Source organism: Microcoleus sp. LAD1_D3 (assembly GCF_036702135.1).
Lineage (GTDB): Bacteria > Cyanobacteriota > Cyanobacteriia > Cyanobacteriales > Microcoleaceae > Microcoleus.
In genome coordinates, this window is sequence record NZ_JAUBSB010000035.1 from 1 (window position 1) to 57,027 (window position 57,027).

57 protein-coding genes are annotated in these 57,027 nt (G+C 45.6%); 33 read left to right on the plus strand and 24 right to left on the minus strand.

The window, feature by feature from the left end:
* Positions 1-440, plus strand: a 440-nt coding sequence (locus QUA74_RS19030) for a WD40 repeat domain-containing protein (RefSeq protein ID WP_445302156.1), incomplete at its 5' end; no start/stop codon positions are given.
* Between the two features lie 228 nt (positions 441-668).
* Here the strand turns inward: QUA74_RS19030 and QUA74_RS19035 are convergent.
* Positions 669-1,874, minus strand: coding sequence for a phytochelatin synthase family protein (locus tag QUA74_RS19035; protein ID WP_333332235.1), 1,206 nt, complete (start codon positions 1,872-1,874; stop codon positions 669-671).
* A gap of 873 nt (positions 1,875-2,747) precedes the next feature.
* On the opposite strand from QUA74_RS19035, the gene exaC reads away from it, so the two are divergent.
* Together exaC and QUA74_RS19045 are read left to right on the plus strand one after the other, a co-directional pair.
* Positions 2,748-4,268 (plus strand): acetaldehyde dehydrogenase ExaC, encoded by a 1,521-nt coding sequence (gene exaC / locus QUA74_RS19040; RefSeq protein WP_333332238.1) that lies wholly within the window; start codon positions 2,748-2,750, stop codon positions 4,266-4,268.
* A gap of 276 nt (positions 4,269-4,544) precedes the next feature.
* A complete protein-coding gene (locus QUA74_RS19045; protein WP_333332241.1) occupies positions 4,545-4,892 on the plus strand; it encodes a DUF779 domain-containing protein in 348 nt (115 codons plus the stop codon).
* A 256-nt stretch (positions 4,893-5,148) separates the two neighbouring features.
* Here QUA74_RS19045 and QUA74_RS19050 read toward each other — a convergent pair whose 3' ends face one another.
* From QUA74_RS19050 to QUA74_RS19060, 3 genes are all read right to left on the minus strand, one after another.
* Positions 5,149-6,072, minus strand: a complete 924-nt coding sequence (locus tag QUA74_RS19050) for an FAD-dependent monooxygenase (protein WP_333332244.1) — start codon at positions 6,070-6,072, stop codon at positions 5,149-5,151.
* Between the two features lie 14 nt (positions 6,073-6,086).
* Entirely contained in the window at positions 6,087-6,230 is a 144-nt protein-coding gene (locus tag QUA74_RS19055) for an FAD/NAD(P)-binding protein (RefSeq protein WP_333332247.1), read from the minus strand.
* A gap of 211 nt (positions 6,231-6,441) precedes the next feature.
* Complete coding sequence (locus tag QUA74_RS19060) at positions 6,442-6,993, minus strand: DUF2854 domain-containing protein (RefSeq protein WP_333332250.1); 552 nt, start codon at positions 6,991-6,993, stop codon at positions 6,442-6,444.
* 80 nt (positions 6,994-7,073) lie between these two features.
* On the opposite strand from QUA74_RS19060, the gene QUA74_RS19065 reads away from it, so the two are divergent.
* Together QUA74_RS19065 and QUA74_RS19070 are read left to right on the plus strand one after the other, a co-directional pair.
* Positions 7,074-7,574 (plus strand): hypothetical protein, encoded by a 501-nt coding sequence (locus tag QUA74_RS19065; RefSeq protein ID WP_333332253.1) that lies wholly within the window; start codon positions 7,074-7,076, stop codon positions 7,572-7,574.
* A gap of 202 nt (positions 7,575-7,776) precedes the next feature.
* A complete protein-coding gene (locus tag QUA74_RS19070; RefSeq protein WP_333332255.1) occupies positions 7,777-7,947 on the plus strand; it encodes a hypothetical protein in 171 nt (56 codons plus the stop codon).
* Between the two features lie 209 nt (positions 7,948-8,156).
* Here QUA74_RS19070 and ppk1 read toward each other — a convergent pair whose 3' ends face one another.
* Positions 8,157-10,340, minus strand: a complete 2,184-nt coding sequence (gene ppk1 / locus QUA74_RS19075) for a polyphosphate kinase 1 (protein ID WP_333332258.1) — start codon at positions 10,338-10,340, stop codon at positions 8,157-8,159.
* Between the two features lie 125 nt (positions 10,341-10,465).
* A complete protein-coding gene (locus tag QUA74_RS19080; RefSeq protein ID WP_006632503.1) occupies positions 10,466-10,684 on the minus strand; it encodes a helix-turn-helix domain-containing protein in 219 nt (72 codons plus the stop codon).
* A 166-nt stretch (positions 10,685-10,850) separates the two neighbouring features.
* Between QUA74_RS19080 and QUA74_RS19085 the strand changes: the two genes are divergently transcribed.
* On the plus strand, positions 10,851-11,321 hold the full coding sequence (locus QUA74_RS19085) for a hypothetical protein (RefSeq protein WP_333332260.1): 471 nt from the start codon (positions 10,851-10,853) through the stop codon (positions 11,319-11,321).
* Between the two features lie 167 nt (positions 11,322-11,488).
* Here the strand turns inward: QUA74_RS19085 and QUA74_RS19090 are convergent, their stop codons facing one another.
* The 3 genes from QUA74_RS19090 to QUA74_RS19100 all read right to left on the minus strand — a co-directional run bounded on the left by QUA74_RS19090 (position 11,489) and on the right by QUA74_RS19100 (position 15,328).
* Positions 11,489-12,877: a UDP-glucose/GDP-mannose dehydrogenase family protein gene (locus QUA74_RS19090; protein ID WP_333332263.1), complete on the minus strand. Its 1,389-nt coding sequence runs from the start codon at positions 12,875-12,877 to the stop codon at positions 11,489-11,491.
* A 132-nt stretch (positions 12,878-13,009) separates the two neighbouring features.
* The gene (locus QUA74_RS19095; protein WP_333332265.1) at positions 13,010-13,948 is read right to left on the minus strand and encodes a UDP-glucuronic acid decarboxylase family protein; all 939 of its coding nucleotides are present in this window, start codon (positions 13,946-13,948) and stop codon (positions 13,010-13,012) included.
* A gap of 891 nt (positions 13,949-14,839) precedes the next feature.
* Positions 14,840-15,328, minus strand: coding sequence for a helix-turn-helix domain-containing protein (locus tag QUA74_RS19100; protein WP_333332268.1), 489 nt, complete (start codon positions 15,326-15,328; stop codon positions 14,840-14,842).
* Positions 15,329-15,531: 203 nt separating this feature from the next.
* On the opposite strand from QUA74_RS19100, the gene QUA74_RS19105 reads away from it, so the two are divergent.
* Positions 15,532-16,506 (plus strand): hypothetical protein, encoded by a 975-nt coding sequence (locus QUA74_RS19105; protein WP_333332271.1) that lies wholly within the window; start codon positions 15,532-15,534, stop codon positions 16,504-16,506.
* 11 nt (positions 16,507-16,517) lie between these two features.
* Positions 16,518-16,922: a hypothetical protein gene (locus tag QUA74_RS19110; RefSeq protein WP_190740856.1), complete on the plus strand. Its 405-nt coding sequence runs from the start codon at positions 16,518-16,520 to the stop codon at positions 16,920-16,922.
* A 133-nt stretch (positions 16,923-17,055) separates the two neighbouring features.
* On the opposite strand, the gene QUA74_RS19115 is transcribed toward QUA74_RS19110, so the two are convergent.
* Entirely contained in the window at positions 17,056-17,238 is a 183-nt protein-coding gene (locus QUA74_RS19115; protein WP_333332274.1) for a hypothetical protein, read from the minus strand.
* Here QUA74_RS19115 and QUA74_RS19120 point away from each other — a divergent pair.
* The 3 genes from QUA74_RS19120 to QUA74_RS19130 all read left to right on the plus strand — a co-directional run bounded on the left by QUA74_RS19120 (position 17,237) and on the right by QUA74_RS19130 (position 18,258).
* Positions 17,237-17,407, plus strand: coding sequence for a ribbon-helix-helix domain-containing protein (locus QUA74_RS19120; protein ID WP_333332276.1), 171 nt, complete (start codon positions 17,237-17,239; stop codon positions 17,405-17,407). The two genes, QUA74_RS19115 and QUA74_RS19120, sit on opposite strands and share 2 nt — an antisense overlap.
* Positions 17,408-17,490: 83 nt before the next feature.
* On the plus strand, positions 17,491-17,802 hold the full coding sequence (locus QUA74_RS19125; RefSeq protein ID WP_333332279.1) for a nucleotidyltransferase domain-containing protein: 312 nt from the start codon (positions 17,491-17,493) through the stop codon (positions 17,800-17,802).
* 9 nt (positions 17,803-17,811) lie between these two features.
* The gene (locus tag QUA74_RS19130; RefSeq protein WP_333332282.1) at positions 17,812-18,258 is read left to right on the plus strand and encodes a DUF5958 family protein; all 447 of its coding nucleotides are present in this window, start codon (positions 17,812-17,814) and stop codon (positions 18,256-18,258) included.
* A gap of 100 nt (positions 18,259-18,358) precedes the next feature.
* On the opposite strand, the gene QUA74_RS19135 is transcribed toward QUA74_RS19130, so the two are convergent.
* From QUA74_RS19135 to lepA, 3 genes are all read right to left on the minus strand, one after another.
* Positions 18,359-18,763 (minus strand): transcriptional regulator, encoded by a 405-nt coding sequence (locus QUA74_RS19135; RefSeq protein WP_333332285.1) that lies wholly within the window; start codon positions 18,761-18,763, stop codon positions 18,359-18,361.
* Positions 18,747-19,046, minus strand: a complete 300-nt coding sequence (locus tag QUA74_RS19140) for a type II toxin-antitoxin system HigB family toxin (protein WP_333332288.1) — start codon at positions 19,044-19,046, stop codon at positions 18,747-18,749. Before QUA74_RS19140 ends, QUA74_RS19135 begins: the two co-directional genes overlap by 17 nt.
* 220 nt (positions 19,047-19,266) lie before the next feature.
* On the minus strand, positions 19,267-21,081 hold the full coding sequence (gene lepA / locus QUA74_RS19145; protein ID WP_006632512.1) for a translation elongation factor 4: 1,815 nt from the start codon (positions 21,079-21,081) through the stop codon (positions 19,267-19,269).
* 328 nt (positions 21,082-21,409) lie between these two features.
* Here lepA and QUA74_RS19150 point away from each other — a divergent pair, with 328 nt between their 5' ends.
* From QUA74_RS19150 to QUA74_RS19160, 3 genes are all read left to right on the plus strand, one after another.
* Entirely contained in the window at positions 21,410-21,637 is a 228-nt protein-coding gene (locus tag QUA74_RS19150; RefSeq protein ID WP_333332291.1) for a hypothetical protein, read from the plus strand.
* Positions 21,638-22,199: 562 nt separating this feature from the next.
* Positions 22,200-24,098, plus strand: coding sequence for an ATP-binding protein (locus QUA74_RS19155; protein ID WP_333332294.1), 1,899 nt, complete (start codon positions 22,200-22,202; stop codon positions 24,096-24,098).
* A gap of 767 nt (positions 24,099-24,865) precedes the next feature.
* On the plus strand, positions 24,866-25,675 hold the full coding sequence (locus tag QUA74_RS19160) for a GAF domain-containing protein (RefSeq protein WP_333332296.1): 810 nt from the start codon (positions 24,866-24,868) through the stop codon (positions 25,673-25,675).
* A 307-nt stretch (positions 25,676-25,982) separates the two neighbouring features.
* Here QUA74_RS19160 and QUA74_RS19165 read toward each other — a convergent pair whose 3' ends face one another.
* Positions 25,983-27,521 carry a PAS domain S-box protein gene (locus QUA74_RS19165; protein WP_333332298.1) on the minus strand — a complete coding sequence of 513 codons (1,539 nt, stop codon included), beginning with the start codon at positions 27,519-27,521 and terminating at the stop codon, positions 25,983-25,985.
* A 320-nt stretch (positions 27,522-27,841) separates the two neighbouring features.
* Between QUA74_RS19165 and QUA74_RS19170 the strand changes: the two genes are divergently transcribed.
* The 7 genes from QUA74_RS19170 (at position 27,842) to QUA74_RS19200 (ending at position 36,145) form a co-directional block, all read left to right on the plus strand.
* Positions 27,842-28,492, plus strand: a complete 651-nt coding sequence (locus QUA74_RS19170) for a DUF3386 domain-containing protein (RefSeq protein ID WP_333259261.1) — start codon at positions 27,842-27,844, stop codon at positions 28,490-28,492.
* 280 nt (positions 28,493-28,772) lie between these two features.
* Positions 28,773-29,009: a NifU family protein gene (locus tag QUA74_RS19175; protein ID WP_006632519.1), complete on the plus strand. Its 237-nt coding sequence runs from the start codon at positions 28,773-28,775 to the stop codon at positions 29,007-29,009.
* A gap of 178 nt (positions 29,010-29,187) precedes the next feature.
* Positions 29,188-31,434, plus strand: coding sequence for a glycoside hydrolase (locus QUA74_RS19180; protein WP_333332301.1), 2,247 nt, complete (start codon positions 29,188-29,190; stop codon positions 31,432-31,434).
* A gap of 363 nt (positions 31,435-31,797) precedes the next feature.
* Positions 31,798-34,362, plus strand: a complete 2,565-nt coding sequence (locus QUA74_RS19185; protein ID WP_333332304.1) for a PAS domain S-box protein — start codon at positions 31,798-31,800, stop codon at positions 34,360-34,362.
* Positions 34,363-34,750: 388 nt separating this feature from the next.
* On the plus strand, positions 34,751-35,143 hold the full coding sequence (locus QUA74_RS19190; protein ID WP_333046072.1) for a response regulator: 393 nt from the start codon (positions 34,751-34,753) through the stop codon (positions 35,141-35,143).
* Between the two features lie 465 nt (positions 35,144-35,608).
* Complete coding sequence (locus QUA74_RS19195; protein WP_333332307.1) at positions 35,609-35,827, plus strand: hypothetical protein; 219 nt, start codon at positions 35,609-35,611, stop codon at positions 35,825-35,827.
* 105 nt (positions 35,828-35,932) lie between these two features.
* On the plus strand, positions 35,933-36,145 hold the full coding sequence (locus QUA74_RS19200) for a hypothetical protein (RefSeq protein ID WP_333332310.1): 213 nt from the start codon (positions 35,933-35,935) through the stop codon (positions 36,143-36,145).
* A gap of 206 nt (positions 36,146-36,351) precedes the next feature.
* On the opposite strand, the gene QUA74_RS19205 is transcribed toward QUA74_RS19200, so the two are convergent.
* A complete protein-coding gene (locus tag QUA74_RS19205) occupies positions 36,352-36,495 on the minus strand; it encodes a chlorophyll a/b-binding protein (RefSeq protein ID WP_015176459.1) in 144 nt (47 codons plus the stop codon).
* Between the two features lie 762 nt (positions 36,496-37,257).
* Here QUA74_RS19205 and QUA74_RS19210 point away from each other — a divergent pair.
* The 3 genes from QUA74_RS19210 (at position 37,258) to QUA74_RS19220 (ending at position 39,293) form a co-directional block, all read left to right on the plus strand.
* A complete protein-coding gene (locus QUA74_RS19210; protein WP_333332313.1) occupies positions 37,258-37,740 on the plus strand; it encodes an NYN domain-containing protein in 483 nt (160 codons plus the stop codon).
* A gap of 170 nt (positions 37,741-37,910) precedes the next feature.
* Complete coding sequence (rnc, locus tag QUA74_RS19215; protein ID WP_333332316.1) at positions 37,911-38,624, plus strand: ribonuclease III; 714 nt, start codon at positions 37,911-37,913, stop codon at positions 38,622-38,624.
* Positions 38,625-38,864: 240 nt separating this feature from the next.
* Positions 38,865-39,293 (plus strand): DUF1824 family protein, encoded by a 429-nt coding sequence (locus QUA74_RS19220; protein WP_333332319.1) that lies wholly within the window; start codon positions 38,865-38,867, stop codon positions 39,291-39,293.
* A 134-nt stretch (positions 39,294-39,427) separates the two neighbouring features.
* Here QUA74_RS19220 and glgA read toward each other — a convergent pair whose 3' ends face one another.
* From glgA to QUA74_RS19240, 4 genes are all read right to left on the minus strand, one after another.
* Positions 39,428-40,855, minus strand: coding sequence for a glycogen synthase GlgA (gene glgA / locus QUA74_RS19225; protein ID WP_333332322.1), 1,428 nt, complete (start codon positions 40,853-40,855; stop codon positions 39,428-39,430).
* A 452-nt stretch (positions 40,856-41,307) separates the two neighbouring features.
* A complete protein-coding gene (locus QUA74_RS19230) occupies positions 41,308-42,135 on the minus strand; it encodes a S1C family serine protease (RefSeq protein ID WP_333332326.1) in 828 nt (275 codons plus the stop codon).
* 360 nt (positions 42,136-42,495) lie between these two features.
* Entirely contained in the window at positions 42,496-43,467 is a 972-nt protein-coding gene (gene hemC, locus QUA74_RS19235; protein ID WP_333332329.1) for a hydroxymethylbilane synthase, read from the minus strand.
* Positions 43,468-43,515: 48 nt separating this feature from the next.
* A complete protein-coding gene (locus QUA74_RS19240) occupies positions 43,516-43,701 on the minus strand; it encodes a hypothetical protein (RefSeq protein WP_333332332.1) in 186 nt (61 codons plus the stop codon).
* Positions 43,702-43,906: 205 nt separating this feature from the next.
* Between QUA74_RS19240 and QUA74_RS19245 the strand changes: the two genes are divergently transcribed.
* Together QUA74_RS19245 and QUA74_RS19250 are read left to right on the plus strand one after the other, a co-directional pair.
* Complete coding sequence (locus QUA74_RS19245) at positions 43,907-44,362, plus strand: type II toxin-antitoxin system antitoxin SocA domain-containing protein (protein WP_333332335.1); 456 nt, start codon at positions 43,907-43,909, stop codon at positions 44,360-44,362.
* Positions 44,363-44,803 (plus strand): MAG6450 family protein, encoded by a 441-nt coding sequence (locus QUA74_RS19250; RefSeq protein ID WP_333332338.1) that lies wholly within the window; start codon positions 44,363-44,365, stop codon positions 44,801-44,803.
* Positions 44,804-44,905: 102 nt separating this feature from the next.
* On the opposite strand, the gene QUA74_RS19255 is transcribed toward QUA74_RS19250, so the two are convergent.
* Positions 44,906-45,934, minus strand: a complete 1,029-nt coding sequence (locus tag QUA74_RS19255) for a hypothetical protein (RefSeq protein WP_333332341.1) — start codon at positions 45,932-45,934, stop codon at positions 44,906-44,908.
* A gap of 120 nt (positions 45,935-46,054) precedes the next feature.
* Positions 46,055-46,618: a hypothetical protein gene (locus QUA74_RS19260; RefSeq protein ID WP_333332344.1), complete on the minus strand. Its 564-nt coding sequence runs from the start codon at positions 46,616-46,618 to the stop codon at positions 46,055-46,057.
* Between the two features lie 191 nt (positions 46,619-46,809).
* On the opposite strand from QUA74_RS19260, the gene QUA74_RS19265 reads away from it, so the two are divergent.
* From QUA74_RS19265 to QUA74_RS19275, 3 genes are all read left to right on the plus strand, one after another.
* Complete coding sequence (locus QUA74_RS19265) at positions 46,810-47,895, plus strand: T4 RnlA family RNA ligase (protein ID WP_333332346.1); 1,086 nt, start codon at positions 46,810-46,812, stop codon at positions 47,893-47,895.
* Positions 47,896-48,026: 131 nt separating this feature from the next.
* Complete coding sequence (locus QUA74_RS19270) at positions 48,027-48,875, plus strand: phosphatase domain-containing protein (protein WP_333332349.1); 849 nt, start codon at positions 48,027-48,029, stop codon at positions 48,873-48,875.
* 91 nt (positions 48,876-48,966) lie between these two features.
* Positions 48,967-49,551 carry a Uma2 family endonuclease gene (locus QUA74_RS19275; RefSeq protein ID WP_333332351.1) on the plus strand — a complete coding sequence of 195 codons (585 nt, stop codon included), beginning with the start codon at positions 48,967-48,969 and terminating at the stop codon, positions 49,549-49,551.
* Between the two features lie 69 nt (positions 49,552-49,620).
* Here the strand turns inward: QUA74_RS19275 and QUA74_RS19280 are convergent, their stop codons facing one another.
* The gene (locus QUA74_RS19280; RefSeq protein ID WP_333332354.1) at positions 49,621-51,156 is read right to left on the minus strand and encodes a mercuric reductase; all 1,536 of its coding nucleotides are present in this window, start codon (positions 51,154-51,156) and stop codon (positions 49,621-49,623) included.
* 16 nt (positions 51,157-51,172) lie between these two features.
* On the minus strand, positions 51,173-51,904 hold the full coding sequence (locus QUA74_RS19285) for a TVP38/TMEM64 family protein (RefSeq protein WP_333332357.1): 732 nt from the start codon (positions 51,902-51,904) through the stop codon (positions 51,173-51,175).
* A gap of 77 nt (positions 51,905-51,981) precedes the next feature.
* Here QUA74_RS19285 and QUA74_RS19290 point away from each other — a divergent pair, with 77 nt between their 5' ends.
* Together QUA74_RS19290 and QUA74_RS19295 are read left to right on the plus strand one after the other, a co-directional pair.
* Positions 51,982-53,010 carry an isochorismatase gene (locus QUA74_RS19290; RefSeq protein ID WP_333332360.1) on the plus strand — a complete coding sequence of 343 codons (1,029 nt, stop codon included), beginning with the start codon at positions 51,982-51,984 and terminating at the stop codon, positions 53,008-53,010.
* A 169-nt stretch (positions 53,011-53,179) separates the two neighbouring features.
* Positions 53,180-53,668, plus strand: coding sequence for a hypothetical protein (locus QUA74_RS19295; protein WP_333332363.1), 489 nt, complete (start codon positions 53,180-53,182; stop codon positions 53,666-53,668).
* A gap of 213 nt (positions 53,669-53,881) precedes the next feature.
* On the opposite strand, the gene QUA74_RS19300 is transcribed toward QUA74_RS19295, so the two are convergent.
* Positions 53,882-54,904 carry a cysteine peptidase family C39 domain-containing protein gene (locus tag QUA74_RS19300; protein ID WP_333332365.1) on the minus strand — a complete coding sequence of 341 codons (1,023 nt, stop codon included), beginning with the start codon at positions 54,902-54,904 and terminating at the stop codon, positions 53,882-53,884.
* Between the two features lie 458 nt (positions 54,905-55,362).
* Here QUA74_RS19300 and QUA74_RS19305 point away from each other — a divergent pair, with 458 nt between their 5' ends.
* Positions 55,363-56,817, plus strand: a complete 1,455-nt coding sequence (locus tag QUA74_RS19305) for a methyl-accepting chemotaxis protein (RefSeq protein WP_333332368.1) — start codon at positions 55,363-55,365, stop codon at positions 56,815-56,817.
* On the plus strand, positions 56,810-56,977 hold the full coding sequence (locus QUA74_RS19310) for a hypothetical protein (protein ID WP_333332371.1): 168 nt from the start codon (positions 56,810-56,812) through the stop codon (positions 56,975-56,977). The genes QUA74_RS19305 and QUA74_RS19310 overlap by 8 nt, the downstream gene beginning before the upstream one ends.
* Positions 56,978-57,027 lie beyond the last annotated feature (50 nt).

A 57,027-nucleotide genomic window follows, 5' to 3' on the forward strand; every position in this document is an offset into this window, starting at 1 on the left:
GTCCCGATGGCTTGACATTGGCTTCTGCAAGCGGTGACAACACCATCAAACTGTGGAACGTGGAAACCCAAAAACCCATCGCTACCCTCACCGGGCATAGTAGTTGGGTCAATAGCGTGGCATTTAGTCCCGATGGCTTGACATTGGCTTCTGCAAGCGGTGACAACACCATCAAACTGTGGAACGTGGAAACCCAAAAACCCCTCGCTACCCTCACCGGCCATAGCAGTTTGGTCATTAGCATCGCTTTTAGTCCCGATGGCTTGACATTGGCTTCTGCAAGCGGTGACAACACCATCAAACTGTGGGTTTGGGATGTCGATAAACTAATGGCATTAGGTTGCAATTGGATTAGCGATTATCTCAGAACCAACCCGAAAGTGACAGCAGAGGATAAACAGATGTGTGCTGATTACCTCAACCAAGAGTCAATCCAATAGGATTTAGGCAAACACAGCCAGCCAGCCAGATGTTCGCCCTACATTTTTTTACCACTACTTCCACTTTTTCCTCTGTCCATTCCTCACTCGCATCAGTCACAACCCTAATATTTCGCTGTGGCGAATCTTCATCCACAACTGCCGCCAGCATCGGATTATTAAATCTTTCTGTTAAATTTTCACTTTTGTAGTTAATCGAGATTTGGGGAGTTCAAAAGGCGGTAAGTGCTAACTCTGAGGGATATTACACTGATGTCCCTTTGAATATAAAACATAAAACTCCTGGAGTGCGGACATTTGTTCTCTCAATCTAGATATCTCTACATCCCAGGGAGGGAGTAGTTTCTCAAGGTGGCGAACCTCACTAAACCACAGTCGTAACTCTGGTTTGAGAGTTGCATAGAGCGTTTCGGGGCACGACAGTAATATTGCGGTTATTATCTCTGCTACGAATGGCTGTTGCGATCGCCACTTCCCTACAACAGGCATTGCATCCCCGTCATCGGTTGACAAGCGTTGGTGAACAATATCAAACAGTGAATTTAACTCAATAGCTGCCCGTAATTTCTCAAGTGTCTCTGCCGTCTCTGACGAGGTATGCACCATAGTTGTGAACTCAACAGGCAAATGGTGCAGGATGGTACTGACAAATGAAGCAATTGAATCAGGTTGCTCTTTTCTCAGAATGTCGGGGAGTATTTCTGCAAAGTAAGTAGCAACACTACGCCACTGATGTAAATCAAAAGCAACATGAAAGAAGGTTTCTGGCAACCTTTCACTCTTTTGCAAAGAAATATAACCTCGACATTGATTAGTTACGGGATCGACAGGTTCAAATGCTTGCCATAACAAAGGCAGAGAAACCCAGTGAGGTGGATATTTGAAACGGGCAACATCCAGCAGAAGAACTAGATCCCGCTTTGGATGATAGCCACCAATTGGTGAAAAGTGACCATCACCCGTTTGTCCCAATACCTTTCGGCTGTAGGAAACAACTAGATGAATATCACCTGACGCCGTAGTCACCTCCTCAACTGCTTGCCGAAAGTTTTCCAAGCTGCTTTGGTGGTAACGGTTAGGTTTTACAACAGCACCGTTGCAACGTGCTATACAGACAAACTCATCAAAGGTGATACCGTTTTCTTTAATGACTGAAAGAGGTAAGCAACAGTCTAAAAATTCCTCTCCATACCATCTCCACACCCCTTTCCAAATGCGACCCGGATCGATGGATAAGGCATTAAGAACAACAACTAAACTACCCAACCCACAAAAAGCGGGTTCTGCTTGAGTGTGAAACTGTTCCGCTAGAGCAAAATACCCTTCCATACCTCCCAATGCCAACGCTTCTCGAAATATTTGCTTTCCCTCTACGGAGGAAAAGGCAATAGCAGAATCGGGGAGTGAACGACGATAAAACCCTTGAGCAGACATTAAGTGTTTTAACCCTTATTGCTTATGGTGCTAATAAATATTATGCAATATCGTCCCATTGATAATGATGAATGCACTTATTAACTATTTTTTTCAATTTTAGCAATAAAACGCTGGGAAGGTTTGACTTTCGGGGTGCAAATTTAAAAAACGTGATTATTTGCGAGGGACGGCTAGGCATCAATGTGATGAAATAATTCGGCAATTTGCCACAGATTGAGCGTTATGCAGCTCGGATAAATCTCACATCTTGCACCCTTCTCAAGAACAGGCAAGATGCCTGTTCCACAAAGAGTGAATTTTCTTGTGGAACAGGCATCTTGCCTGTTCATAAAAAGCTTATTGAGAATGGTGCAATATCTCAGACAAATCAAACTTTTATGAATAGCCTTAATCACGCGAGGTTTTAGAAGAGTCGGCTCAAGAGTTGTAATAGTTGCAATTAATCAAATTTAAGCAGGTGATTTGGATTGGCACTGAGGGGTCGGTGTTCAGGGGATTGATATTGAGGTGGCTGATAACGATATGGGAATTAGCAAATATCTCACAGCGCCACTTTCTGCTCCCTTGTTGGTTGGCATGACCAGCCATTTCGTCAAAAATTACTATCAGTTATCGGATGTTTTTATAGCAGCACAAAGGAGAGCTGCGTCACAGTTAATTGATCGTGTTTACCGTTGGGTGGGGGCGGGTTTTTGAAATGGTTTGTTTTAGCCTGAGATTGTTGGTGAACCCGCCCCTAAAGTGAATGCAAAATATGTGAAAAATGTAAAACTTTGTATATGAACTGACCCAACTTCAGGAAAATAGACGATAGTTGATGTTCAAGAGATTTCAAGCGTTCGCGAAAACAATTTTTAATCAGGTAATAAAATGGTAGTAGCAGCACCTGTTCAATCCGGCAGTCAGTCGATTTTTCAAACTCGCTACGACAACTTTATCGGCGGCAAGTGGGTGCCACCGGTGAAAGGGAAATACTCGGAAAACCTGTCTCCAATTACAGGAAAATCAATTTGTCAAATCCCCCGATCGACCGCCGAGGATGTAGAATTGGCACTGGATGCTGCCCACGCCGCGAAAGACAAGTGGGGTAAGACTTCTCCAGCAGACAGGGCGCGGGTTTTACACAAAATAGCCGATCGCATCGAAGAAAATCTCGATCGCCTCGCCATCGCCGAAACCTGGGACAACGGTAAACCAATTCGCGAAACCCGCCTCGCAGACATACCACTGGCGATCGACCATTTCCGCTACTTCGCAAGCTGCATCCGAACTCAAGAAGGCTCGATCGGCGAACTCGACGGAACCACAGTCGCCTACCACTTCCACGAACCCCTAGGCGTGATCGGACAAATCATCCCCTGGAACTTCCCGATATTAATGGCCGCCTGGAAACTCGCCCCAGCCCTCGCCGCCGGAAACTGCGTCGTCCTCAAACCAGCAGGCCCCACCCCCGCCTCAATCTTGGTACTGATTGAAATCATCGCCGACTTAGTACCAGACGGCGTTATCAACGTCATTAACGGGCCCGGCGCCGAAATCGGCAAAACCCTCGCCACCAGTCCCCGGATTGCCAAAGTCGCCTTCACCGGCGAAACCACCACCGGCAGGCTAATCATGCAATACGCCTCCCAAAACGTCATCCCAGTCACCCTAGAATTAGGCGGCAAATCCCCCAACATTTTCTTTGAAGATATCTGCGCCCAAGATGATGAATTCCTCGACAAAGCAGTCGAAGGATTAGTCATGTTTGCCTTCAATCAAGGCGAAGTGTGCACCTGTCCCTCCCGCGCCTTAATTCAGGAGTCAATCTACGATCGATTCATGGAAAGGGCGATCGATCGCATCCGCCAAATCAAACAAGACAACCCCTTAGATCCGACAACCGCCCTCGGCGCGCAAGTCTCCATCAACCAGATGGAAAAAATCGCCGAATACGTCAAAATCGGTCACGCCGAAGGCGCAGAATGCCTGATTGGTGGCGAAAGAAACATCTTATCCGGCGACTTGCAAGACGGCTATTATTTCCAGCCAACAGTCTTCAAAGGAAACAACAAAATGCGAATTTTCCAAGAAGAAATCTTCGGCCCAGTATTAGCAGTCACCACCTTCAAAGACGAAGCCGAAGCATTAGAAATTGCCAACGATACTCTCTACGGTTTAGGTGCCGGAGTTTGGACTCGCGACATCAACACCGCCTACCGCATGGGCCGGGCCGTTCAAGCCGGTCGCGTGTGGACAAACTGCTATCACCTCTATCCAGCCCACGCAGCATTCGGTGGCTACAAATCATCTGGTATCGGTCGCGAAAATCACAAAATGATGTTAGATCACTACCAGCAAACTAAAAATTTGTTGGTCAGCTACAGCCCGAAAGCATTAGGTTTCTTCTAAGTCATATCAAATCCCGTACAACGGTAATTGATATAATTTATCTGCGTTAATCTGTGTTTATCTGCCCTCATCTGCGGTTAAAAAAAGAGAATTTGTTAAGCGCAGATGACAAGGGCTTGATGCTGATTCACGCAGATGAAGATAAAAGATATCTGAATAATTCCCATGAAGATCGAATGTGATATCATTAGTTCTCAGTGATGAGGAAGAGATAAGAGGAAAGAATAAAAAAATTTTCTTCTTCCTTGTTCCTTGTTCCTTGTTCCTTCTTCTCAAATGGAAACCATCGCAAAAGTCATCGCAACAGAAGCCGCCTTAAAATTAATTAACCATCTCAAAAATCAACACGGAGAATTGATGTTTCACCAATCCGGCGGCTGCTGCGACGGTAGTTCCCCCATGTGCTTTCCCGATGGTGAATTGATCGTCGGTGATGGTGACGTAATGCTGGGCGAAATAGGCGGTTGTCCCTTTTATATTGCAGCGCAGCAATACAAATATTGGCAGCACACGCAGTTAATTATAGATGTGGCATCGGGGCCAGGAGGCAGCGATTTTTCCCTGGAAGGGCCGGAGGGAGAGCGTTTTATTACTCGTTCTCGCTTATTTGTTAATGCTGATTAACTCTCTTTATCCTTAACTTGCCTCCAGTTTCTCTAAAAACATGAATTTGCTTAAGCCTGAAACCCGGTTTCTTTCATGGGAGCGAAAAAACCTATTTTTATTTAAGTTTTTATCTAAGTTTCTCGCGTGGGCTAACGACGACCAATTTTCTGACGAGGGCAAACGCATCTTATTTTTAGAATACTTGCTGGACAAAGGTTTCAGCCATTATTTGAGTTTGGTTGCCCAAAATTAAACCGCTGATAGCGTAAAGCTTTCAGGATTTAGAGGCGTTTGCCCTGATTTGCTGACTAATTTCACGGCTAGTGCGTTGATATTCGTGGACAATCGGTAATCTTTCAGGTTGAAAATTTGCCAGAGCTTCTGCAATATTAGCGCTAGACATGAGATGTCGTGATAAAGACAAACCATCTTCCCAACCTGAAGTCATACCTCTAGCGCGTGTCGGACTTTTCGCGTGAGCCGCGTCACCAATTAAGATAACACGGCCATCATATAGTTGAGGCAGGGGATCAATGTCATAGGAATAACGACAGACAATATTTTCCAAAGGGGTTGACTCAATCACATTTCGCGCATCCTCTGGGAGTTTTGCCAATTCTTGGGGAGGAATAATGATATTAGTTGGTTGTAGTGTGCCTACTTCAAAATCGGCCAGATCCTTTTCCAGAAAGAAACCCCAATGAGTACGATTTGCACCAAGATTAACGAAATTGGCATAAATTCCTCGTTCGCGTACATAAAGCAAATAGTTTCCTTCTGGACAGAAGTTATTATCTGTTACAATTGCTCGCCATACTTGATCACCTAAATAACACAATTCTACACCCGGAACCACAAATTGACGAACCTTAGAAATTATTCCATTGGCACCAATTAACAGATCTCCTTCCCAGTGACTGCCATCTTTAAAGTGGGCGATCGCGCTATGATCGGTTTGGGAGATCGACAATAATTCAGCATTAAAACGAATAGTGTCAGGGGGTAACTCCTCCAGGAGTGCTTCTAAAATAGCTTTGCGGTGTACTAGCATTCCTGGGAGTTCATTTTCCTCATACGTGACGGGTTCAGAATTGATGACATCGCCGAGGAGGTTGCGAAACTCGAATAATTTAACCGGAGCGCCTGAGTTAATAATTTTCTGGCTAATTTGAGGGTTGCCTTGATGAAGTGCTTGCATACCTGCTTGTACGATCAGGATACCCAGCCATCGGTGCGCGGATGGGGTGCTTTTTCAAACAAGTCAACTTGAAATCCTTGTTCAATCAGCAAAATTGCTAGATAAACTCCTGATGAGCCGGCGCCGATAATACCTATCCTGCTTTGGGACGAAACCATTTGTGCTTCTCCGGATTTAATATTGCCGATCGCTTTTCAAACACTATTGTAATAAAGGAAAATCCAATTGGGGCGATCGCTCAATTGCGGATTGAGCTTTTGTTGATAGCGACAGGTTTCACGCTGTCGCTAAAATCAGTATCTGAGCCGATGCACGATTAATTATTAATTGGCGAGTTCAAAATTTACGCACTCAAAACTTAAGACTACTTTAAGCTTGAGTATTTTTAATTAAAGCCAATTCAATTTTGTCACCAGCCTTTTGAGTCACTTGTGCGCGCAAACCAGGCCCAAAAAAAGTAGCTATTTTGTCTTGCTTTTCTTCCCATAAGTCGATCGGGATTAGTGGCGAATAAAACTCTAGAATTAACCCATAAGCACCATCAACATTAACTTCCCGCAACCCTTGGAGGAGGGGCCGTTCCTCGTCTGTTGGGGCCAGGCCCAAGCGCTCCAAAGCATCATCTAAGTGCGCGGGTTGGCCGTAGCGAAATCGGGTAATATCTTTGCGGACTTGGTTTTGAGTATCGGTGGCTTGACTTTCTCGCAGGAGAAGAACTTCGGGAGAAGTCGGTTCCGTGAACTCCACTGGTTCGAGTTCAGCCGCTTTCAGAGCCAAACCTCCGAGCAACAGCGGAATTCCATAAAAAAAACCGGCTAGGTTCAGGGTAGGTCTATCTGTGAAGTAAGCTCCGAACCCGACTGCTGCTATAATACCGCCCACAACTAAGGCTAGGTTTGCTAAAGAAATTTTACGTAACATATTAGTGAGGTAAGTAGTCGGACAGAAATAATATACTTTAATTATTATCTGTCAAAAAGTCTTGAATAAATTTAGTTTTTTTGCCAAAAGACCTGCAAAAACTGCTAGCATCTATGAGCGCGGGAGCGGTGTGCATCCACAGTCTTGTCTATAGCTTCAGAAGCTTATCCCGCCGGACTCGCCCGGGCGCGCCATCGGTAAATATCCGTGTTAATTGCGCGGCGTTGGTTCCAGAAGGCAATCGAGATCGGCAGTATCATCAAAGTATACAGAGTGGCGATCGCGATCGACACTCTTGCCCTTTCAACCATTTTTCGGACATGATTAAAGACGAAGACAAACAAACTGCTGGAGCAAACAAGGCGGTTCTGGAGCAGATTAACTCGCTCAAACGCGAAGATGAAAGGCTTTATAATATCTTAGCGATCGATGTCTGGGCCCTAGCCAAGACGATGGATGAATATCAACCGGGATTTTGGGCTGCTTTTATGAAAAACCGGGAGAAGGCCCTGAAGCGATTTTTAGCTGGAATGATGAAAAATAAACCCGCAGATACCAAACGTCCGCCTTTTTTGCGCTAACATTTGGTTGAAGTTTGGCTGAAGTTTTGATGTACAATCAAACTATAACACAGACCCAAAAACCCTGAGCAGGTTCATCACTTTCCCTATAAAAACAGTGAAGGATGTGCCCATAAAGGTAGGTCGGTGAATTAAGAATCTCCGTCTGTTCGCAGAGGGGAATGTCAAATATTTTTGTTAATAGTAGCAAAGGCAAAAAACCATGGATGCACAAACACTCAAAGAGCGCGTAGCAGAGATCGAAGTCAAGCGGGAATCCCTCGTGCGGCTGTTAGATCGATCGGACTTGGGAGCACTGAGAATAGATGTGAGTCAGGCGATCGAAGAAATTGACGATCTCTTAGAAGAATTCAAGCGTACTTTTAACAGTTAAGTAGTCATTAGTCAGTAGTCATTAGTCATTAGTTGTCAGTGGTCAGTAGTTGTCGCGCATTTAATTGGGATAGTTATGTTAGTAAAAATCTTGTGGGGTGGGCCCCAGAACCCGCCCAAAAAGTGAAAATTAAATGCAGTACAGCTTAATAGCTAACAAGAACGGACAACTGCTCACTGCAAATTTGACAACTGACAACTGACAACTGACTAATTCATCACCATATCCATCAAAATTTGCTGAGAGCTCACTTCCGGGCAATTAGCAGGCGGCCGCCGCTGAGAGTAGTGTCCGGACGGCTGCAAATCCCAAGCTTGGCGGTTGTCAGCCAGCATTACTCCCAAAATTTCTTGCAATTCCTTAGCAATTGTTGGGTCTTCCACCTGAACGATCGCCTCAACCCGTCTTGTGAGATTGCGCTGCATCCAGTCAGCAGAACCAATATACACCTCTTCGTCGCCACCGTTGAAAAAATAAAACATCCGAGAATGCTCTAAAAAGCGGCCGATAATACTGATAACTCTGATATTTTCGCTAACACCTTCAACGCCGGGACGCAAACAGCAAATCCCCCGAATAATCAAATCAATTTTGACTCCCGCTTGCGAAGCTTCGTACAAAGCAACAATGATTTGAGGGTCAACTAAAGCGTTCATTTTAGCGACAATGCGACCACAGCTACCGATTCCGCCTTCGGCCTGCAAGCGGCAGAATTCGGCCTCGCGGCGGATTAAAGCTAAAAATCGATCGCGCATATTGACCGGCGCTACCAATAATTTGCGATAAGATACCTGCCGCGAATAACCCGTCAAATAATTAAACAAATCCGTCAAATCTGATCCCAAATCCTCGCGACAACTCAACAAACCCACATCGGTATACAGTCCGGCTGTTTTGGGATTGTAATTGCCGGTGCCGATGTGGACGTAGCGCCGGATGTAATCGTCCTCCCGACGCACTACCATCACAATCTTTGTGTGGGTTTTGAGTCCCACCAAACCGTAAACGACGTGGACTCCCGCTTGTTCTAACTTGCGAGCCCAATTAATATTATTTTCTTCGTCAAACCTAGCTTTGAGCTCTACTAAAACGGCTACCTGCTTGCCGTTTTCTGCTGCTTCAATTAACGCGCTGACGATCGGCGAATCTCCCGAAGTGCGGTATAAAGTCATCTTAATCGCTAACACAGAGCGATCATGCGCCGCCTCAGTAATAAACCGCTGTACCGTCGCCGCAAACGAGTGATAAGGATGGTGCAGCATCAAATCCCCCTGCCGGATGGTCGTGAAAATATCCTCGCCATCTTCAGCATCCAACCTCGATTTGTCTAAAATCCTTGCTGGTTCCGAGTTCCGCAAGCGCGGTGGCACAACCGGAGTCCAAGGCGGGTCTTTCAGTTCCGGCACCGGTAGCCCCACAAAAGACATCAAATCCTTGAGGCCTAGCAGCCCCTCTACGACGTAAACATCTTGCTCACCGAGATCCAGCTCCTCCATGAGCATATCTCGCAGCGCAGGCGGCATAATCGCTTGAATTTCCATCCGCACCGCAGAACCTCCAAACCGGCGCTTGCGGAGCTCCTGTTCTATTGCCAGCAGCAAATCCTCTGCCTCATCTTCCTCCACCGTCAAATCGGAATTGCGAGTAATGCGGAACGGGTGATATTCCTCAACGTCCATCCCCGGAAACAAAGCTTCTAAATTGTGGGCAATTACCTGTTCTAGGGGCACGCCAGTCCAAACTGGAGATTTGCCCCTCTGCTGCCACTGCAAATCCCCCGGCAGCGGCAAAAACCTAGGCAGCACCTGCGGTACTTTGACGCGGGCAAATAATTCTTCGCGCGTGTCGGGGTCTCTGACTACTACTGCTAAATTGAGGCTGAGATTGGAAAGGTAGGGGAATGGATGGCTGGGGTCAACTGCTAGGGGAGTGAGTACGGGAAATACTTGTTCTTTGAAGTAGCGGTGCAAGTAATTGCGCTGTTCTTGATTGAGGTCAATGTAGTCGAGAATGTAGATTTCGCTTGCTGCTAGTTTCGGCCGCAGGGTTTGCTCAAAATAGGCGTGTTGCTGAGTAACCATCGGCAAAAGCCGCTTGTTGAGGGCATCTAGCTGTTGTTGGGGCGTGCGGCCGTCGGAGGTTGATTTGCTGACTTTTGCGTGTACTTGTTGTTTGAGGGCGCCCACGCGCACCATGAAATATTCGTCTAGGTTGGAGCTAAAAATAGCTAGAAATTTGAGTCTTTCTAGGAGGGGCGTGCGGGGGTCGAGGGCTTCGTGGAGCACGCGGTTGTTGAATTCTAGCCAGCTTTGTTCTCGGTTAAAGTAATATTGGGGATCGCTGAGGTTGATTTCGGTGTAGGTTTTGGGGGGGGTCTTTTTTGGCTTGGGCATGGTTTGAGGGAGTCTTGGGGAGGCTCGGTTGATCGCATCTGTGAATTAGTATCGCAGGTTAAACTCTTTGTTCGCATCTGCTTTTGGTCGATCGCTCAAACATTGAATTTAGGCAAAACGTGCAACTATTTTTCTAGGATTACCACGAAATCCTCAATCATCACATCAAAAGTACGAGCCAGCTTGTGTACTGCGGCAAAGTCAACCATTGCCATCCCCTGAGAACGGGCATAATTGCTAATGGTACTGTAGCCCACGCCCGATCGCTCCGCAACTTCCTTGAGCGTCCATCCCTTCTCGGCAGCCAACTCTCGAACCCGCAACCTGACTAAGCCTTTGCTCATATTCACTATTTACAAAATTTTGGATTTAGTATAATATATCAAAAAGCGATCGCCCCCGGTCGGCCAACTAAAGACGATCGCCAGTTAAAATTAATCCCGACAGATAATTTCTGTCGATCGCACTTAGCAGAGATAGATTTAGCTACCACAACCAGATGCAACTACAATGATATCAGAGAATCAGTTAAGATCCTCAGCGATCGGCGCCTCAAAAATTATTCATAAGTCTTCGCTCGTCAATCCGCGATCGAGATTTGTCACCGAAGAAACAGTAGCACTCTTGTTCAACATCTCAACCGAGCAGATTTATCGGATCGAATGCTGTCACAACATGGTGTACATACACGCCAAAGGTCTCAGTCGATTTGTCAGCTACGCCGATTTCCCCCCAATCTTAGAAGTAAAACAACCGTGTTCTCAAGATTTTGTCGCATGGTACAAACGCTGGAAACGGACACAAGCACCAGAATTTTGGACTAAATTCTATACGTACAACTTCAAAGCGGCTGTTTCAGTGGACAGCTTGCTTGAGTGGGGTAAATTAGTCGCTACAGTGAAATCGGTAATTTCTGCCTCAGCGCTGCAACAGCTACGAGATGTTTACGCTCAAGAAAAAACATTGATGGAAAATTTTTAAAGCACGGGGGGCGGAGCAACCCGCGATTGTTGGTTTCCAGCAATATAAAGCAGATTCGAGGTCTATGAAGTACACTCCGCGAGCGAATGCCGTAGGGACACGGCACTGCCGTGTCCCTACCTCTGCTATTACCTTACGGGATACAGATTCTGCTCAAAACTCACCCTTTACCTTCCAATCCCCACATATTGGAAACCAGCGGCTTCTAAAGCCTTTTTGTCTAAGAAATTGCGGCCGTCAATCATCACCGGATGGTTCATCAACTTCGCCATTTTCTCGTAATCTAAATTGCGAAACTGTGCCCACTCAGTCACCAACACCAAAGCATCGCAACCATCAGCCAACCTTTCCGGGTCAGTTTCTACTAAAACTCCCGACAAACCGTGACGCATCCCAGTTTGAGAAACAATCGGATCGTAAGCTTTAACTTTCGCTCCCAATCGGTTCAAACTCTCGATTAAATTCAGCGAGGGAGCATCGCGCAAATCGTCAGTATCCGGCTTGAAAGTTAAACCCAAAAGTCCGACAGTTTTACCTTTGAGAATCTTCAAAACGTGCTGCAACTTTTCAATAGCAATCAACCGCTGGCGTTCGTTAACTTCCACCGCCGCTTTCAGCAAATGCGCCTCGTAGCCGTAATCCTCAGCAGTGTGAACTAAAGCCGACACATCTTTGGGGAAACAAGAACCGCCCCAACCAATGCCAGCTTGCAAAAACTTGTTGCCAATCCGTGAATCTAAACCGATACCTCTGGCAACTTGACTAACATCTGCACCGACGCGATCGCAAATATTAGCAACTTCATTAATAAAGCTAATCTTCGTAGCCAAAAAAGCATTAGCTGCGTACTTAATCATCTCCGCTGAACTGATATCAGTCATCACCACAGGAACCTCCGACAAAGACTGATCTTCTGCAAACTTGCGATCGACAATCGGCCGGTATAACTGTAGCATCATATCCATAGCCCGCCGAGAGTTGCTGCCGAGAACAATGCGATCGGGATTAAAAGTATCGAAAACAGCACAGCCTTCCCGCAAAAACTCCGGGTTGCTAACCACATCAAATTGAACACCCGTTTTGGCTGCGACTTCCTCACCAGTAGCGCCATCACCGCTTTGAGGTTTTTGACGTTCTGCTAAACCGTCTAGTACAATTCTTCGCACCCAATCCCCCGAACCGATGGGCACCGTTGACTTGTTTACGATTACTTTGTAATCGCCGTCGAGGTGAGCTCCAATTCCGCGAGCAACCGCTTCCACGTAGCGAGTATCGCTTTCCCCAGTAGGCAAAGGAGGCGTCCCCACGGCAATGAATAAAATGTCCCCGTGAGCCACTCCGGCTGCTAAATCCGAAGTAAATTCTAAATTGCCAGATTCAGATGCAGAAGACATTAATTCAGACAGTCCGGGTTCAAAAATGGGCGAATGTCCAGACTTCATTAATTTAACTTTTTCTTCGTTGTTGTCTACGCAAATCACGTGGTGGCCGATGTGGGCTAAGCAAGTGCCGGTGACTAAACCAACATATCCTGTACCGATGACGCAAACATGCATACAAATGTCCTCAAAGTTAGTAAATAAATCCGATGAAACAAAGAAGGAAAAACAGTTTGTAGGGGTACTGCCCCTGTGCCTACCCTTAGTGAGGCCTACCACAGGGGGTTTGCCCCTACAACTCGGCAGTCTCTAATGTTTGTGTCCCTCGATGCGATCGCGAAAATCCTTTATAGTCAACTCTAAACCTTGATCCAGCGGCACAGTTGGCTCCCACCCCAACCAAGTCTTAGCACGAGTAATATCGGGTTGTCGCTGTTTCGGGTCGTCTTCCGGCAGCGGTTTAAAGATAATTTCTGCCCCAGGATTAATTGTGTTTTGAATTTTTTGTGCCAGTTCCAAAATAGTGTATTCGCCTGGATTCCCCAAATTCATCGGCCCAATTTGGTCGCTATTCATCAAACGAATAAATCCTTCCACCAAATCAGAAACGTAGCAAAAACTCCGGGTTTGGGAACCGTCGCCGTATACTGTCAGCGGTTGATTCCGCAAAGCTTGAGCAATAAAATTGCTCACTACTCTGCCGTCATTTTCCAACATCCGGGGGCCGTAGGTATTGAAGATTCGTACAACTCGAATGTCTACCCCATTTTGACGGTGGTAATCAAAAGATAAGGTTTCAGCTACTCGTTTGCCTTCGTCATAACAACTGCGAATTCCTATACAATTAACGTTGCCGCGATAATCTTCTGTTTGCGGATGGACATCAGGATCTCCGTACACTTCGGAAGTGGAGGCAAGAAAGAATCTGGCTTTTACCCGTTTTGCCAATCCCAACATATTCATCGTGCCGATGACATTTGTTTTAATGGTCTTGACAGGGTTGTACTGATAGTGTATAGGGGAAGCGGGACAGGCCAGATGGTAAATCTGATCTACCTCTAACCGAATCGGTTCCGTGATGTCGTGGCGGATCAGCTCAAAAAACGGGTTGTCCAGCCATTTGAGGATATTGCGTTTAGTCCCCGTATAAAAATTATCCAGGCAGACTACCTCATGTCCTTGGGCCATTAAGCGATCGATTAGGTGGGAACCGAGGAAACCCGCACCGCCTGTGACTAAAATTCTCATTATGGAAACTGCCGTTCTGTTTAGGGGTAGGACTGGAGTACAAAAATTCAGTCGCTCGAATGAAACTTACTAATAGAATAACAAAATTGCGATCAACAATGTAAACACTTATGCGTCACTTTTATAAAATCTTTAATTAACTTAGCACTTTGTTCAAATACTTTGAACAAAGTGCTAACATTCGCAAATGTCGGTAGCAATTTTTATTTAAGCTTTAATATTTCCGAAAAAACACTGTTGACATCAGTTCTGTTATTTGTTAGTGATTATTGGTTATTTGATGACTTCGGTTGGAGGTTGGGCGATGCCCTAGGGGATAGCTGCGCTTCACAGGTTTATTTGAAAAAACGAGGGTCGATTTATCTCAAAAGCAATATGAGAGAAGTTATGTCGATTTCGCGAATAGAATGTCCGCCACTTTCAACTCAGGGTTGCACCCGTTCAATTGGGATTTCTGGAGATTGCAGCCAGAAATAAATCAGGTTGATTGTATAGCCTTTAGTTTTACAGTTTCTCAGGAATCGAGCAAATTTACGAGGCGCTAAAGTTGTCTCGAAGGCGAAATCAGTACCAGAGTCTGATCAAGTTCGCAGTCTTTCTATCATTAAGCGTCCTGCGAGAATATGCAACTGACTGTGGAGTGAATTAGGACATTCCGGCGGCGATCGCATCTGCATTTACCTATTCAAAACATTCTAAAAAATAGGGTAATAATCTCAGGGAAACTGTAGTTTTACCTGAACCTTTAGGGCCGCCAATAATGTAAATATTTGGCATAATAGATAAGATAAACATTATTGCTGAGGTTGTTGCTTGAGTCCGTAAGGGCGATCGCGCTTCCTGATTTTAGTTGCTTCACGCGCTACCAATCTGTTGATTTGTGGCAAAATTTTAGTTACCGTTGTTATCGTTGAGGTCTAGATTTTGTATTGAGAGTTCTGAAGGTAGCGGTACAGTTATTTGTAGGAAAACATCAATTGTTATTTGATTGTTCTCAAAACTTATATTAGTTACATTAACTTTACTATTTTCAGATAAACCGTTTTGAATAGGTAATTTAGCCGGTGGCTTAGTTTTATATCCAGCATCCTCAAGCCATTCAGCAATATTTCTCCAATTTTCTATCTTTTCAACGCTTTTACCCACCAGACTTTTAACGTACTTATATAAGGTAGCGCATAGGTCAGTTTCAACTCCCTTGGGGGTTTTTTGGAGCTTTTCTGCGATTTCAGAGGGACTATAGCCACAGAGTAGACCGCGAAGGTGTCGTTTTTCCATTGGGGTGAGGCGTTTTCCCTTGGCCGAGGCCAGGTCTGCATAGAGGGTTTCTAAGTCCCAGTGGTTCGCGGCTTCGGTAAATTGCTCGTCGGCTGGCGGCATAGGCGAGTGGGGTAAAAATTCCTGATATAAGTCTAACATAATTACTGATGAGTGTAAGATAAAAGCTATGGTTAATTAGATTATTATAAGTAGAATATCCCGATCTACGTGCAATGAGTCAAAATGACGAGAGAGCTAGCTTGAAGTAGCTAATGACTAGACTCATTGAGCATTGCTGAATCATTAGTTTTGAGGAAAATTTTATGATTTTTATAATCCCGATTATTTTGGGTGCTGCTGCTATAGCTGCTTCCGCTCTTGGCGTTGGAGCTGGTATTGCAGGTGTTTCCGACATGAACGATGCAAAGAAAATGGGCAAGAGCGCTCAAGAACAACATGAACGTGCTTGCAATCGTTTGAAAAACGAATGGGAATGCACTCAAAATCTCGCAGAAGAGTACGGTCAACTGCAACTAAATATCAAAATTCGTACAATTGGGCGATTTGTCAAATTTATTGAGCGTATTGGTCAGCGTGGTTCTCTAAGCGACAAGCAGTTTTTGGAGGGATTAGAAGGCATTTCTATTCAGCAGATTAATGAGTACAAAGCTGCGGCTTTAGAAGCAGAACACTTTGTCAAAGGTGGTTTTAAAGCTGCTGGGGCAGCAGTAGCGGCAGGTCAAGGTGCAGTTGGCTTGATCGGACTGTTTGGGACAGCAAGTACCGGCACTGCGATCGCTGGGATCAGCGGTGCAGCAGCTTGGAATGCGACTCTTGCATGGCTGGGAGGTGGTTCTCTGGCTGCTGGTGGCGGTGGCATGGCAGTTGGTACAGTTGTACTTGGAGGTATTATGGTTGGTCCAGCCTTGGCAATTGGTGGCTTCATGCTTGCTGGTGAAGGTGAAAAAGCTTTGACAAAAGCACGAGAATATGAAGCCAAGGTCTATACAGAAATCGCTAAAATTGATGCTGCTAAAGACTTTTTGGAAAGAGTCCAGCGACGGATTAATGAACTTAACTATGTGGTGAATAACTTGAACTCTCGTGCTGTTCTCGGACTTAACGAACTTGAATCCCAGGCATTCGAGCGAAATCAAAATGCAGATGTGCGTAAGTTGCAACAGGTAGCGCTTCTGGTAAAATCGCTTGCAGAAATTATGAAGACCCCTGTCTTAGATAGCGAAGGAAACCTCAACCCTGCGACTGCTAAAATCCAAGCTAAATACGGTACTATTTGAGGCAAGTTGACATGATAGCAAAAGAAGTTTCGCGAGGCATCTCAAAAATCACCAGTCCTGCTGAATGCTTACAGGAACTTGTCTCAGCTTACACTGAGTACAAGATGGTGGCAGAGCAGGAGCAGACTAAACGGCGTGAAATTGATGCATGGGAGAAAACAACCATCGCTCAGATTAAAGCCCAGAGCGATTGGATGATGGAGTACCTCGATCGCTCATTTGATGAGCGTGCAGAAAATTTTCGCGATCTTTTTAGCGTAGTGGATTCGGCAATAGCTAGTGGCAATAATGAACAGTTAGCATTAGCTTTACATTCAATTACAGAAATAGCTAAGTCGAGTCCTTTCCAAGACCTTGCAAACTTAGCATCTGTAAAAGCTGCACTTAATGATCCAGACCATGAATGGGTGTTTTGATTCACCTTTATGAGTGTGGGTTGCCCCTTCACCTATCCCCTTAAATTGAAAAGCGATCGCCCTTCATGTCCAAAAGTGCGATCGCCCTCGATAATTTTACAGTTAACTTATCAAAAACCCTCCCTCAAAAAAGTTATCCTCGGCGAGAGGGTAAATCAAACACCACTTCAAATCGGATGTTGGGTACTCGTTGCCGAAACAACTGAAGATGTCCCTCCGCATCTGATTGACTGCGATAGCGACCGACGATCGCCCATTGCAAGCTGGACGGACGAGGTGGCACAATTAGGGAAACTTCCAACAGATTGCAAGGCATGAGCGACAGCGAGCGGATTTCAGTGGTTTTGCCAACACAGGCTAAAAAGGAGCTCGAAAAGTTGTGCGATCTCGAAAAGCGATCGATCTCCAACTTTGTCTACCTTCTGATTCAAGAGGCGATCGACCAAGCAAAAGCATCCGGCCAGCTCAAATCAACAGATGACTGAAACTAAAACTTGATTTATCGTGCTTAATTTTTAAATCGAGAAGTGCGAAAAAACTCGCCTACTGCAATGCTAATATTCATTAAATGAGAGGTGTAAAAACATGGCAAGAAGCAGGCATATCTCCAGAAGATGCCAGGAGAATTCAGAATGCAGCCGATCGGACAAAACAAACCATCATAGTTGTTGGCAGTCGAGCAAACGGGACAACTACGCCAACTTCTGACTGGGACTATATAATGTTAGGTAAGTCTCGCCAGCGGCATTCCGCTCGCAGTTCCGTCCCTCGCGGTACAAGTGGTGGCGAAATTAATAGTTCAGGTCGAGAAACGGGAATCGATATTTTACTGGCCCCCTCATCTCAGGAGAACCTCACGTTATATTTCAGCCAGACTTAGGAGAGGCAAATGAATCTAGCCGATGAAATTACAATCAATCAAATTCAACAAGAATTAATTAGCCAAGAAGATGCAAAAAAGTGGTTTTTAAGGTTCCCAGCCCAATACCAGCAGGAAATATTGCAGCGGCTATCCTACATGACCCTCCAAGCAGGGGCGCGAGAAGAAGATGTTTCCCTAGCTATTGCCAAATCAAAACTTCGCCCAACTTACACCCCTTGTGTGTTGCTGAGTAGAGGGCGATTAAAAGAACAAATGGCAAAGCTTTTGAAACTGCCGGCCTCAGAATCTATCAAAACCTTTTTCCTGTTAATGAGTTTATTGGCAATTGCCGATGCGCGCAGGTACTGCAAATATTGTCAAGATGGCTGTAGCCACTGGTGGCATCGCGATTTGAGCGATCGCAAAGTTGTAGATGAAATTCAGCGCGAGTTTCAACAAAGCATTCTTGTTTAAGTTGTAGTAAGCTGTAATGCGATCGGGCGATCGCCACTCACGCTGCAGCCATAATTTCACTTATTTCAACTTCTTATTTTTCTCTTATACTCGGCTTCCATTAATTACAAAACAAACTCGGCTCTACATGAAAAAAACTTCCCAGAATCAATGCCAGCTCTTTGCCAATATCTCCCTCACCATTAACCACTTCATACACTCTTTTTTCAGACCCCATAACTCCCACCAAATCCGCCGGTTGTAACTCTCTTTGTTCCATCAAAAACAGCAATATTGAATTAGGGGTAGCTGTGGCTCCCGGTGCATAGTATTCTTGCTCAAATTTTTCAATTAATGCAATCAGCAATTCATATAACTCATCTTCTTCAGGAGTTCGATCGCGCTGGTGCATCAACTCTTCCACAATAGCGAGAGCCTTTTCATTATCCGCTTCAGTTCTAATTATTTTCGGCTGATACTGAGACAATAATTCTTTGTATTTATCGGGATTAAAAGTAAGGGTCATTTTTCCATTTCTCCTTATCATACTCAGCATGGGTGAGAATATATTTGATATAAATTAATTGGCTTTCATAATCAATACTAAAGATTAATCGATAATTATTACCTTTGATATTAAAAACTGTAAACCCCCCAACTGCTTCGGCTTTAGGAAAAACAGATTGTACCTCAATTAAGTTAGACCATTTAGCCTTGCTAGCAATTTTAAACCAGTTATCCAAAGCTTCCCCGCAATCAGCATGAGTTTCGCTGTATTCACGCACCCGTTTGTAGCTGATTATGTGCATCTACTATACGCAATTTAAACTAAGTTTTAGTTTAGCTCAACCAATTTCTTTGGTCAAGAGCGATCGCCCTTAATCTGCAAAAGGTAGAACAGGCCGGAAAGCCTGTTCCTAGAACCCCATTTGTGGAACAGACCGGAAAGCCTGTTCCTAGAACCGACAAGAATACTGACTGTTTGTGACACAGGCCCGAAAGCCTGTTCCTGACAAAAAGCCACACAGATTACGAATCTCGATCGAGCTTCAGCACAGCCATAAAAGCCTCCTGCGGCACATCCACAGTACCCACAGACTTCATCCGCTTCTTACCCTTCGCCTGCTTTTGCAGCAACTTCTTCTTCCGCGAAATATCACCGCCGTAACACTTCGCCAACACATCTTTCCGCAAAGCCGGAATGTGTTCCGAAGCAATCACCTTTGCGCCAATTGTCGCTTGAATTGGCACCTTAAACTGGTGGCGAGGAATCAACTCCTTGAGTTTTTCCGTCAATCCGCGGCCCACATTGTAAGCCTTATCGCGGTGTACGATCATTGCCAAAGCATCAACCGGATCGCCATTAATTAAAATGTCCATTTTCACCAACGGATTTTCGCGATAACCGATGAGGTGATACTCCATGCTCGCATAACCGCGCGATCGCGATTTCATCTGGTCGAAAAAGTCCGTCACCACCTCCGCCAAAGGCAACTCGTAAACCAGCGTAGTTCGGCCTTGACTCAGATACTTCATATCCATAAAAATGCCCCGCCGACTTTGAGACAGTTCCATCAGCGCGCCCACATAAGTTTCCGGCGACAGCATTTCTACCCGCACATAAGGTTCCTCAATTTTCTCGCGATACTGAGGATCTGGCAAGTGGCTGGGATTGTCAATTGTTAACACTTCCCCTTTAATTGTTGTGATTTGATAAACCACAGAAGGAGCCGTAACAATCAAATCCAAATTGTATTCTCTCTCCAGTCTTTCTTGCACAATTTCCATGTGCAGCAAACCCAAGAAACCGCAGCGGAAACCAAATCCCATCGCACTAGAAGTTTCTGGTTCGTAAGAAAGCGCCGCATCGTTGAGTTCGAGTTTTTCTAAAGCTTCCCGCAAATCTGGAAATTGGTCAGCATCGATCGGGAACAAGCCGCAAAAAACCATCGGCTTTGCCTCTGTATAACCCGGCCAAGGCTCCGGTGCAGGCTTTTTGACCAAAGTAATCGTATCGCCGACGCGAGCATCAGCTACGGCTTTAATTGCCGCGCCCAGATAACCAACTTCCCCCGCGTGCAGTTCATCTACTTGAACTTGAGTCGGTGAAAGGATGCCCAATTCATCAATGACATATTCCTTACCCGAAACCATCAACAAAACTCGATCGCCCTTTTTGACACTTCCGTCCATCACCCGGAAATACACAATTACCCCGCGATAAGGGTCGTAATAACTATCAAAAATTAGCGCCCGCAGCGGTTTGTCCACAGTATCCTGCGGCGGCGGCACCAATTCGACGATCGACTCCAAAATCTCATCTATACCAATTCCTTCCTTAGCCGAAGCCTCAATCGCCCCGCTACAGTCCAGACCGATAATTTCTTCAATTTCCCCTTTTACCCGTTCCGGTTCTGCCCCCGGCAGGTCAATTTTATTTAAAACTGGAATAATTTCCAAATTATTTCCCAAGGCAAGGTAGACATTTGCCAAGGTTTGTGCTTCCACGCCTTGAGATGCGTCTACCACCAGCAGCGCCCCTTCGCAAGCAGCGAGCGATCGCGACACCTCGTAAGAAAAGTCCACGTGTCCGGGAGTGTCGATCAGGTTGAGCACGTACTCCTGACCGTCCTTGGCAGTGTAATTCATCCGAGCCGCTTGCAGCTTGATCGTAATGCCGCGTTCGCGTTCGAGATCCATATTGTCTAAAAACTGCTCCTTCATCTCCCGTGCCTGCACAGTCCCAGTCGCCTGCAACAGGCGATCGGCCAAGGTGGATTTTCCGTGGTCGATGTGAGCAATAATCGAAAAATTACGAATGCGAGATACAGGAACGTTAGTCATGTTTTTTATCGAAGAGCTAATCGGCAAAGGATACTTTTTGTTGTATGATCACACAAGCAAGAGTAGAGTGCTTACTTCAACCTCTTACTGGGGATTGAGATGAAACCACAACTGAGGCAAACCTCAAGAGTATCAGTTATTACCCTTTCAAGTGTCCGACCGAGCCCGGACACGCAAAAGGAAAAAACTTTTCTCTCTCTCATTGTACAGAAAGCGGTTAAGCGGTTGAGGAAAGGTTGGGTGCAAATCAGGGACTTCAAATATCTAGTCCAGTCGGTTGTCATCAAAAGAATTGAAACTTAAGAATTAAAACTAGGATTTTTTAACTATGAGCGACTCAAGAATACCATCCCACAGTTCGTCAGAAAAAGTCGAACTGTCCATCCATATCGATCCTGAACTGCTAGACCAAATTAAGCACTTGACGAATGACCCCAGCAAAGTCATTGAAACAGCAATCAAGCAGTGGCTCCGAGGCGAGCGCCGCGAAGACGAGCTGGCTCTGGGTTTGCGCCGCAACCCCCCAGTCCCGCCACGCGGTGAGTGGAACGACTGAGGTGCTCTGGGCCCAGACGGCGCGCAAATCTGCGGGCTGTGAAATTTAGTTCGCGCCGGCGATCTCCTGCAGATTTCGTGGCTAAAGCTACAGGTGGTGGGCGAGTGAACTCGGCTAAATCACAACCTCGGAACTATTTCAGGTGAGGCAAAAAATGCGTGAGCCATTCCCTGACTAGAGTTGTTCGCAGCCTCATATTTTGGCGTAATTTTCACACTTGATAGTTAATCGGTGCAGATTCCTAATTTCTCAATCTTAATTTTTATCTTTAAATTACCCAAAACGGCTGAACACGAATAGTTGTGAGTTTTGAGTTGAGTTCAGAATTAAAAATTTAATATTTGATGAGTTCATTAATCACTCAAAAGTCAATAGTAGAAGCCTAAAATTTTTGCAAATGGTGAGTTTTGAGCGAGCAATGTTTTAATTAAAAAGCCAACCACTTTTTAATTAATTAATAACTCACAAATTAACAGTATAAGCGCTAAACAATGGGGAGTATTGAGTTGTTTATTAAAAACTCAAACCTCCAAAATCCGAACTACTTTCATCCCCTACTCTGATGGACTCTAACACAGATTTCCGGCGATCGAGCTTCGCCTCTACAGCCTTTTTTCAAGAGTTAGGAGCAGAATTAGTATTTACCCAAGACGCCTCTGGTCGATATCTATCTTTTTATTGGCAGAAAGCCGAACAGTACAACCTTACAGCAGAACAAATTGTCGATCGCCCCCTCAGCGAAACCCTGCAACCCATCGCCCCTGCGCCTTATCTCGATATCCTGCGACGAGCGCTCGAAACCCTCGTGCCGCAACGATTCAGCTATCCATTTTGCCACGCCGGACAATATTTGCTCTTCGATTTGACACTCACTCCGGCGATCGACTCAAACGGCAAAGCTGCAAAAGTCTTAGTTATGGGAAGGCTCCTGTCTGACAAACCCACAGACAGACGGCCAGATTCCCCAGAATTCATGCTCTATCGAGCTTTGCCATCCCCCTTGGACGCCCGCCCACAAATGCCGCTTCCAGCGAGCCGTATCCCCGGTCGATCGCTCCCTCCCTACTCGGAAATCGACCGTAAAATTATCTCCCAAATCGCTCAAAACCTGCATAAAACCCTTGATTTAGACACAATTTGGCAGCAAACTGTTAACAGCTTGGGTCAAGTTTTGAACGCGAGTCGCTGCATCATCTGTTCCTACAAAAAAGACAGCGAAAATCTCGAAATATCCCCCTTCCTTACCTCAGAAAATCAGCGAAATTTAACCGCCACAGCAGCCGAATTACAACAGTCAATAGCTCGCGATCCCTCGCTCCGGATTTCCCCCACTCAAATCGAAAATCTCCAATCAAAAACTTTTAAAGTAGTAGCTGAATACCGCCAAGAAGCTTACTCTTCTATGCTGGGATTAGAACTGCGCGCAGCCGAACAGCCAGGGTGGATTCAAACTTTAGCCACCTTAAAACCAGTAGCAGTCGATTACGCCTCCCCCGCCACGGATCCCTTCCACCGCCATTCCGTGCTCGTAGCAGCTACCTCCTATGAAGACCAACCCAATGCACTGATATGTTTGCACCGCTGTGGCAGTTCCCCGAAATGGAGTCCACTCGAACTCGAATTCGCCCGCGAGTTAGTCGCTCAAGTCGGCAGTGCGATCGCCCACGCTACACTTTACCAAGAATTAGAACAGGCCCGCGCCGAAGCCGTGGCTCTTTCCCAACTTAAAAGTCAATTTCTTGCTAATACTTCTCACGAACTCCGCACCCCCCTCAACGGCATCCTCGGCTTCTTAAAACTGCTTATGGACGGCATGGCAGATGACCCCGAAGAAGCGCACCAATTTATCGAAGAAGCTTACCGATCAGCAGTACATTTGTTCAATGTGATTAACGATATTTTGGATGTCGCTAAAATCGAAGCTGGCAAAATGGAGTTAGACCTCGCTCCCGTCAAACTCGGTGAACTGTTGCAACAAGTTGAGAACTTTACACGGGTTCAAGTCGAGCAAAAGCGATTGCAATTTCAAATCCAAAAACCCGCTGTGGAGGACGAGATTATTTTGTATGGCAACTACCAACGCCTGCTTCAAGTAATCTTGAACCTCACGGGCAATGCAATTAAATTTACCGGGGAAGGGGGAATTCGTATCAGTGCCGAGGTTATTAAGAAAAAGGTGACTGTTCACAACCAGCAGTTCCCCGGAATGGTAAAAATCCGAGTCGCTGATACTGGCATTGGCGTTTCTCTCGACAAGCAGGATAAATTATTTGAGTCGTTTTTTCAGGTGGATGGCGATCGTACCAGGCAATACGGCGGCACCGGTTTGGGGTTGGCTATTTCTCAAAAACTGGTAGAAGCAATGGGGGGTACAGTAAATTTTTACAGTATGGGAGAAGGACTCGGCTCGACGGTTACTTTTACTGTGCCGCTTTATCAAGAACCACTATTTAAAAATTAATCATCGGTAATTAATCATCAGTAATTGGTCATCGGGACGTTGAAGGAATCAGCAATCAGCAATCAGCAAAAATTAAGAAGCAAGAGGGAATCAGGAAGCCGAAAAAAAACTGCGAGAGCGGTTCTCAACTTTCGTGAGGTACTCCCTAGCTTTCTTACCAATTACCAATTACCAAACTTTACCGGACTCACTTACAAATTGCTATATTTCTGTATTCGTAAGTTCCGTTGCGTGAATAAAAGTCATCAATAATTGGTAATTATCCTATAAACACAGTTCGATCGCCCACCAGCGTATCAATTTTGACTTTTATCCGTCGCCCAGCTCCCTCCTTGGGAGTTTTGGACTCATATTGATCACCCACGCCACTTCCGATCCCCACCCAGAATTGGCATAAATCAAATCCGGGGGATACGGATAACAGCTCATCTTTAATCTGTCGGCTGGTAGCCCACACCTCCTAGTAAACCGCCACAAACCGCCAACTTGACAAGAACTTAATGCCTACTTTTAGCACTGATTCAGCTTTCCAATCCCCTACTGTAAAGGATTTTTAAGAAAACAGGACGCTCTCCCTTCTATTTGAAAATCATAAATATCTTGTAAAGACAGCGCAAATAGTTAGTAATGTTTGACGGTCTGTGGCAATATTTAAGTAGAATTACGTAATCCATAAGTCGGACAGTGGCAGGCTGGCAAATTCAGTAACTCCCAGCTCTGTTGCCGGAGTGGTAAACTTTTGCCAGTCTAGTAGAAAAAGGGTTGCTATGAATCAGCAAATATCAGCTCAATCGCAAAAGCTTTTACTCCAAATTGGCAGAAATATTCGTCGAACCTTGGACCTCAATACCATCTGGCAGCAAACAGTTAACAGTCTGGGAGAAACACTAGGCGTCAGCCGCTGTATCCTTTGTCCCTATGAAAGTTCTAGCCTGCAAGTCAAAGTAGCTGCTGAATACTGCCAAGAACCATTTTTACCGATGCTGGGAATGGAAATCTCGCTCACAGCAGCACCTCATTTCCTTCAAGCTCTAGCCACCCTCGAACCGGTGGTAGTAGAGTCCTTTGCAGCCAATGACCCTTTTGGGCCGCAGTCGCTGCTAGTGGTGGCTACCGCTTATCAAGAGCAACCTAACGGCATAATTAGCTTGCATCGGTGCGAGGGCCGATCGTCTGGGCAGGGTAATGGCGATCGACCTTGGACTCAATGCCAGATCGAATTCGCACAAGAACTGGCCGAGCAAGTAGGAAGTGCGATCGCCCTCGCTACCCTCTACCAAGAGCGCAGCAAGCGAGTACAAGGACTATCTCAGCTCAAAAAGCAATTTTTGTTGAAGGCGTCCCACGAGCTCCGCACTCCCCTAAATCACATCATCGGCTATCTACAACTAACCATAGACGATCAAGCTGACGACCCGATCGAGGAGAGAGATTTTATCCAAGAAGCTCACCGTTCGGCTATCCACCTTTCTCAGGTAATTTCCAATATCTTAGATTACATTGAGTTAAGTGAAGCTTGCCAGACTCACACAGAGTTAGCCACTTTCAGAACCCAGGAGAAATCTGGGCATCAGTAAACCTTCTAGTAGCGTATTTAACAAGTCTAATATTTACTCTGCCAACAAGTTTTCCGCCTGAAAAAGCTGACACTTTATCTATAAATTCCCTCAATCAATTCGGTAGCTGGTTAATCAATTCTTTTTAGGGAATTATCGTTTTACACAGTACAGCATAGCAACTACTACACCGAGCAGCCGGGTGTATTTATCATATTATGTCCGCTCAAACGACTCCCATGAAATAGGTTATTTTACCGAAAATGATATTGCAAGCATAAGATTGCACTTTCACACTTTTTATGCTCTTAACTTGTGCTTGCTCAGATTACCCATCGCCCTTTTTTTTCGGAGTTTTTGGAGGGCTGACATAGCGCGCCCAAAAAGGCTCCTCCATATCTTTCATCGCTGCTAGCTTTTGGCGCTCTTCCTCTATGCGCTTGCGTTCTGAAAGATCAGAAAATATGTTAATACTGCCGACAGTCTGGCCGCCCGCATCTCGCACCCGTGCGGCCCAAAGCCAAACATCGATCGAACTACCGTCTTTTTTCAACAAAGATATTTCCAAACCGTTTTGCGGTTTGCCATTAGACGCAGACTTTAGCAGCGCGTAAAAATCTTGCTTTTGGCCTTCAGGAATATTCGGTAAAGGTTTCCCTAAAACCTCAGCCGCACTCCAGCCAAAAAGTTGTTCGGCGGCGCGGTTCCAAACAACGGTATTGCCGTCATTGCTGGTACAGTTAATCGCCAACGGCGCCGATGCTATCTGGGCTTGCAAAACTTGGTTAACGAGTTGCAGTTTCAATTCTACTTGCTTGCGATCGGTAATTTCCTGACAAGCCCCCCACAAACGGACAATCCGTTCAGCAGTTTTGTCCCACACCACTTGCCAATAGTCCCGTACCCAGCGCACCTCGCCTTTTTGATTAATAATGCGATACTCATTAGCTCCAGTGCGGCTGAAAGTACAGCCTTCTAACTGTTTAATTAACATTTCCCTGTCGTCGGGATGAACGAGTTCGGAGTTCCACCAACCAAACGATTCTAATTCTTCAGTAACGATCCCGATGCAGCGCTCAAAAGCTTCTGTTACCCACTCGCAGGAGAACTTACCGTCTGGCAGTCCCTTAAAAGAATAGGCAAAATCCGAAGTAATTTGCGACATAACTCTGTAGTGGACTTCCGACTCTCTGACTGCGATTTCGGCTTGCTTTCGTTCTCCTATTTCCCGCGAATTAATTATAATTCCCTGCACGCTAGAATCGTAAACCAAACTGTTACCTATCGACTCCATGTAGACCCAATAACCGTCAGCGTGGCGTTTCCGATATTCGATCGCCCCCCCAATTCCGGGAGCTTCTAACAACTTACCAAAATACCCCTGCCAAGCCAGCAAATCGTCTGGATGAATTAACTCGCCGTGAAATTTGCCAATTCTTTCTTCTGGGTTGTAACCCAAAAGCCGTTGTAGGGCTCCGCTGTGGTATCGAACTCGCCCGTCGGAGCCGACAATGCTAATTAGATCGGGAGAATTACGCAGCATAGCTTGCAGTTTGGCTTCACTTTTAGTTAATGCTTGAGTGTCCCTGCGATGCTGGCTGATTTGTTTTTCCAACTCCTCCCGTAGTTGTCTAATTTGCCCTACTTGCTGGGCTACAGTGCGTTCCAAGAGGCGATTATTTTTTTCTATTTCAACCAGCTTTGCTGCGTTATTTGTCGCGCTTTCAAACATACGGCTGGCTGCCATTTCCTGTAAAGAATTTGATAAATCTTCCAAGGTTTTTGTGAAAATCGCCTGTTGGGGGTGTGGCAATTTTCTAGCTTGTTCCTGCAATGTCTCTAAGTGTTTGTAGACAGTTTCTAGCATTTTATTAAGGGGGGAATCTAATAGTTGCCTGCGGGTGCAACCCCTAAAAAGCGGACACAAGTTTTTTCAACATAACCCATAACTAAGACTGGTGTCTGGCGATCGACCCATAGCGCTCTCAATAACCAGGCATTTTGTGACTTTATTTTCAAATCATAGCAACCGTTAGAGAAAGTAAATTCTTGTTGCGCCCTAATTGCCAGCCCAGCAGCACCCCCAAGAAGTGCTCGCCAGGAGTGCGGGTAACTCCCCTACCCAGTGAATGTGGGGCTTCTCGCGGTTAAGCTAAACTAGATGGGTGTCAAGAGAAAGAGGGATTTATGACAGAGCAAGCCAACGCTCGCGATTTGTTTCGCGCTGCTTACGAACACCGCTATACCTGGGATGCCAATTTTCCCGGTTACAGTGCCGATATTGAACTCAAACAGGGCGACGAAGTATATACGGGTCATGTTTCCATCAAACCCGACATGAGCGTGGAAGTCAGCGGCATTGAAGATGAGGAAGTGCAGCAAAGCGTTTACACCCAAATGCGCGATATTGTCACCCACCGCAAGCGCTCGACATTTGAAAAATCTCACGGCAAAAATAGCTTCACCCTGGGCGAGAAGGACAGCACCGACGCTGTGGACATCTTGGTGCAAGGCGACTCAATGGGATCGAATTATAAAATCCGAGGTCTCTCAATTTGTCAAGTCAGCCGGGTGATGGGCCGCATGGCTTTCGTAATTGACACGCACAAAAGCTTAGAGACACCCGAAGGTTCTTTGGCCAGCCACTACGATGCCGTTTTCCGCAACCCTCAAACAGACGAAATCATCAAAGAACTCGAATTTGAAGATACCTTTGAGAAGATAGGCGACTATTATGTCATGACCAAGCAAGTAGTTCGAGCCAAAGAAAAAGGTCAACTGACAACAACCGAGTTCAACTACTCCAACGTCAAACTGCTAGAACCAGCAGTAGTGTAGCGCGATCAAAAACCCGATTTCTTAAATAAAACGGGTTTTTTTGGTTAACGTATCAGAATCAACTTGATTTGGCGGCAAGTAACGCTACGATCGAACGAGAGAGCTAATTGGGATCGAGCATCAGCGTGACAGAAACCGGGTTTCCTGCCGCGGGCTCACCTGAGTGCCTAAGTATTTTATCAAAAAACCCGGTTTCTTAAATCCCGCGCGGGTTGAGAATGCTGTCCTTGAGTCAAATCGAACTTTCATCAACTGCAATAAATCATCACAGAGGCGAAATATGACACTAGCACTAACCAGAGATAACGTCGAAACAGTTCTCGATGAAATGCGCCCCTACCTGATATCCGATGGCGGCAACGTCGAACTCGTAGAAATTGACGGCCCAGTGGTACACCTGAGACTGCAAGGAGCTTGTGGCTCTTGCCCGAGTTCCACAATGACTCTGAGAATGGGCATTGAACGTCGCCTGCGCGAGGCTATCCCAGAAATTGCCGAAGTCGAACAGGTAATGTAATTAGTCAGTTGGCAATTGGCAGTTGGCAGTTGACAGTTGACTGTTGACTGTTGACTGTTACCAATTACCAGTTGACAGTTGACAGTTGACTGTTACCAATTACCAAATTTAATTGCCAATTACCAATTACCAAGTTTAATTACCAATTACCAAATTTAATTACCAATTACTAAATTCAATGTCTCATCCCCTTTACGTAGCCTTCATTTGGCACCAACACCAACCCCTCTACAAATCCCGAGTATCAGCTAGCACAGGAGCATCCGAGTACCGATTGCCCTGGGTGCGCTTGCACGGAGTCAAAGACTACTTGGATTTAGTCCTACTTCTGGCAAAATATCCCAAGCTGCATCAAACTGTAAACCTGGTTCCTTCCTTGATTTTGCAGATAGAAGACTGCATTGCAGACAAAGCATTAGACCCTTATTTGGCGGTGACATTAAAGCCAACAGAAACTTTAAACATCCACGAACAAGAGTTTATTTTAGAACACTTCTTTGACGCCAATTACCACACCCTGATTCAGCCCCACCCTCGCTACGCTCAACTCTACACTCAGCGGCAGGAAAAAGGCATTCAGTGGTGTTTGGCAAACTGGAAGTTGCAGGATTTTAGCGACTTGCTGGCGTGGCATAATTTAGCTTGGATTGACCCCCTGTTTTGGGACGACCCCCAGATTGCAGGGTGGCTGAAACAAGGACAAAATTTTAGTTTGGTAGACAGAAAAAACATCTACTCCAAACAAAAAGAAATCCTTGCCAGAATCATTCCCCAGCACCGTAAAATGCAAGTTGAGGGACAGTTGGAAGTCTCTACCACCCCCTACACGCACCCGATTTTACCGCTGCTTGCTGACACTAATGGCGGCCGCATAGCTATTCCCAACATGACGCTGCCACAACACAGGTTTCAGTGGGAAGAGGATATTCCGCGACACTTGAGAAAATCCTGGGAAATGTATCAAGACCGGTTTGATTGCCAACCGCGCGGTTTGTGGCCGTCGGAACAAGCCGTCAGCCCGGAAATTTTGCCCTATATTGCTAAACAAGGCTTTAAATGGATAGTCTCGGATGAAGCAGTATTGGGATCGACAATTAAACACTTTTTCAACCGCGACGCGGCGGGGAATGTCTACGAACCAGAATTGTTATATCGCCCTTACCGTTTAGAAACTCCTGACGGCGATTTGGCCATAGTATTTAGAGACCACAGATTGTCCGACTTGATCGGGTTTACCTACGGTTCGATGGAACCGGAAAAAGCAGCATCAGATTTAGTGGGACACTTAGAAGCGATCGGCAGAACTCTCAAACACCGACAATCCGGCGGCCAAACAGCTTTAGAAAATCCCTGGTTAGTTACGATCGCCCTGGACGGCGAAAATTGCTGGGAATTCTATCCCCAAGACGGTCAACCGTTCTTAGAATCCCTCTATCAAACTCTCAGCGACAATCCAGATATCAAATTAGTCACAGTCTCGGAATTTCTCGACCAATTCCCAGCAACCGAAACAATACCCGCCGCCCAACTGCACACCGGTTCCTGGGTAGACGGTTCCCTCACAACTTGGATCGGCGATCCCGCGAAAAATCGTGCTTGGGACATATTAGGGCCCGCGAGACAAATGCTGGCAAACCATCCAGAAGCCACAGAAGAAACCAATCCAGAAGCTTGGGAAGCGCTTTATGCGGCCGAAGGTTCCGACTGGTTCTGGTGGTTTGGCGAAGGCCACACGTCGAACCAAGATGCCATGTTCGACCAGCTATTCCGCGAACACGTAGCGGCAATTTACGAAGCTCTCGGCGAGCCCGTACCCCCGGAAGTGCGGCGGCAAGTAGAGGCGCACGAGGTTCAAGGCGACCACCTGCCGATGAGCTTTATTCACCCGGTGATTGACGGTATCGGCAACGAACAGGATTGGGACAAAGCCGGTCGGATTGAAGTTGGGGGAGCAAGGGGTACGATGCACCGGAGTTCGGCAATTCAGCGGCTTTGGTACGGGGTTGACCACTTGAATTTTTACATTCGCGCCGACTTTAAGGCAGGGGTGCGGCCGGGAATTGATTGCCCTCCAGAGTTAAATCTGTTCTGGTTTTATCCCGATCGCACGATGAACAACAGTCTGATTCCGCTGTCTGGTTTACCTGACGAAGCACCGCTAAACTACCGATTCCACCATCAGTTAGAAATTAATTTGCTGACGAAATCGATTTGGTTTCAGGAAGCAGGAGAGGGCGATGAGTGGCATCCCCGCATCAGCCGGGCCCAAGTGGGACTGGATAAATGTTTGGAGGTAGCAGTGCCCTGGGCTGATTTGCAGATTATGCCCGACTGGTCGCTGCGACTGATTGCGGTTTTATCGGAAGGGGAGCGTTACTCTACCTGTATGCCGGAAGATGCTTTGATTCCGATAGGGATGCCGTAAAAAGTCATTAGTCATTAGTCATTAGTCATTAGTCTGTAGGGGCGGGTTTAACAAACAAAATAGAACAGCCAACCCAAATACATATAAACCCGCCCCCAACTGAATTAGTCAACAGTAATTAGTCATTTTTTGAACGAACAAACAATTAAACAATTATCACTTTTTATTGAATTGGGTCTTCAACTCTGGCTGTCTAATGCCTTGATACTTTCGATCGAGTCCGGTCGATATAGGGCTATAAAATTTGTTGGTAGTGAGGAATTCAGTCCTCTTGTTTATGAGGACTGAATTCCTCACTACCAGCCGCAGAATGGTTAATTTACCGGACATCATATCATTAGTCATGGGGAAATTAACAAACTAATGAGCCGTCTTTTATTATTGGTCGATCGCCACCAACAACTTAATTTGCCGATCGCACACCTCAACACCGAGCATGAGGTGATCGCACTCGATCGCGCTTTAGATCCCAATTCCGAATTTCCCATTCCCCAAATCGCTTTTGACTTGTGCATTCTCGATGAGGCAAATTTCGAGCGCATCGGGTCGCTGGTAGCAAAATTAAAAGCAGCCGCCGAGCCGATATTTTTACCATTCTTGCTACTTAGCAAATCCCAAACACCTGTTCTTTCTGAGCAATTTTCGCTGCCGGCCAAACAACTCGATCGCAGAATTGACGATTTGATAGCAACCCCCCTCGATGCCGCCCAACTGCACTTGCGGGTAGAAAATTTGTTGGCCCGCAGGCGGCTGTCGCTAGAACTCCACAGACTTCAGGAAGTAATTAAAGAAAGAACTTTTACAGAAAGTTTGTTAAAGGACTCGCTGCAAACGGCAAACGAAAACCTGCAACGGGAAATCGCCAAGCGGGCCGAGGTAGAAACTGCACTGCGAGAAAACTCCTATCTTGACTCGCTGATCAATGCCATGCCAGATATTGTCTGCTTCAAAGATGGCGAGGGCAGGTGGCAGGAGGCAAATCGAGCGATATTGGAAGTGTTCGAGCTAGAAAAGATAGACTACCGCGGCCTCAAAGATTCTCAGCTAGGAGAACTCAGCAGTTTTTACCGCGAGGCGCTAGAGGGGTGCGAGGTGAGCGATCAAGAAGCGTGGGAAAAAGGTGAGCTTTCTAGGGGAGAAGAAGTGATTCCCCGCTCAAACGGTACTGTGAAAATCTACGATGTGATTAAAGTACCTGTATTTCACCCCGACGGCAGACGCAAAAGTATAGTGATTTTGGGCCGCGACATTACCCAACACAAGCAAGCACAAGATGAACTCGTGCGCTTGGCGTCGATTGTCGAGTCTTCCGACGACGGCATCGTCGGCAAAACCCTCACCGGGACAATTCTGAGCTGGAACGGAGGAGCCGAGAAGATTTACGGCTACTGTGCGGCAGAAATCAAGGGGCAGTCGATCGAGATTTTAGCCATACCCGAACGCCCCAAGGAAATGCCCCAAATTCTGGAAAATATTAGGGCTGGAGCCAGCATCGACCATTACGAAACCGTGCACTTGCGGAAAGACGGCCAACAGATAGATGTGTCCCTGACTATTTCTCCGATTAAAGACGCCACAGGAGCGTTAACGGGCGTTTCCACAATCGCTCGCGACATCAGCGACAGCAAGCGAGTCGAAAAAGCCTTTGAACAACTCCGCCACCAAACAGAAATGATTTTGTTCTCCGCAGGAGAAGGAATTTGCGGGTTAAACAAAGAGGGAAAAGTAACTTTTGTCAATCCTGCGGCGGTGAGAATGGCTGGGTGCGAATCGAAGCAATTGATTGATCGACCGCTCTATGAAAGCTTACACCGTTCACAGGAAGCATGCTCAAAGGCGATCAAGCAACTGTCATCTGCAACACACATCAATTCAGGCTCTGAACTTGTCCAACACTGCGCCGCACCGCAGGCGGGCAAACTGCTGCCGTCTCGGGTAAGTTCTCAAATTTTAGCCACCCTGGAAGACGGAGAGGCGCGGCGCGTCACCGATGAGATTTTTTGGCGGCGAGACGGCAGCAGTTTTCCGGTTGAGTACGTTGTCGCTCCGATGCGAGAAGAAGGCGAAATTATTGGAGCTGTAGTGACTTTTAAGGATATCACCGATCGGCTTGCCGTCGAGCGCATGAAAGATGAATTCATCTCTGTTGTCAGCCACGAACTGCGGACGCCCATGACCTCGATTCACGGCGCCCTCGGCCTCCTCAACAGCGGTCTGCTTGACGCTTACCCCGTGAAAGCCAAGCGGATGCTGGAGATTGCTGTCACTAATACTGACCGCTTGGTGCGGTTGGTCAACGACATCCTGGATTTAGAGCGGATGGAGTCGAGTTACAACACTGCCATCAAACAAACTTGCAATGTGGCTGAGCTGATGTTGCAGGCGGCTGACGAGATGCAGGGAATGGCTCAGCAGGCGGGGGTTACTCTGTCGGTGAGACCTGTGGGGGCGCAATTGCAAGCTGTTCCCGATCGGCTAATTCAAGCCTTGACAAATTTGCTCAGCAATGCTATTAAATTTTCTCCCTCCGGGGCTACGGTTTGGCTGAGCGGGGAGTTGACCCACAATCGGGATTTGACAGAAAAAGCTGGGTTGAAGTCGGTGTCGTCTCCGTCTTTGTTGTCTCCTGAGCCTGCCGCCGCCCATCCGCACTTGCCAGGGACGAGCTCGTCGTACATCGTGATTGCTGTGAAAGACCAAGGACGGGGTATTCCGGCCGACAAGCTGGAGATGGTCTTTGAACGCTTTCAACAGGTTGATGCTTCTGATTCTCGCCAGAAGGGAGGTACTGGTTTGGGGCTGGCTATTTGTCGCAGTATCGTGCAGCAGCACGGGGGCCGGATGTGGGTGGAGAGCGTTTTGGGGGAGGGCAGCACTTTTTTCTTAAGTCTGCCACTTCTAAGGGAGGGGCTTGCAACTGAAAGTTAATTTCTCCCCTGGTGTACCCAAAGTTACTGATTTTGTGCAGATTGTTCGTGAGAGTCATGGACAAACAATCTCAGCCTTTTGGACCAATCGGGGAGTGCGAGCAAAAATCGCGATTTGAGGTCGAAAAGCGGCTTTTTTTGGGGGGGAGATTTTACAGCAACCGCGCCCGACGGTTAGGATATTCTTAATTGTTGAAACCCAGGCGGTCGATGGCAACGGAGGTCTTCTTTCTTCCTTCTTTTTACCTGCTCAGGTTCGCCGAAGGGTCTTCAACATCTACTATACAGTTTGGAAAATTTACTGTAAAGTCCGATCAGGTAAGATAATTTGCTTTACAAAATATTCACATTTCGCCTCTAGTCTGTGATCAGTTCTCATTCATAAAAAAATGTTAATTTTGACTGCCAAGCGCATCTTGGTTATTGACGATGCGGAAGATATTCGGGAAGTGGCTCAAGTCAGTCTTGAGGTGGTGGGGGGCTGGGAAGTCCTGACAGCGAGTTCGGGCCGCGAGGGTGTTGCTAAGGCTCTTGCCGAACAGCCTGATGCTATTCTGTTGGACGTGATGATGCCTGACCAAGACGGGCCTACTACTTTTCTACAGTTACAAGCTAATAATGCTACGCAGCACATTCCGGTAATTTTATTGACAGCTAAGGCTCTGGCTGGGGACAGGCGGATGTTCGCGGATTTGGGGGTGGTGAGCGTGATTGCTAAGCCTTTTGAACCGATGTTTTTGGCGGCTCAGGTCGCTGAGGCTTTGGGCTGGGAGCAAGAATAGATCGATCGCCCGCATTGAATTGTGCAGCTTTTCAAGCAGTAGTTTTGCAGGCAAAGAGAGTTAAAAAAACTTGCTTTCTTTGGTATTGTGCCTCAGCTAGAATCCGGTCGATCGCTCGGCATATCTGTAGGGACTTAGGGGCTGTGCCTTTTGTCCTGTCAGCTTAAGACTAAAAACCGCAGTCGGGCAGAGGCGTTTCAACCCTGCCGCTCTTTGAGGTGAAATTGACACAAATAGGTGATGCCTAAGTCCCTATTTCTAGTGCGTTCATTTAACCGGATTCGGCCTCAGCCATGATCTCAGTATTCCTACTGATTTATCGGGAAAATATAAGCTGGCAGGATTATTTTACTTTTTGTAACAACTCACTCGTCTTCATAAGTTCTTCAGGTTTTAGTTTTAAGTTTAAGCACATGGTCAGGGATCGTTCCTGACTGTTGGCAGACACATTGGGAGAAGACGACTATGCCCTCAGCTTACATTTTGCTACTAATAGTTTCTCTGGCAGCAGTCTGGATTTACTGGCAAACCTCTCAAGATATTTTTGTTCTTGTGGCTTGGGCGGGACTGGGTTGTTTTATTTGGGGTTTCTCTTGGGCTCCTTGGATCGTTCAGCTTCTGATTGTGGTGTTGCTGTTGGGCCTCCAAAAGTGCTACTTGCGAGACGCTCAAAGTTGTGAGTGAAAGAGATTTTTTATTGTTGTGTCTGGAGTGGAGATGCACCGGCACTCGTCAATCTTTGTAATGATTCGGTTATCGCTGCATATCTTAAAAAAGGTTTAAAATATCATGAATAGTTGCCCTTGTTGCTCCTCTAAATTGCTCCGCCACGCTCGCCACAATCGCGTTTATTGGTTCTGCTCGCACTGCTGGCAGGAAATGCCGGATCTGTCGGAGATGATTTTAGGTAACAGTGCGGGAACTCACAAACGAGACGGTTTGGTAAAGCTTCCTGCTTTGACTCCTAAATTGAGAATGTTGGATGCGGCAGGAAGGGCTTAGTTTGCTGGAGTTAGTCTCGTTAGTCTCGCGATAAATATGGAGACGGAAAAGATTTTTGATTGGGCCATCTGTTGGATTTTTTGATAGAAAATGCAAAAGCCCCCTTCCGTGTGAAGTGAAGGGGACTTATTAGCGGGGGGGCTTTTGCACTTGTGAAGGGGTCGATCGCCCGACAGAATTTCAGCTATTGTATGCAGTTAAGCTGATTACATCAAACCGATTTGAGAGAGAATGCCTTGACCGGTGAGGAATTCGGTAGCTAGGCCGATAACGAAGCCCAACATTGCCAAACGACCGTTCCAGGTTTCAGCAAACTCAGTGAAGCCAACTTTTGCGTCTTTGTTTTCCATGACCAGAAACCTCGTTTAATTTCAACCTTATGTAACTAAACTTAACATAGCAGTACAAAGTTTGCAACATATTTTTACATTTACTGTTCAAATGCCGGAGATAAGCGGGATGGGCCTGCAGGGAGAGGCGCTCGCAGGGAGATCAGGAGAGGGTTTTTATTGGGGGACGGGCGATCGGTGTCAGGTTGGCCAAAACCTTGGTGAGATGTCTAAGGATGTAAAAAAATTATTTTGAGTTAATACTTGACATCCAATAATTAGAACGGTAGCCTAAAAGCACAGCTAACACTAAATATCGCATTCAAAATCAAGGAATGTTGATTGAGTCGTCTTAGCGACAGGGATTATATAGCAATCCTAAGTCATTTATGAACGTGGTTCAGGCTTCTAGCCTAGACGGGCTCTCCGGCCCATCCCACAACTCATTTAGGATGGCTATAGAACTGGGGCAAGTTTCTAGCGCCCCGTTGAGGAGAAAGTACGTCTCATGTCGTTTTAACAAGTTGATACCAGCTTGAGAAAATCAAAACATTATTGAGTTCAATTTCTTTTCAACGGGGTGCTACTAAGCTCGTTCCAGTTCAGTAAATCCTGTAGCTAAGACGCTAATCAAATCCCTACAAAATCACACTATTTTGTAGTAAGAGATTGTCCTGTGCCGAGATGTTCATTTTTGAGCCAACCCACAGACAACGTTCCATTAATCCTAGATGCGCGATATGTCGAGGCTGTCCAGTCAACCTCTTTGTAGGACATAATCAAATGACGGACAATCATCGAACCTCAAACCCATCAACCGACCAACAGCAAGCTTTAGTTTCCATTTATTGGGATTATCAGAACATCCCAAATGCAAAGCAAGCTAATAACTTATTGCTCTTTGCGAATTCATTGGGATATGTAGTTAACAGAAAGGTTTACGACAATTGGCAACAGGGAAATAAGGATTCTCAAAAAAGAACCTTCGTTAATCTGGGTTTTGAGTGTGTTAATGTACCCCACTCTATCAAAAATGCTGCTGACTTTAGTCTTTCTATCGACTGTTATGGAGAAGCAACAAGTAGTTTGTATCCACACCTATTTATCGTTCTGTCTGGAGACGGGTATTGCGAAATCTTGATTCCTAAGCTACAAAACAAGGGTAAAAAGGTGATAATTTTGGCTCGACAAGGTAATGAAAGGAAAAGTCTGAAAAAGCTGGCGGATAAATTCTACTTTGTGGATGAATTACTGAATTCGATCTAGGCATACAAACGAGTAGCCTATAAAATTCCTCGATATTCACCCCCGCCGCCGATAGCAAAAATCCCGTTTATTTGATAAACTAGATTCTCCAAACCTACCGCTATCTGCGGCTATTTCATGTCCACCTAATAACACCCAACTCCAAAAACAATAACCATTACAAAACTCCCATGCAATTAACTAACCCAACAAAAGAAATACAAATGACCCTTCCCGAATTCAACAATGAAAAACTGCTGCGCCAAGCACTAACCCATCGTTCCTACGTCAACGAAAACCCCACATTCCACGAAGAAGACAACGAACGCTTAGAATTTCTCGGCGATGCTTTGCTGACTTTTCTCAGCGGCGAATACCTCTATCAGCGTCATCCAGAAATGGGAGAAGACCAACTGACTCGCCGACGTTCTGCATTAGTAGATGAAAAACAATTAGCCAGATTTGCTACTGAAATAGGTTTAGACTTAAAAATGCGGCTCGGAAAAGGAGCTTATCGAGAAGGGGGGATTACTAATCCAAATTTGCTAAGCAGCACTTTTGAAGCATTTATTGGCGCTTACTATCTCGATACGCAAGATATGGACAAAGTTAGCCACTTTGTATGGCAAATGTTTGATTCGGTTCCCGAAAATGTGGTGGAAACTCGATCGACTGTAGACTCGAAAAATCGCTTTCAGGAATGGGTACAAGCCAACGGTGACACCACTCCGCCCAAATACGTGACAGTCCAAGCAGGAGGCACACCCCACAAGCCGGAATTTCTCGCTAAAGTTTATGTTGCAGAGAAACTCTATGGAGAAGGTAAAGGCAAAAGCAAAAAAGATGCTGAGAAAAATGCGGCTGAAGATGCGCTAGCAAAGCTGAAAAAACGCGGACTGATCTAAACTTGAAAACATTGGTAAAAACTACTAGCTTTTTTGTGGGATTCCGGCGTTGGCGTTAGCGAAGCGATCCGAAGGAAAGCCCTCGAAGACGATCGCCCGAATTGATGGCAAGAGCGCACAATGGGCTATAATCAGGGATTGCGCTAGTGTTACCGCCGTCGATTAAGGGTTGTAATGGCAGAAATTCGTTGACGAGTAGCCGAGTGTCGATCGTAATTTTGGGAAATATCAGAGCAATTCATGTCTACTCAAAACCCGACTACCCTAACTGTTGAAGAAGCACAGCAAATCCTCAAAGATTTTACTTGTCTGGATATGCAATGTGTAGCATCGCCGCTGGAAAAACAGGCGCTGCGTCAAGCGATTTTGCTGGTAGCAAGTTTGTCGGATTATCAAATGTTGGGAGTGTGCGCTTCTTCGACGGATGAGGGGTTTTTAGCTTTAGAAGCTTATTTGAAAGCTTTGGGATATCAAGCTGTTTTAGATCCCAATGCTGTCTCGACCTTTGCTGGTTCGGTTTATATTAAGTTCAATACTTTGAAGGGGTCGTATTATGTTGACGGCTATCCCGGAACTTACCGGGGCGTTTTGATTTCGTGTCAATCTTCCTCCGAAGGTGGAGTTAGTGGCACTTACGGTCATTTACCTCTCGATTTATTTGTTGATTAATTTGTCAGTAGTCAGTAGTCAGTCGATCGATTAAATTGAATCAAAAACCGACTGGGGACTAAGCTTTAGGGTGCGTCAGCCGATCGCCCTTCGATTTAGTTGAATCAAACACCGACTGACGCACCTTACTAAAATTAACCCTTGCCAACGATCAATTCTGCCTCTGGTTCCGGTGCGGTTTCTTCGGGCGGCAGTCCCAAAATATCGCTGTACAAGTTGACGTATTTCCGGGCCGAAATATCCCAGCTAAAATCTTCTCTCATCCCGCGCTGTTGCAGTTCTCTCCACTTATCTTTGTAGCGGAAACCTTCCCAAGTTCTGATCATGCAGGTGAACAAGTCCAGGGGTTCGTAGCGATCGAAACAGTAACCTGTACCGGTATTGTCGATCGGGTTGTTGTGGGAAACGGTATCGACTAAACCGCCGGTGCGGCGAACCATTGGCACGCACCCGTAGCGGAGGGCGAGCATTTGGCTAATGCCGCAGGGTTCGAAACGGCTGGGCATCAGGAAGCTGTCGCAGCCTGCGTAAACGCGCCGGGAGAGGGCTTCGTTGTAAAGTAGTTGGGTGGACATCCGACCGGGATAGCGGGCTGTCATTTGCCAGAGTTGGGTTTCGTAGTAGCGATCGCCCGTTCCGAGTACAATAAATTGAGCGTCGGTATAGGCCATGAACAGATCAAGCATTTGAATTATCAAATCTAATCCCTTCTGTTCTACCAGCCGCGTCACCATGCCGATCAAAAAGGCATTTTTATTCACTTCCAAGCCGACTTCTTCTTGCAGCGCAATTTTATTAGCGGGGCGCTTTTCAATAGTATCAACACTAAATTGTTGATGGAGGTACTTGTCTGTGGCGGGGTTGTAAGATTCTGTATCAATTCCGTTCAAAATGCCCGATACTTTGCCACCGATGTAAGACAGCAAACCTTCCAAAGTTTCCCCATAAGCTGGGGTTTTGATTTGCTCGGCGTAAGTTGGTGAAACTGTATTTACTCGATCGGCAAACTGTACTGCGGCAGCCATTGTATTGTGACCTTGCATATACCAAGGACACCAAGTCATTTGCTCCAAACGCCAGCGCCACGGCCCTTGATAAGCTAAATTGTGAATAGTAAAAACTGTGCTGATATCCGGGTCTTGGCTCATCCAAACAGGTATCATCCCCGTATGCCAGTCGTGACAGTGGATAATTTGGGGCTTCCAATGATTCCAGGCAAATTCAGCCGCAGCATTGGCAAAGAAAGTGAACCTCCAATCTTCATCTAAACCGCCGTAAACGCGGCGCGGTAAGAAAGATGGATGTTGCATTAAGTATAAAGGTACATCGGTTCCCGGCAAAACAGTTTCAAACACCGAGAAGCTTTGGAACATGGCAGCCCCATCCCAAACAGGTTTTTTGGGAACGTCCATTTTGTCCGGGATAAAACCGTAGTAGGGCATGAAGATGCGGACATCGTGTCCCATGCGTCGCAGAAATTTAGGCAAAGCGCCGACGACATCGCCCATACCGCCGACTTTGGCGAGAGGTGCTGCTTCGGCGGATACAAATAAAATACGCATTATTTTTTTGTGTTCCTTGAGATGGTTAGTCTAGATTAAGTTTAAAGGGCGAGCGACACAATATTAACGCGCCGTCCAAAAACAAGTATAAATCTGAGTTGCTATAGCGATCACAGTTTACTCAAGAATGCGATCGCCCTTTTTCCATCCGCGTCGCTGTGCGGTGAAAAAAAGAGCGATCCTCTTCTGCAAGCTTCGCCAACGCCCGGACTACCCTCCCGCGACAATTTTCACGCTCTAATCAAATTTAGCAGTCACTTTCTGAGTGACGGTAAACATCAAAAATTGCATGAAGTTTGCTCATCTTTACGCATTAGTAAAACTGCCCGCCAAGCTATCAGTATGTAATTAAGGAAATAGCGATCGCCTTTTTTATCCCCTCTCATAAAAAGAGCGATCCTCTTCTGCAAGCTTCCCCAACGCCCGAATCACATATTACGGACAACTCCTGACTAATTCTGAGAATCCTCCTCAAAAGTCTCCTCAAATCCCGCTAGAAAATCATCCAAAGCTTCAGAGGCGATCGCCAAATTAATATTATCAGCATCTTCCCATCCCCACGTATTCACCCCAACCACTTGACCGGCCATATTAATCAGTGGCCCGCCGGAATTGCCCGGATTAATAGCCGCATCAGTTTGCAACACCTTTACCTCACCCACATCATCTTCGTCGTCATCGCCTTCTTCATATTCCTCGGGTTCGCGAATTGCACTCACAATACCTTGAGTTACAGTTGAAGCAAACTGCCCCAAAGGATTGCCCACAGCAATAACTCTATCTCCCACTTTCACATCAAAAGACAACTCTAGGGGAGGATATTCTTGGGGAGAGTCCACTTGTTCCCCTGTGTTCGGGTCGAAGGTAAAATCGCTAATTAAGAGTAATGCTAAATCTTCTTCGGCATTACCAGTAAACACCACCTCTGCCAATCTCAATTTTCCGTCGTTAGTTTCGACTAAAACCTGTTCAATTTCATCTTCTTCATAGAAGTAATCTTGATCGGCAATATCTTCTACAACGTGATAGTTCGTGACAATTATATCTGGCGATACAAAGAACCCGCTCCCAGAAGAAATCTCTTCTTCTGTATCCCAATCCATGACGTAAATTGAAACTACGGACGGCAAGACTTGCTCGACTACATCCGAAAAATTTCCTGCTTGAGTTTTAAACTCTTTCAATTGCTTTTGCAAAGCTTGTTGGTCTGCTTGCATTTTGCTATAGAGTTGCTGAACCTTTTTCAATTCCAGCTTTAATTGAGTTTCTCTAGCGCTCATATTTGGCCTTTACCTGAAATAAATTGCTGATTAATTTTGGATGTTTGATTGTAGATTTTGGATGGGGTTAAGAATTATAGGACTTACGAAAAAAACCGGTTTTTACCATAAATCTTGGGCTATACAGCGAGACTTACATCAGAAACCGGGTTGCTCAACACTCGTGCGGAGCGTCCTAAATTAGTCCGATATTTTTGAAATCTATCGAGCCAGTCCTATCTAAAATTTCCATCAAAAATCTACAATCAGAATGCTACTCTACCTGTGAAAGCAAAAGCGAACCGCCAGTTATTTTTATTTTACAAAAGGCGATATCTCTAGATTAGTCTAAAAGCCGTGACAAATAGATGCCGATCGCTTTTAGGAACCGCGCTGAACTTGGACAAATATTTCCTCCAAAATTTCACTAGCTCCCTGTTGGCGCAAGCGGTGAGCGAGGTCAATTCCGATCATTTCTGCAGTCTCGGCGGCACCGGAAACAGTATCTTTAACGAACCGCTTGCCGTCGAGACTCGATACCATTCCAGTTAAGGTTAATTGACCGTTTTCTATTTTGGTATTGACGCCGATCGGCACTTGACAGCCACCTTCTAATTCCCGCAGAAATGCGCGTTCAGCATAACATCTTTGGGCGGTTTCCGAGTGTTCGAGAGCTTTAATCACTGCCATAATTTCTGTGTCTCCGGCGCGGCATTCGATGCCCAAAGCACCTTGTCCGACGGCGTGAAGGGAGATTTCAGCAGGGATAATTTGGTGGATGCGATCGCCCATTCCCAATCTTTCGAGGCCGGCAACTGCTAAAATAATCGCGTCGTAACCGCCCTCATCTAATTTAGCGAGTCGAGTATTGAGATTGCCGCGAATATCTTTAAATTCAAAATGAGGGAAATGATGCCGCAGTTGAGCTAGCCGGCGCAGGGAAGAAGTGCCGATTACTGCACCTTCTGGGAGGGTGTCAAGTTGCTTGTCTTTGTGCTTGGAGTGAACTACCAGGGCGTCAGCGGGATTTTCCCGTTCGGTGACGCATCCTAAAATTAAACCTTCGGGCAAATTGGTAGGCAAATCTTTGAGGGAATGAACGGCAAAGTCCGTTTCATTGTTAATCATCCCCGTTTCTAATTCTTTGGTGAAAAGTCCTTTATCGCCAATTTTAGCGAGGGCGACATCAAGAATTATGTCCCCTTGGGTGGACATGGTGTGGACTTCAAAAGTGTGTTCCGGGAAGTGTTTCTGTAGCTGTTCTTGCACCCAGTGGGTTTGCACGAGAGCAAGTTGGCTTTTGCGGGAACCGATGCGAACGGTTCGGGAAGGGGCAGATGTGGTTGGGGACATAAGATCGATCGGAGGATAGCTTGAAATCAGCCAATATATTCACCTGATCTAGCGTACCGCAGGTGGGGACTTTAATTGCTGGTTGGGATAATTCGGGCGATAAAATAGAAATACCAGGTTTTGAGCGCCAGTAGCACTGAGTCTTGATGATGTTTCCCATCCAGCGTTGGGCGTCGCTTGCAGTCCAGGCGATCGACATTCCGAAGCAAAGGCTGCTGGCGATGTACGATTCACCTAGCTGAGAGCCGGATGAACCTGGTTGACATGAGGAGTTAGCTTAGCTGCAGCGAGAAAGAATTAGCTCAAAAGTTGCCAGATTTGGAGAGAAAAATGTAGTTGCGAGGGGAAAAGGGCGATCGTAATTGCGATCGTACTTATAAAGCCACCAAATAGCTTAGCATCAAAAGTGAATTTGTCAAATTACTAAAATCCTAAAACTATGAAAAGTGCTCTTGAGGTAGCTCGTTACTTTTTATCTCGTGTCGATCGAGAAGCAGGCGATACCATTTCTCCTCTGAAACTGCAAAAGCTCGTGTATTATGCACAAGCTTGGAGTTTAGTCTTTAGAAGCCTGCCGCTATTTGATCAAGAGATTGAAGCTTGGGTTTCCGGCCCAGTTGTCCGCGATGTTTGGAATGAATACAAAGATTACAAATACAAGGATATTCCCGCTCCCCATTATTTTGAAAAAGAATTTGAGGAAGATGAACTCGAAGTCCTCGAAGAAGTTTGGAATGCTTATGGAGAATTAAGTGCTAAACATTTGGTCGAGTTAACGCACTCAGAGATGCCTTGGTTAAACGCCCGCAAGGGATTAGAACCTGCTGAAAAATCAACTAAAATCATCTCCCACGAGGATATGAAATCCTGCTATGCACCTTTTGTGGAGGCGTAAGTGGGGAAAAAAAGTCAAATACCAAAGCCATCTCAAAAAAAGCAACAAGGTAGAATTCCAGAGCAAGCAACTCAGTTAAATCGACCAAGCAATACAGATGATGAGCATCCTAGCTTCAGATTTACCTATGCAGATAAAAATCGTTGGGTTTTATCTAACTGGACATCCTCAGAAATCAATGACCTAATTGAAGGACTAAAGAAAATTGAGAAATATACTTGGGCCCAAATCCGATGTCACGGCTCAAAAAAACCAGGTGAATCAGTGGGAACGGGTTATAAGTTGATTGACAAGCATCCGCCTTTGCCTGACAATATTCCTGAAGATGCGAGGTTATCCGAAATGCGAATTGATGAGAAAAAACGGATCTTTGGGTTCCGCGTTCAGTCTGTTTACTACATCATTTGGTTTGACCGCGACCATTCAGTTTGTCCAGAATAAAGTTTATGAGGAGTGAAAAAGGGCGATTCCCTACCCTGCCCGAAGGCACGCGCGTTCGGGATAGCTTCGCTCGCGCGTAGCTTTTCCATTTCTCACCCAAATTTAACGTTGCCCTGCTTGAAGTGCAGAATTTGCTATCTGGACAACTTCTTGCTGCCGTGCGTTTCTCCTTGTGACTCGGTACAGCACCCCCAGCCTTTGCCACTCAACAAAAGCAGTGCAATAAGCACCGCAATTATTGAAATAAATCCCCCTGAATCCGCCCGCCAATTCAACGCTTCTGTAAGTATCCTGCGGCAGTTGCGAAGGAGGCGAAAACGGTTCATTTCTTTTAGCTTCGATGGTGCCGAAATAACAGGCTCCCGCGCGGCATCCTTTGCCTAAATACATTCCCACAATGTAACCGTCTGCCCCCGCTTGCACATCAAAATCAAGTTGTTGAATGTCAGATAAAGGAAGTCTACTCGGAAGAAAAACAGGCACTCGCGTTTTGCCTTTAATTTGCCGAAAGATGTTACTCGCCGGAAAACTACTGTTAGCTTGGTTTGCACTTGAGTTATCGGGGATAGGGGGAAACTTTTGCACAAAATTCCTCCACTGCCCAACTCTATTTTTAGCAATATTCAAAGTGGCAATAGAGTATTTTTCGAGCGCAAAAGAAGGGCGACCATTTTTCAGGTTGAAGTTGCGGCGAATCACTGTAATTTCGGGTTTGCCTAAGCCGTAAGCTGTGGCTATGGAACGGGCGAGATTGCAGCTAATTTTGAAGCGTCCCATTTCAATATTGCCATTTTCCGCTTGATAAGACCAATTGTAACCTTCAGAAGGGCGATCGCGATCGCACAGAAAATGAGAAATCTCAAACATCTTGGCAATATGAACATCGTACAACCGCAACTTGCGGCTGCCGGCCGATTTTGCAGTGTTGCGATCGGGTACAATAAATTGTATGGGTTGCCAGCTATCTTCAGGGGAATAATTAAACCAACGGATTTCTGTAATCGGGAGTTCAGTCCTTGCTAACGCTGAGTTGGGTGTCAAAAGTGCGTGAAGCGAAGCTATCCCGAAGGGAATCGTAAAAGCAGTCACCACACAAGCAAAAATCGCCGCAAATAGCCATCTTCCCCTCATCCTGATTTCCCCCGAAGTAGGTAAGCGCACAAAAATATAGCATTTTGTAAGGGGCGAGTGCGAGTTAAGATATATCATACAATAGCCGTAAGGTGCGTTGTGCCTCCCAGACTGCCAAACTTAACGCTTCCCAGCTTTAATAGCAGAATTTCCTATTAAAATTAAATCCGATTCTCGTCCGTTCTTAATGGCGACGGTATACATAAAACCCTGAGTTTTCCACTGAAGAGTTGCTGTGCAGTAAGCCCCGCAACCGTTATGATAAACTCCTTTCACTCCGCCCGCAAGTTGCACATTTTTGAACGTCTTAGTTACCCCTTCTAGTTTTGTAATAAACTCCCCGCCTTTTTGACCTTGAATTGACCCAAAAGTGCAAACTGTCGTACCGCCGCAATCTGGTTTATACTCGATTGAAATAGTATAGCTGTTTGCTTTTGCTGTAGTTGGATAGTACATTTTTTGCGGAACCGGAATCCTGCTGGGAATAAAAATAGGGACTTGCGTTTTGCCTTTTAACTTTGGCAAAATTTCATTTACCGGAAACGCAGTGCCTCCTTGAGCAAGTTGTGTTGTCCCCGATTGTCGCTGCGACAATTGCGAAGATCCAAAAACAACGGAAAGAGGTACTAAAGCAGTCAATACACCAGCAGAAGTAGCCAAAAGTAATAATAATTTCTTCTTCACGGTCTTTTCCCTTAATATTCCAATAGTTTAGTTGGGGGGCGAACCGCATTCACCTATGTACAACCATAATTCAAGATACCAAATTAACACTCGCTTTTCCGGGAAAAATGTTTTTTGACTATTCTTGACAAGGTTGCTAGAATATGAAGTCATATATAATATAGAGAAGGTGAGCAATTTAGGAGTCGATCGTGGAACTGCAAGAGTATTTGCGCCAGCACGGATTGGAAACCTTGTCCGAAACTTATCATATCAAAGTTACCCGCCACCGCCAATATCCCGATTTAGTCTGTCTGAAATACTCGCAGATAGAATCTCCCCTGGGCGAAAAGATAGTCCAGCAGTGCCGAGGCATTATTTTAGATTCATCTCAAAATTGGCAGATAGTTTCTTATCCCTACAACAAATTTTTTAATTACGGAGAAATTCACGCCGCTGCAATTGATTGGAGAAATGCCAAAGTTTACGAAAAACTAGACGGTTCTCTGACTGTACTGTATTTTTACAAGGGAGAATGGAGAGTGCAATCTAGCGGCACTCCCGACGCCGCCGGCGAAGTTAACGGTTTTGGATTCACTTTTGCCGAACTGTTTTGGAAAGTCTGGCAAGAATTGGGATATCAATTGCCGTCCGAAACCGACCAGTGTTTTATTTTTGAGTTGATGACGCCTTACAATAGAATAGTTGTTCAGCAAACAAACAATCAAATCGTGCTTCACGGCGTCCGCAACACTCAAACGCTGCTAGAAACCGACCCGAGTATTTGGGCCAATAAATACGGATGGGAATTGGTCGCATCTTACCCTTTAACTAGCTGGAAAGAAACGATCGAAGCGGCTCAGCATTTAGACCCGATGAATTCGGAAGGGTATATTATCTGTGATGCTGATTTCAACCGAGTTAAAGTTAAGTCGCCTCAATATGTGGCGATTTCCCATCTGCGGGAAGGGTTTTCTACCCGCAGGATGATCGAGATTGTCTTAACTAACGAAGGAGAAGAGTTTTTAGCTTATTTTTCTGAGTGGAGTGAGTTGTATAAAAAAGTTAAGGACAAATATCAATCTTTGGTTGAAGAAATCGAGGAAGCTTACCGACAGCACGAACATATCGAAGTTCAGAAAGATTTTGCATTAGTTGTGAAGCATTTGCCGTATTCCGGGATTTTGTTTTCTTTGCGGGCCCGAAGAGTTGCGGGAGTGAAAGAAGCTCTCCGTGATGTTACGATCCATAAAATAGAGGAGTTGTTGGGTTTAGATTACATCCATCTAGGTTTGTAGAAGAAGAAGGAAGTTCGGCAACGAATTCGCAAGGGCGGATTTAACGGATGTCAGGAATCAGGAAGAGGGAAGAAGGAATATGAATGCCCTATGCCCTATGCCCTCTGCCCAATTACCAATTACCAATTACCATGAAAAGAGTTATTGTACTTGTTGGTTTACCCGCTTCGGGAAAGTCTCAATTTGCTAGGGATTTGCTGCTGTCTGAACCTGCCAAGTGGGTGCGTAGCAATAAAGATTTGCTAAGAGAAATGGCTCACGCTTCTCATTGGTCGCAGGCGAATGAAAAGTTTATTGTGCAGTTGAGAGATACGATTATTTTGATGGCTTTGGAAAGCGGCAAGCACGTCATTGTTGATGATACTAATTTTGGCCCGCACATCGAGCATATCAAGGAGTTGGTTAAAGGTAAAGCCCTTGTCGAAGTTAATGATTCTTTCCTGCAAGTTCCGGTTGAGGAATGTATTAAACGGGATTTGAAAAGGCTTAATTCGGTGGGCAAAGATGTGATTATGAAGATGTACAATAAGTACGTGCGGGTTCCCGTTGCGCCGCCGGAATATAACCCGGATTTGCCGGATGCAATTATTGTTGATATGGACGGTACGCTGGCACTTCTCAACGGCAGAAATCCTTTCGATGCTTCGAGGTGCGATCGCGATTTGCCCAATCAGCCCGTTTTAGATACCGTTCGCAAGTGGCAGTCCAGCGCCCATATTATTGTAGTGTCGGGTCGAACGGATGACTGTCAGCCTCAAACTAAAAAATGGTTGCAGCAGTACGAGGTTAATTATGCCAGTCTTTATATGCGGAAAACCGGAGATATGAGGAAGGATTCGATTATTAAAGAGGAGTTCTATCGGCGGCACATTGCAGGAAAATATAATGTTAAGTTTGTGTTGGACGATCGCCAGCAAGTTGTTGATATGTGGCGGTCGTTGGGATTGACGGTATTCCAAGTAGATGAAGGGGATTTTTAAGGCAGGGTTTGTTTGCGCGGGCGATCGCAACTTCCAAGCCTTGTCCCACCCCTAATGCTACAATCAAAGTAACATTGCAAAAAATTTTGTTATGATATCCATTCCCCAAGCACCCCAAAAAATGACCGTTGAGGAATATCTCAAATGGGAAGCTCAACAAGAGATTCGCCACGAATATGTCAACGGCGAAGTTTTTGCCATGACAGGCTGTACAATTCCTCATAACGATCTTGCACTCAACTTTTACACTGCATTGCGCCCACATCTGCGTTCCAGAGGCTGTCGGATGAACGTGTCAGATGTGAAATTGCAAGTCAGTTTTCAAAGCCGTTACTACTACCCTGATGTGATAGTCAGTTGCGACCCTCAAGACATGAATTCCCGCACATTCATTCAGAATCCTAAAATCATTGTGGAAGTTCTTTCTCCCAGTACAAGTGCTAAAGATCGGGATGAAAAATTCACTTGTTACCTAAAAATTCCGACTTTGCAAGAGTATATCTTGATTGATTCACAAAAGATTTTTGTTGAGCGTTACTGTCGGGGAGAGGGGAGAATGTGGCTGTACTATTCTTACACTGCTGGAGAGATTGTAACTTTATCAAGTATTGGGTTTGATTTGCCGATAGAACTTTTGTATGAAGGTGTTGCATTTGAAACAGGAATAGAAGCATAAAAATACATTTTTTGTTGCACTTCTATCAGGAACAGGCAGTCAATTTGTTTGTGGGGTAATATTATCCCTCTACCGCGTCCAAGCCAGCCAGCGGTTAAACAAATTTTTCACAAACGGCGTCAAACGAGTGCGATTATAAGCATCTCCTGCTTTCCGAATTGCCTCAGCTTGTGTTGGATACGGGTGAATTGTGCTAGCAATCTTTCCCAAACCAATATTGTTAACCATTGCCAAAGTAATCTCGCCGATCATATCCCCAGCGTGTCGCGCTACAATAGTTGCACCTAATATTTTATCGCTGCCTTTTTTGACGTGAATTTTCACAAATCCTTCCTCTTCGCCGTCAATAACTGCCCGATCGACTTGACTGAAAGGAATTAAAAATGTATCGATATCAATGCCTTTTTCCTTAGCCTCATGTTCCCCAATTCCGACGCGCGCAATTTCTGGGTCTGTGTAAGTACACCAAGGTATTGTCAAAGCGCTGAGCTTTTTGCGTCCGAAAAATAGAGTGTTTTGAATTACCATTCTCGCGGCAAAATCAGCAGCGTGAGTAAATTTATGTTTCATGCAAATATCCCCAGCGGCATAAATGTGGGGATTAGTAGTTTGCAAGTTGTCGTTGACAAAGACGCCAGTTTGTGTATCGTATCCGACACCGACAGCCTCCAGATTCAATCCTTCGACGTTGGGCGATCGCCCTGTACTCACAATAATTTCATCTACTGTTACCGATGCTTCCTTACCTTGAGATTTATAATAAATTACTTTTCCTGCATTTGTTTTCTCAACGCGCTCTATTTGGGATTCTAGTATTAGTTGAATTTCTTCGCGTACAAAAGCCTGCTGCACAATGTTAGCAGCCTCCGCATCTTCCTTATCTAAAATCTGAGCATTTTTGTGCAGCAATACCACTTCCGAACCCAGCCGCCGAAAGGCTTGAGCCAATTCGCAGCCGATCGGCCCTGCGCCAATTACGGCCAAACGTTGAGGTCTTTCTGTCAGGTTAAAAACAGTTTCATTTGTCAAATATCCAGCTTCTTGTAAGCCGGGAATTTGTGGTTGTAGCGCCCTTGCACCTGTGGCAATTACTGCTTTTTTAAAGCGCAGAGTTTGACCTGCAACTTCTACTGTATTATTGCTACTAAAACGACCAGAACCTAAAAAAACATCAACTCCTAATTTGTACTGGTAGCGTTTAACAGAATCAACATCGCTGATTCCCGCCCTGATGCGGCGCAGCCGTTCCATCACAGCGGCAAAATCCACTTCTACGTTGTCAGAAACATTAACACCAAATTTACTTGCTTCCCAGATATCGCCAACAGTGCGAGACGATCGAATTAAAGCTTTTGACGGCACACAACCGACATTCAAACAGTCGCCGCCCATCAAATGTTTTTCAATCAAAGCAACTTTCGCGCCCAAACCTGCGGCACCGGCAGCAACAATTAATCCAGCGGGTCCCGCGCCAATTACTACTAAATTATAAGAACTAGCCGGCTGCGGATTTACCCAATCGGGCGGATGCAAATAGGAGACTAATTTCTGGTTGTGTTCGTCCATCGGGGGGACAGTTACGCGATCGACTTTTGACTGGGGCATTCGCAAATCCTCCTAATTAAATACTTTCTTCCAAAGCTTTGCTGGCTATCCTAGTGAGAAAAACAGTTACAGCAACAGTAGCTAGAAAACCGAGGATATTGAGCGACCATTTTGCTGCTTCTGTTTGAGGATTGGTTGACTGACATATCGCGCCTATCGTCGCAATATTCCCCACCAAAGAACCGGAGTAAACGTACATGATTGTACCCGGTATCATGCCCAAGGAACCCAGCACGTAATCTTTCAAAGAAACCTGAGTAATTCCCAAAGCGTAATTCAACAAATTGAAAGGAAGTAAAGGACAAAGGCGAGTCAAAAAAACGATTTTTAATCCTTCTTGAGAAACAGCGCGATCGAGAGCTTTAAACTTGGGGTGAGATTCCATATATTTTACCACGCGATCGCGGCACAAGTAGCGCCCGATCGCAAAAGCACATACGGCACCTAAAATGGAGGCCGCAAATACGTAAACTGAACCCCACCACAAACCAAAAATCGCCCCCCCTCCCAGCGTCAGTACCGAACCCGGTACAAACAGCACAGTAGCCAAGTTGTAAGTAGCTACAAAAGCCACTGGCCCCCACCACCCTAAATCCTCGATCCGCATTAACAGAGTTCTCAAGACATCTTGAACGTAGGAAGATCTAGTTGCTACAATTAAGAGAGCGAGCAAAAGGGCGAGCGAAAAAAACAACACTAGGCGTTTAAATTTTACCCTAGCATAATCTTGGATTTGTTCTTTTGCCATGATTCACCCGCAAATATTTATCAGCATTATACTCCAAACTTAAATTATTACTGTAAACTACCCTAAAAGCGATTGTCATGACACCAAAAGCCCAACTTGCAATCCCCGAACATTTCGACCCTAAAAAATTAGGCGACGTCTGGCGAGTCCTCTACCAAAAACGCGCCACCCAAGCGAAAGATTGGGCAAAACAGCACAACATCCAGCCAGCCGCCAGCGACACAAACCGCATTTTTTTGTTGATAATAGATGCCCAAAATACCTTTTGTTTGCCCGAGTTTGAATTATTTGTGGGCGGGCGTTCCGGTAGCGGTGCTGTCGATGATAACCTGCGGCTGTGCGAATTCATCTATCGCAATTTAAATGCAATTACAACCATTGCGCCGACAATGGACACCCACACCGCCATGCAAATTTTTCATCCAATTTTTTGGATCGACGAAGCAGGCGAACACCCCCTACCAGCGGCAACTTTTATTACACTGGAAGATGTCCAAAAAGGCATTTGGAAAGTCAATCCCGCCGTCGCCCACAGCATTAGCGACGGCAATTTTTCAGCACTGGAAAAACAGGCTTGCCACTACGTCCAAAAACTCAGCGACGATGGGAAATATCCCCTGACAATTTGGCCCTATCACTCGATGCTGGGCGGTATCGGACACGCCCTGGTTTCTGCGGTGGAAGAAGCAATATTTTTCCACAGCATCGCCCGCAACAGCCAAGCACTTTTTGAAATCAAAGGCGGGAATCCACTAACAGAAAACTATTCGGTTTTGCGGCCGGAAGTTTTAGATGGATTCGACGGCAATCCGATTGCTGAAAAGAATGCTAGCTTTATTGATAAATTGCTCGATTTTGATGCAGTAATTATTGCCGGACAAGCCAAAAGTCACTGCGTTGCTTGGACAATTGATGATTTGTTAACGGAAATTTTGGTGCGAGATCCGAATTTGGCAAAGAAGGTTTATTTGCTGGAAGATTGCACTTCGCCTGTGGTTGTTCCGGGTGTTGTTGATTTTACGGAACAAGCAGATGCAGCTTATCAAAAATTTGCGGCGGCGGGAATGAATGTGGTTAAATCTACTGAGTTAATTCTGGGCGATTAAAGACGAGTATTTTATCTTGCGGTTTTCCGTGCAAAAAAGTATACATGATTAACCAGATGCGGTAATTTTTGTTCGCTTGGCACTCGGCTGCGATCGCATTTAACGGATTACGTATGATATCATATCCGGTAAATCACTTACGATAGAAGCGTAGTTAAGGAGTTTCCCGATGGCTGAAAACAAAATTTATAGTGTTGTTCTGTTTCGGGATGCGAGTGTGCGAGCAATTTCAAAACTATCGGTGGCCATCGCCACGACTTTTCTGATCACAGTTGTAAATGCAACCCAAGCCTACGCAGTTCCCGTCACCTACGATTTCACCATCACTGTTACTAAAGGCGGGTTAGCGGGCAATTCATTCAACGGTTCTTTCACCTACGATGATGCCAAATTGAAGGGAACGGGAGTGGAAGAATTGGGAATTACTGAGGGATTAACGACCTGCCTAAATTACCTTGGACGCACTTATCGCGAAACCGATGATACCAGTTATCCTAACTTTCCCCTACTCAGATTTGAGGATGGCAAGATCACGCAACTAAACTTTTGGATTCAGCCGAATCAGCGAGTTAATTGGTGGAATTTACCTGGATGGGAAGTCAAGCTTTCTGAGCCGAAAATGACCGATTCAACTGTTCCCAATTGTCAAAAACGGTGAGGGGTGGCTAAGGTGCGATCGAGGGTAAAAATATACGAGGAATTAGATGCAACTGCCTACGCTTACGGTAATTTCAGGCAGCCATGCTACCAAGGTGCGAGCGAATTTTTGCGATCGCTATGAACGAATGACTCAAAGATTGTTTGAAAAAAACCGCATGATTCCTATTTTCTGTCTGTCAAAAGTGCCTCTGCGGTTGACTATTTTCAATAACTATTTCCCATCCAATCTGGGGACTTCTTGCAAAAAACTGCCGCTCAACATTAATTCCGTCATCCGGTCTAAGTTGCCGCTGACTTGCAATTTTTTATCTGTTTGAAAGCGCTCGATATCGGCTTTTAAATTGCCGCTATTATATCCTAATTTACTCAAATAGTCAATAGCTTGCTGGTTGCTTAACAAGATATCCGCAGACCGGAAAATTGGCACGTATTGATCGCGCCAAACCTGGGCAAAAGTTGCCCTATCTAAATAGAAAATCCTGCCCCGCGCCGGGTCTCCAATGGCAGCTACACTGTCATTCATTCCCAGCAAAGCCACCGCGTGCGGTAGCTTCCGAGGGCCGTCAAACAGCCAAACTGCTAGCACTCCGGGGCGATTAATTTGCTGAATTTGCTCCCAAGTTGGCGTTAGTTCGATCGCATTTACGCCCAAAGCTCTTGCTGCTACAATTATTTGTGGCATCGAAGTTCCCAAGCGACTCGTCCCGGCAAAACGCGCTACACTCGATTCCGTCGCATCGATTCCCCAACGCCTTAACACTGTTGCTAGGGCGGCGGGGGCGCAACTGCTGTTAGATGTTTGTCGAAACACACCGTTGGGCCGCAAATTATCTATTAAATCCGCGTAAATTGGCGCCATAAAATAGTTTTCAGCGCCTGTAAATCCTCCCAATCCCAACAAGCAAATTAAAATTACTGCGATTACTTGCGATCGCGCTGTCAACCAACTTATACTAAAGCCAATACCGCAGACTCCCATCAACATCACTCGTAGCAAAGTCCAAGTAACTCGCATCCCGTGAAAGCGCCACTCGATCGGCAAAACAGGCATTTGAGGCATATTTAGAGCCAGTAGCAGCAAAGCAATATAAAAACCCAAAAACAGCAGGGCCATCGAATTTCTGCCCTTAAACAAATCGTTAGCCGTCACTCCAGAGCGAACTAACACCCGCCCGAATCGTATTCCCCAGACAAACAGCACCGAACCCAGCACCAGCGTCACTACTATTTCCATGAACTCAAAATTTTGTTGCTTAACTAGGTTGTAACATTTATGCGATCAAAGTAAGAAATCTGCCGAGAAGGTTAACAACCTTGTCCCTGATATGAAGAATGCCCTCGATACCACTGTAATAAGCTGTTACGCATTTAAACGACTAACGAACCAGGTAAGGTGCGTCAGCTAGAACACTTACGCTCGATGAGGGAAACGCTTATGTACTGACACACCCTACAATCGTCCTTTAAATGTCGAACAGCTTAGTGAAAAAGGAACGCACTAACACACTAGAATAAGGAAATAAAATTAGTCAAACAATGGCAGTAGCATCAGGATGTTAGACGTTAGATGGGCTTAATAAAAAAGGTACAGCCAGTGTTCACTCTGTCGCTGCTATCACTAACCCAATTCAGTATTTAACGGCGAAGGCGATTAATTTGGATTGATTTGGGTAATAACAGGAAAAGTTCAAGATGATTAACTTCAAATCGACAAAATTAAGAGAGCGTATCCTGTGGGGATATTCCATACCGATTTTGCTTTCAGTTGGAGCAGCTACTTTGGTTTTTTTAAATGCTAAGCAAGTAGAAGAAAAAGCCAAAATCCTAAATACTTCTAATGCTATTGTTATAGGTCTAAAAGACCTTGAACTGGGATTTTCAGGTATGCAGAAAGCTGCTCGCGGCTATTTTTTGGCACAAGAGAGTGATTTCTTAACTGAATACAATGAACAGGTAAACAGCTTTGACTACTTCTATCAGGATTTACTTAAGTGGGTTCAAAACCCGAAGCAGCTCCAGCGGCTAGAGGAAATGAATGTATTACAAGATCAGATAGACCAAGGCTATAAACAAGCCTTTTCTTTGGTCGATCAAGGTAGGCGAGACGATGGACTTAACTTGTGGAAGACACAAATTGTACCAAAGCTTCGTCAGGTTGATGCTATAGCTAAGGATTTTCAAAGCACCCAGAAAGAAATTTTAGCTAACAGAGAAAAAGAGCAAATACAAGCTTTGCAGTTCCTGACTACAGTCGTGATTTTAAGCACTGCTTTAGCTGCACTTACGGCAATTGCGATCGCTCTGTGGATTGCTTCAGGCATTGCAGAGAGACTGAATCAGTCAGTCAATACGATTGTTAGTTCTTCCACAGAGATTGCGGCCACAGTTGAACAGCAGGAACGGACAGCCGCACAGCAATCTAGCTCTGTAAATCAAACTACAATTACAATGGATGAGTTGGGCGCGGCTTCCCAACAATCAGCCCACCAAGCTCAAGCTGGTGCGGAATCTGCACGGCAAGCTTTAAAGATCGCTGAAAAGGGAACCCTAGCAGTGGAACAAACCCTGGAATCGATGACAATATTGAAAGAAAATGTCGGGGCGATAGCGGCACAAATTCTGCAATTGAGCCAACAAACCCATCAGATTGGCAATATCTCTACTGATGTCACAGATTTAGCCAATCAAACAAATATGCTGGCACTGAATGCCTCAGTAGAAGCAGTCCGGGCGGGCGAAAACGCCAAAGGTTTTACTGTCATAGCCACAGAAATCCGCAAACTAGCAGATAAAAGTAAGAAATCAGCCGAGAAAATTAACCGCCTAGTCGATGATATCAAGAATGCGATAAATTCCACCGTAACGGTGACAAAGGAAGGTACTAAAACAGTAGAAGAAGGAACCAAAATCAGTCAAGAAACGGCAGCAGCTTTCTCGGAAGTAGCAAATGCTGTTAACAATGTGGTATTGAACAATCAACAAATTTCTCTAACTGCTCAACAACAAGCAGTGGCAATTCAACAAGTAGTGGAGGCGATGAACAGCCTCAACCTATCGGCAAAAGAAACCGCTAGTGGTATTACTCAAACCAAAGTAGGCACTCAACAATTGAACGAGGCAGCCCAAAATCTCAATTCAATTGTCTAAAGGGCGCTCAGTGTTTTGGGCTAGCAGACTAGCAATTGATAGCATTAAGTCATCAATTGATCTGGCAGCCCTCCCAGCTTGTCAAACAGCCGGCATCGAAGTCAAAATGCTCGCAGACGAGTGCATCGCGAAAGCCAGGGCGATCGAATTTCTGCCCTAAAACAAATCCTTAGCTGTCACTCCAGATCGAACTAACACCAGCCCGAACCG

Excerpts from the sequence above, each read along its gene's own strand:
- QUA74_RS19300 (WP_333332365.1), bottom strand. The coding sequence starts at position 54,904 with ATGGAAATAGTAGTGACGCTGGTGCTGGGTTCGGTGCTGTTTGTCTGG.
- QUA74_RS19165 (WP_333332298.1), bottom strand. The coding sequence starts at position 27,521 with ATGCTAGAAACTGTCTACAAACACTTAGAGACATTGCAGGAACAAGCT.
- QUA74_RS19115 (WP_333332274.1), bottom strand. The coding sequence starts at position 17,238 with ATGCCTTGCAATCTGTTGGAAGTTTCCCTAATTGTGCCACCTCGTCCG.
- QUA74_RS19205 (WP_015176459.1), bottom strand. The coding sequence starts at position 36,495 with ATGGAAAACAAAGACGCAAAAGTTGGCTTCACTGAGTTTGCTGAAACC.
- QUA74_RS19130 (WP_333332282.1), top strand. The coding sequence starts at position 17,812 with ATGAATCTAGCCGATGAAATTACAATCAATCAAATTCAACAAGAATTA.
- QUA74_RS19200 (WP_333332310.1), top strand. The coding sequence starts at position 35,933 with ATGAATAGTTGCCCTTGTTGCTCCTCTAAATTGCTCCGCCACGCTCGC.
- QUA74_RS19140 (WP_333332288.1), bottom strand. The coding sequence starts at position 19,046 with ATGCACATAATCAGCTACAAACGGGTGCGTGAATACAGCGAAACTCAT.
- QUA74_RS19095 (WP_333332265.1), bottom strand. The coding sequence starts at position 13,948 with ATGAGAATTTTAGTCACAGGCGGTGCGGGTTTCCTCGGTTCCCACCTA.
- QUA74_RS19055 (WP_333332247.1), bottom strand. The coding sequence starts at position 6,230 with ATGGTTTCGTCCCAAAGCAGGATAGGTATTATCGGCGCCGGCTCATCA.
- QUA74_RS19135 (WP_333332285.1), bottom strand. The coding sequence starts at position 18,763 with ATGACCCTTACTTTTAATCCCGATAAATACAAAGAATTATTGTCTCAG.
- QUA74_RS19280 (WP_333332354.1), bottom strand. The coding sequence starts at position 51,156 with ATGCCCCAGTCAAAAGTCGATCGCGTAACTGTCCCCCCGATGGACGAA.
- ppk1 (WP_333332258.1), bottom strand. The coding sequence starts at position 10,340 with ATGCCCAAGCCAAAAAAGACCCCCCCCAAAACCTACACCGAAATCAAC.
- QUA74_RS19170 (WP_333259261.1), top strand. The coding sequence starts at position 27,842 with ATGACAGAGCAAGCCAACGCTCGCGATTTGTTTCGCGCTGCTTACGAA.
- QUA74_RS19230 (WP_333332326.1), bottom strand. The coding sequence starts at position 42,135 with ATGAGCGCTAGAGAAACTCAATTAAAGCTGGAATTGAAAAAGGTTCAG.
- QUA74_RS19125 (WP_333332279.1), top strand. The coding sequence starts at position 17,491 with ATGAGAGGTGTAAAAACATGGCAAGAAGCAGGCATATCTCCAGAAGAT.
- QUA74_RS19210 (WP_333332313.1), top strand. The coding sequence starts at position 37,258 with ATGACGGACAATCATCGAACCTCAAACCCATCAACCGACCAACAGCAA.
- QUA74_RS19090 (WP_333332263.1), bottom strand. The coding sequence starts at position 12,877 with ATGCATGTTTGCGTCATCGGTACAGGATATGTTGGTTTAGTCACCGGC.
- QUA74_RS19195 (WP_333332307.1), top strand. The coding sequence starts at position 35,609 with ATGCCCTCAGCTTACATTTTGCTACTAATAGTTTCTCTGGCAGCAGTC.
- QUA74_RS19275 (WP_333332351.1), top strand. The coding sequence starts at position 48,967 with ATGATATCCATTCCCCAAGCACCCCAAAAAATGACCGTTGAGGAATAT.
- QUA74_RS19175 (WP_006632519.1), top strand. The coding sequence starts at position 28,773 with ATGACACTAGCACTAACCAGAGATAACGTCGAAACAGTTCTCGATGAA.
- QUA74_RS19245 (WP_333332335.1), top strand. The coding sequence starts at position 43,907 with ATGAAAAGTGCTCTTGAGGTAGCTCGTTACTTTTTATCTCGTGTCGAT.
- QUA74_RS19035 (WP_333332235.1), bottom strand. The coding sequence starts at position 1,874 with ATGTCTGCTCAAGGGTTTTATCGTCGTTCACTCCCCGATTCTGCTATT.
- QUA74_RS19085 (WP_333332260.1), top strand. The coding sequence starts at position 10,851 with ATGATATCAGAGAATCAGTTAAGATCCTCAGCGATCGGCGCCTCAAAA.
- QUA74_RS19150 (WP_333332291.1), top strand. The coding sequence starts at position 21,410 with ATGAGCGACTCAAGAATACCATCCCACAGTTCGTCAGAAAAAGTCGAA.
- QUA74_RS19160 (WP_333332296.1), top strand. The coding sequence starts at position 24,866 with ATGAATCAGCAAATATCAGCTCAATCGCAAAAGCTTTTACTCCAAATT.
- QUA74_RS19070 (WP_333332255.1), top strand. The coding sequence starts at position 7,777 with ATGGATGCACAAACACTCAAAGAGCGCGTAGCAGAGATCGAAGTCAAG.
- QUA74_RS19290 (WP_333332360.1), top strand. The coding sequence starts at position 51,982 with ATGACACCAAAAGCCCAACTTGCAATCCCCGAACATTTCGACCCTAAA.
- QUA74_RS19180 (WP_333332301.1), top strand. The coding sequence starts at position 29,188 with ATGTCTCATCCCCTTTACGTAGCCTTCATTTGGCACCAACACCAACCC.
- QUA74_RS19295 (WP_333332363.1), top strand. The coding sequence starts at position 53,180 with ATGGCTGAAAACAAAATTTATAGTGTTGTTCTGTTTCGGGATGCGAGT.
- QUA74_RS19100 (WP_333332268.1), bottom strand. The coding sequence starts at position 15,328 with ATGCCGCCAGCCGACGAGCAATTTACCGAAGCCGCGAACCACTGGGAC.
- QUA74_RS19105 (WP_333332271.1), top strand. The coding sequence starts at position 15,532 with ATGATTTTTATAATCCCGATTATTTTGGGTGCTGCTGCTATAGCTGCT.
- QUA74_RS19110 (WP_190740856.1), top strand. The coding sequence starts at position 16,518 with ATGATAGCAAAAGAAGTTTCGCGAGGCATCTCAAAAATCACCAGTCCT.
- hemC (WP_333332329.1), bottom strand. The coding sequence starts at position 43,467 with ATGTCCCCAACCACATCTGCCCCTTCCCGAACCGTTCGCATCGGTTCC.
- QUA74_RS19045 (WP_333332241.1), top strand. The coding sequence starts at position 4,545 with ATGGAAACCATCGCAAAAGTCATCGCAACAGAAGCCGCCTTAAAATTA.
- QUA74_RS19285 (WP_333332357.1), bottom strand. The coding sequence starts at position 51,904 with ATGGCAAAAGAACAAATCCAAGATTATGCTAGGGTAAAATTTAAACGC.
- QUA74_RS19270 (WP_333332349.1), top strand. The coding sequence starts at position 48,027 with ATGAAAAGAGTTATTGTACTTGTTGGTTTACCCGCTTCGGGAAAGTCT.
- QUA74_RS19190 (WP_333046072.1), top strand. The coding sequence starts at position 34,751 with ATGTTAATTTTGACTGCCAAGCGCATCTTGGTTATTGACGATGCGGAA.
- QUA74_RS19155 (WP_333332294.1), top strand. The coding sequence starts at position 22,200 with ATGGACTCTAACACAGATTTCCGGCGATCGAGCTTCGCCTCTACAGCC.
- QUA74_RS19080 (WP_006632503.1), bottom strand. The coding sequence starts at position 10,684 with ATGAGCAAAGGCTTAGTCAGGTTGCGGGTTCGAGAGTTGGCTGCCGAG.
- QUA74_RS19185 (WP_333332304.1), top strand. The coding sequence starts at position 31,798 with ATGAGCCGTCTTTTATTATTGGTCGATCGCCACCAACAACTTAATTTG.
- lepA (WP_006632512.1), bottom strand. The coding sequence starts at position 21,081 with ATGACTAACGTTCCTGTATCTCGCATTCGTAATTTTTCGATTATTGCT.
- exaC (WP_333332238.1), top strand. The coding sequence starts at position 2,748 with ATGGTAGTAGCAGCACCTGTTCAATCCGGCAGTCAGTCGATTTTTCAA.
- glgA (WP_333332322.1), bottom strand. The coding sequence starts at position 40,855 with ATGCGTATTTTATTTGTATCCGCCGAAGCAGCACCTCTCGCCAAAGTC.
- QUA74_RS19060 (WP_333332250.1), bottom strand. The coding sequence starts at position 6,993 with ATGTTACGTAAAATTTCTTTAGCAAACCTAGCCTTAGTTGTGGGCGGT.
- rnc (WP_333332316.1), top strand. The coding sequence starts at position 37,911 with ATGCAATTAACTAACCCAACAAAAGAAATACAAATGACCCTTCCCGAA.
- QUA74_RS19120 (WP_333332276.1), top strand. The coding sequence starts at position 17,237 with ATGAGCGACAGCGAGCGGATTTCAGTGGTTTTGCCAACACAGGCTAAA.
- QUA74_RS19050 (WP_333332244.1), bottom strand. The coding sequence starts at position 6,072 with ATGCAAGCACTTCATCAAGGCAACCCTCAAATTAGCCAGAAAATTATT.
- QUA74_RS19255 (WP_333332341.1), bottom strand. The coding sequence starts at position 45,934 with ATGAGGGGAAGATGGCTATTTGCGGCGATTTTTGCTTGTGTGGTGACT.
- QUA74_RS19220 (WP_333332319.1), top strand. The coding sequence starts at position 38,865 with ATGTCTACTCAAAACCCGACTACCCTAACTGTTGAAGAAGCACAGCAA.
- QUA74_RS19305 (WP_333332368.1), top strand. The coding sequence starts at position 55,363 with ATGATTAACTTCAAATCGACAAAATTAAGAGAGCGTATCCTGTGGGGA.